Source organism: Mesorhizobium liriopis, from assembly GCF_024053505.1.
GTDB lineage: Bacteria > Pseudomonadota > Alphaproteobacteria > Rhizobiales > Rhizobiaceae > Mesorhizobium_B > Mesorhizobium_B liriopis.
In genome coordinates this window covers 172,102-228,960 of sequence record NZ_JAMXQS010000009.1, presented here as the reverse complement: position 1 = coordinate 228,960, position 56,859 = coordinate 172,102, and the positions used below count along the sequence as shown (strand labels likewise).

The 56,859-nt window shown below is 64.9% G+C and carries 53 protein-coding genes (2 of these 53 cut by a window edge); 22 read left to right on the top strand and 31 right to left on the bottom strand.

Going from position 1 to position 56,859, the window contains the following annotated elements; translation table 11 throughout:
• From NGM99_RS19200 to NGM99_RS19185, 4 genes are all read left to right on the top strand, one after another.
• A protein-coding gene (locus NGM99_RS19200; RefSeq protein WP_252821936.1) for an AraC family transcriptional regulator crosses the window boundary here: on the top strand, positions 1-186 show its end. Its footprint begins 771 nt before the window's first position; the window shows 186 of its 957 coding nt (coding positions 772-957); its start codon lies off the left edge, out of view; it ends in the stop codon at positions 184-186.
• Between the two features lie 211 nt (positions 187-397).
• Entirely contained in the window at positions 398-988 is a 591-nt protein-coding gene (locus NGM99_RS19195) for a TetR/AcrR family transcriptional regulator (RefSeq protein ID WP_252821934.1), read from the top strand.
• A 57-nt stretch (positions 989-1,045) separates the two neighbouring features.
• Positions 1,046-2,254 carry an efflux RND transporter periplasmic adaptor subunit gene (locus NGM99_RS19190; protein WP_252821932.1) on the top strand — a complete coding sequence of 403 codons (1,209 nt, stop codon included), beginning with the start codon at positions 1,046-1,048 and terminating at the stop codon, positions 2,252-2,254.
• 10 nt (positions 2,255-2,264) lie between these two features.
• Positions 2,265-5,408: a multidrug efflux RND transporter permease subunit gene (locus NGM99_RS19185; RefSeq protein WP_252821930.1), complete on the top strand. Its 3,144-nt coding sequence runs from the start codon at positions 2,265-2,267 to the stop codon at positions 5,406-5,408.
• A gap of 53 nt (positions 5,409-5,461) precedes the next feature.
• Here NGM99_RS19185 and NGM99_RS19180 read toward each other — a convergent pair whose 3' ends face one another.
• Complete coding sequence (locus NGM99_RS19180) at positions 5,462-6,340, bottom strand: alpha/beta fold hydrolase (protein WP_252821928.1); 879 nt, start codon at positions 6,338-6,340, stop codon at positions 5,462-5,464.
• 172 nt (positions 6,341-6,512) lie between these two features.
• On the opposite strand from NGM99_RS19180, the gene NGM99_RS19175 reads away from it, so the two are divergent.
• The gene (locus NGM99_RS19175) at positions 6,513-6,977 is read left to right on the top strand and encodes an NUDIX hydrolase (protein ID WP_252821926.1); all 465 of its coding nucleotides are present in this window, start codon (positions 6,513-6,515) and stop codon (positions 6,975-6,977) included.
• 9 nt (positions 6,978-6,986) lie between these two features.
• Here the strand turns inward: NGM99_RS19175 and nhaA are convergent, their stop codons facing one another.
• The gene (gene nhaA, locus NGM99_RS19170; protein ID WP_252822055.1) at positions 6,987-8,189 is read right to left on the bottom strand and encodes a Na+/H+ antiporter NhaA; all 1,203 of its coding nucleotides are present in this window, start codon (positions 8,187-8,189) and stop codon (positions 6,987-6,989) included.
• 203 nt (positions 8,190-8,392) lie between these two features.
• Positions 8,393-8,539 (bottom strand): hypothetical protein, encoded by a 147-nt coding sequence (locus NGM99_RS19165; protein WP_252821924.1) that lies wholly within the window; start codon positions 8,537-8,539, stop codon positions 8,393-8,395.
• 233 nt (positions 8,540-8,772) lie between these two features.
• Here NGM99_RS19165 and NGM99_RS21630 point away from each other — a divergent pair, with 233 nt between their 5' ends.
• From NGM99_RS21630 to NGM99_RS19110, 10 genes are all read left to right on the top strand, one after another.
• Entirely contained in the window at positions 8,773-9,852 is a 1,080-nt protein-coding gene (locus NGM99_RS21630; protein WP_289852562.1) for an HWE histidine kinase domain-containing protein, read from the top strand.
• A 113-nt stretch (positions 9,853-9,965) separates the two neighbouring features.
• On the top strand, positions 9,966-10,757 hold the full coding sequence (locus NGM99_RS19150) for a DeoR/GlpR family DNA-binding transcription regulator (RefSeq protein WP_252821922.1): 792 nt from the start codon (positions 9,966-9,968) through the stop codon (positions 10,755-10,757).
• An 88-nt stretch (positions 10,758-10,845) separates the two neighbouring features.
• A complete protein-coding gene (gene glpD, locus NGM99_RS19145) occupies positions 10,846-12,429 on the top strand; it encodes a glycerol-3-phosphate dehydrogenase (RefSeq protein WP_252821921.1) in 1,584 nt (527 codons plus the stop codon).
• A 24-nt stretch (positions 12,430-12,453) separates the two neighbouring features.
• Complete coding sequence (locus NGM99_RS19140) at positions 12,454-13,536, top strand: ABC transporter ATP-binding protein (RefSeq protein WP_252821918.1); 1,083 nt, start codon at positions 12,454-12,456, stop codon at positions 13,534-13,536.
• Between the two features lie 12 nt (positions 13,537-13,548).
• Positions 13,549-14,652 carry an ABC transporter ATP-binding protein gene (locus tag NGM99_RS19135; protein ID WP_252821916.1) on the top strand — a complete coding sequence of 368 codons (1,104 nt, stop codon included), beginning with the start codon at positions 13,549-13,551 and terminating at the stop codon, positions 14,650-14,652.
• Positions 14,653-14,658: 6 nt separating this feature from the next.
• Positions 14,659-15,546, top strand: coding sequence for a carbohydrate ABC transporter permease (locus NGM99_RS19130; RefSeq protein WP_252821915.1), 888 nt, complete (start codon positions 14,659-14,661; stop codon positions 15,544-15,546).
• A gap of 124 nt (positions 15,547-15,670) precedes the next feature.
• Positions 15,671-16,489 carry a carbohydrate ABC transporter permease gene (locus NGM99_RS19125; protein ID WP_252822053.1) on the top strand — a complete coding sequence of 273 codons (819 nt, stop codon included), beginning with the start codon at positions 15,671-15,673 and terminating at the stop codon, positions 16,487-16,489.
• Positions 16,490-16,577: 88 nt separating this feature from the next.
• Complete coding sequence (locus NGM99_RS19120; RefSeq protein WP_252822052.1) at positions 16,578-16,907, top strand: DUF2160 domain-containing protein; 330 nt, start codon at positions 16,578-16,580, stop codon at positions 16,905-16,907.
• A gap of 76 nt (positions 16,908-16,983) precedes the next feature.
• Complete coding sequence (locus NGM99_RS19115; RefSeq protein WP_252821913.1) at positions 16,984-18,708, top strand: ABC transporter substrate-binding protein; 1,725 nt, start codon at positions 16,984-16,986, stop codon at positions 18,706-18,708.
• Between the two features lie 161 nt (positions 18,709-18,869).
• A complete protein-coding gene (locus tag NGM99_RS19110; protein ID WP_252821912.1) occupies positions 18,870-19,640 on the top strand; it encodes an SDR family NAD(P)-dependent oxidoreductase in 771 nt (256 codons plus the stop codon).
• Between the two features lie 106 nt (positions 19,641-19,746).
• Here the strand turns inward: NGM99_RS19110 and NGM99_RS19105 are convergent, their stop codons facing one another.
• Positions 19,747-20,205 carry a DUF2383 domain-containing protein gene (locus tag NGM99_RS19105; RefSeq protein ID WP_252821910.1) on the bottom strand — a complete coding sequence of 153 codons (459 nt, stop codon included), beginning with the start codon at positions 20,203-20,205 and terminating at the stop codon, positions 19,747-19,749.
• A gap of 178 nt (positions 20,206-20,383) precedes the next feature.
• Here NGM99_RS19105 and NGM99_RS19100 point away from each other — a divergent pair, with 178 nt between their 5' ends.
• Positions 20,384-21,340 (top strand): arabinogalactan endo-1,4-beta-galactosidase, encoded by a 957-nt coding sequence (locus NGM99_RS19100; protein WP_252821907.1) that lies wholly within the window; start codon positions 20,384-20,386, stop codon positions 21,338-21,340.
• Between the two features lie 95 nt (positions 21,341-21,435).
• Here NGM99_RS19100 and NGM99_RS19095 read toward each other — a convergent pair whose 3' ends face one another.
• Both NGM99_RS19095 and NGM99_RS19090 read right to left on the bottom strand, forming a co-directional pair.
• Complete coding sequence (locus NGM99_RS19095) at positions 21,436-21,927, bottom strand: YciE/YciF ferroxidase family protein (protein ID WP_252818698.1); 492 nt, start codon at positions 21,925-21,927, stop codon at positions 21,436-21,438.
• 79 nt (positions 21,928-22,006) lie between these two features.
• Complete coding sequence (locus NGM99_RS19090; protein WP_252821906.1) at positions 22,007-25,396, bottom strand: DEAD/DEAH box helicase; 3,390 nt, start codon at positions 25,394-25,396, stop codon at positions 22,007-22,009.
• A gap of 357 nt (positions 25,397-25,753) precedes the next feature.
• On the opposite strand from NGM99_RS19090, the gene NGM99_RS19085 reads away from it, so the two are divergent.
• Entirely contained in the window at positions 25,754-26,851 is a 1,098-nt protein-coding gene (locus NGM99_RS19085; RefSeq protein WP_252822051.1) for an SPL family radical SAM protein, read from the top strand.
• Positions 26,852-26,853: 2 nt separating this feature from the next.
• Here NGM99_RS19085 and NGM99_RS19080 read toward each other — a convergent pair whose 3' ends face one another.
• From NGM99_RS19080 to NGM99_RS19045, 8 genes are all read right to left on the bottom strand, one after another.
• Positions 26,854-28,821: an AI-2E family transporter gene (locus NGM99_RS19080; RefSeq protein ID WP_252821903.1), complete on the bottom strand. Its 1,968-nt coding sequence runs from the start codon at positions 28,819-28,821 to the stop codon at positions 26,854-26,856.
• A gap of 45 nt (positions 28,822-28,866) precedes the next feature.
• A complete protein-coding gene (locus NGM99_RS19075; protein WP_252821901.1) occupies positions 28,867-29,859 on the bottom strand; it encodes a YihY/virulence factor BrkB family protein in 993 nt (330 codons plus the stop codon).
• Between the two features lie 115 nt (positions 29,860-29,974).
• A complete protein-coding gene (locus tag NGM99_RS19070; protein ID WP_252821899.1) occupies positions 29,975-31,183 on the bottom strand; it encodes a glycosyltransferase in 1,209 nt (402 codons plus the stop codon).
• A 34-nt stretch (positions 31,184-31,217) separates the two neighbouring features.
• Positions 31,218-31,781 (bottom strand): biotin transporter BioY, encoded by a 564-nt coding sequence (locus NGM99_RS19065; RefSeq protein ID WP_252821897.1) that lies wholly within the window; start codon positions 31,779-31,781, stop codon positions 31,218-31,220.
• Entirely contained in the window at positions 31,778-32,419 is a 642-nt protein-coding gene (locus NGM99_RS19060) for an energy-coupling factor transporter transmembrane component T family protein (RefSeq protein ID WP_252821895.1), read from the bottom strand. The genes NGM99_RS19065 and NGM99_RS19060 overlap by 4 nt, the downstream gene beginning before the upstream one ends.
• Positions 32,413-33,093 (bottom strand): energy-coupling factor ABC transporter ATP-binding protein, encoded by a 681-nt coding sequence (locus NGM99_RS19055; RefSeq protein WP_252821893.1) that lies wholly within the window; start codon positions 33,091-33,093, stop codon positions 32,413-32,415. The genes NGM99_RS19060 and NGM99_RS19055 overlap by 7 nt, the downstream gene beginning before the upstream one ends.
• A gap of 203 nt (positions 33,094-33,296) precedes the next feature.
• On the bottom strand, positions 33,297-35,198 hold the full coding sequence (locus NGM99_RS19050) for a TPM domain-containing protein (protein WP_252821891.1): 1,902 nt from the start codon (positions 35,196-35,198) through the stop codon (positions 33,297-33,299).
• 41 nt (positions 35,199-35,239) lie between these two features.
• Positions 35,240-35,893, bottom strand: coding sequence for a DUF3667 domain-containing protein (locus tag NGM99_RS19045; RefSeq protein ID WP_252821889.1), 654 nt, complete (start codon positions 35,891-35,893; stop codon positions 35,240-35,242).
• A gap of 319 nt (positions 35,894-36,212) precedes the next feature.
• Between NGM99_RS19045 and pepT the strand changes: the two genes are divergently transcribed.
• Positions 36,213-37,448, top strand: coding sequence for a peptidase T (gene pepT, locus NGM99_RS19040; protein ID WP_252821887.1), 1,236 nt, complete (start codon positions 36,213-36,215; stop codon positions 37,446-37,448).
• Between the two features lie 9 nt (positions 37,449-37,457).
• Here pepT and NGM99_RS19035 read toward each other — a convergent pair whose 3' ends face one another.
• The 5 genes from NGM99_RS19035 to NGM99_RS19015 form a co-directional block, all read right to left on the bottom strand.
• Complete coding sequence (locus tag NGM99_RS19035) at positions 37,458-38,540, bottom strand: amino acid ABC transporter permease (protein WP_252821885.1); 1,083 nt, start codon at positions 38,538-38,540, stop codon at positions 37,458-37,460.
• On the bottom strand, positions 38,537-39,721 hold the full coding sequence (locus NGM99_RS19030) for an amino acid ABC transporter permease (protein WP_252821883.1): 1,185 nt from the start codon (positions 39,719-39,721) through the stop codon (positions 38,537-38,539). The genes NGM99_RS19035 and NGM99_RS19030 overlap by 4 nt, the downstream gene beginning before the upstream one ends.
• A gap of 10 nt (positions 39,722-39,731) precedes the next feature.
• Positions 39,732-40,766 (bottom strand): amino acid ABC transporter substrate-binding protein, encoded by a 1,035-nt coding sequence (locus NGM99_RS19025; protein WP_252821882.1) that lies wholly within the window; start codon positions 40,764-40,766, stop codon positions 39,732-39,734.
• 435 nt (positions 40,767-41,201) lie between these two features.
• On the bottom strand, positions 41,202-42,218 hold the full coding sequence (locus NGM99_RS19020) for an isopenicillin N synthase family dioxygenase (RefSeq protein ID WP_252821881.1): 1,017 nt from the start codon (positions 42,216-42,218) through the stop codon (positions 41,202-41,204).
• Positions 42,219-42,254: 36 nt separating this feature from the next.
• Positions 42,255-43,577, bottom strand: a complete 1,323-nt coding sequence (locus NGM99_RS19015; RefSeq protein ID WP_252821879.1) for an O-acetylhomoserine aminocarboxypropyltransferase/cysteine synthase family protein — start codon at positions 43,575-43,577, stop codon at positions 42,255-42,257.
• Positions 43,578-43,898: 321 nt separating this feature from the next.
• On the opposite strand from NGM99_RS19015, the gene NGM99_RS19010 reads away from it, so the two are divergent.
• Complete coding sequence (locus NGM99_RS19010; protein ID WP_252821877.1) at positions 43,899-45,200, top strand: SAM-dependent methyltransferase; 1,302 nt, start codon at positions 43,899-43,901, stop codon at positions 45,198-45,200.
• Between the two features lie 6 nt (positions 45,201-45,206).
• On the opposite strand, the gene NGM99_RS19005 is transcribed toward NGM99_RS19010, so the two are convergent.
• The 3 genes from NGM99_RS19005 to NGM99_RS18995 all read right to left on the bottom strand — a co-directional run bounded on the left by NGM99_RS19005 (position 45,207) and on the right by NGM99_RS18995 (position 46,926).
• Positions 45,207-46,079 carry an alpha/beta hydrolase family protein gene (locus tag NGM99_RS19005; RefSeq protein WP_252821875.1) on the bottom strand — a complete coding sequence of 291 codons (873 nt, stop codon included), beginning with the start codon at positions 46,077-46,079 and terminating at the stop codon, positions 45,207-45,209.
• 207 nt (positions 46,080-46,286) lie between these two features.
• Entirely contained in the window at positions 46,287-46,553 is a 267-nt protein-coding gene (rpsU, locus tag NGM99_RS19000; protein ID WP_252821873.1) for a 30S ribosomal protein S21, read from the bottom strand.
• Between the two features lie 163 nt (positions 46,554-46,716).
• Complete coding sequence (locus tag NGM99_RS18995) at positions 46,717-46,926, bottom strand: cold-shock protein (RefSeq protein WP_252821871.1); 210 nt, start codon at positions 46,924-46,926, stop codon at positions 46,717-46,719.
• 238 nt (positions 46,927-47,164) lie between these two features.
• Between NGM99_RS18995 and NGM99_RS18990 the strand changes: the two genes are divergently transcribed.
• The gene (locus NGM99_RS18990) at positions 47,165-47,398 is read left to right on the top strand and encodes a hypothetical protein (RefSeq protein WP_252821870.1); all 234 of its coding nucleotides are present in this window, start codon (positions 47,165-47,167) and stop codon (positions 47,396-47,398) included.
• 18 nt (positions 47,399-47,416) lie between these two features.
• Here NGM99_RS18990 and NGM99_RS18985 read toward each other — a convergent pair whose 3' ends face one another.
• The 8 genes from NGM99_RS18985 to NGM99_RS18950 form a co-directional block, all read right to left on the bottom strand.
• Positions 47,417-47,674 carry a hypothetical protein gene (locus tag NGM99_RS18985; RefSeq protein ID WP_252821868.1) on the bottom strand — a complete coding sequence of 86 codons (258 nt, stop codon included), beginning with the start codon at positions 47,672-47,674 and terminating at the stop codon, positions 47,417-47,419.
• 137 nt (positions 47,675-47,811) lie between these two features.
• Entirely contained in the window at positions 47,812-48,090 is a 279-nt protein-coding gene (locus tag NGM99_RS18980) for a hypothetical protein (protein WP_252821866.1), read from the bottom strand.
• Between the two features lie 123 nt (positions 48,091-48,213).
• Positions 48,214-48,969 (bottom strand): ATP-binding cassette domain-containing protein, encoded by a 756-nt coding sequence (locus NGM99_RS18975; RefSeq protein ID WP_252821864.1) that lies wholly within the window; start codon positions 48,967-48,969, stop codon positions 48,214-48,216.
• A complete protein-coding gene (locus NGM99_RS18970; protein WP_435371457.1) occupies positions 48,966-49,802 on the bottom strand; it encodes an ABC transporter permease subunit in 837 nt (278 codons plus the stop codon). The genes NGM99_RS18975 and NGM99_RS18970 overlap by 4 nt, the downstream gene beginning before the upstream one ends.
• The gene (locus tag NGM99_RS18965) at positions 49,799-50,752 is read right to left on the bottom strand and encodes a sulfonate ABC transporter substrate-binding protein (protein WP_252821862.1); all 954 of its coding nucleotides are present in this window, start codon (positions 50,750-50,752) and stop codon (positions 49,799-49,801) included. The genes NGM99_RS18970 and NGM99_RS18965 overlap by 4 nt, the downstream gene beginning before the upstream one ends.
• A 47-nt stretch (positions 50,753-50,799) precedes the next feature.
• Positions 50,800-51,558 carry an ABC transporter ATP-binding protein gene (locus NGM99_RS18960; protein WP_252821860.1) on the bottom strand — a complete coding sequence of 253 codons (759 nt, stop codon included), beginning with the start codon at positions 51,556-51,558 and terminating at the stop codon, positions 50,800-50,802.
• Positions 51,558-52,406, bottom strand: coding sequence for an ABC transporter permease (locus NGM99_RS18955; RefSeq protein WP_252821858.1), 849 nt, complete (start codon positions 52,404-52,406; stop codon positions 51,558-51,560). The genes NGM99_RS18960 and NGM99_RS18955 overlap by 1 nt, the downstream gene beginning before the upstream one ends.
• 15 nt (positions 52,407-52,421) lie before the next feature.
• A complete protein-coding gene (locus NGM99_RS18950; RefSeq protein ID WP_435371456.1) occupies positions 52,422-53,375 on the bottom strand; it encodes an aliphatic sulfonate ABC transporter substrate-binding protein in 954 nt (317 codons plus the stop codon).
• A 171-nt stretch (positions 53,376-53,546) separates the two neighbouring features.
• Here NGM99_RS18950 and ssuD point away from each other — a divergent pair, with 171 nt between their 5' ends.
• Both ssuD and NGM99_RS18940 read left to right on the top strand, forming a co-directional pair.
• Entirely contained in the window at positions 53,547-54,740 is a 1,194-nt protein-coding gene (gene ssuD, locus NGM99_RS18945) for an FMNH2-dependent alkanesulfonate monooxygenase (protein WP_252821854.1), read from the top strand.
• Positions 54,734-56,134 carry an FAD/NAD(P)-binding protein gene (locus NGM99_RS18940; protein ID WP_435371459.1) on the top strand — a complete coding sequence of 467 codons (1,401 nt, stop codon included), beginning with the start codon at positions 54,734-54,736 and terminating at the stop codon, positions 56,132-56,134. The genes ssuD and NGM99_RS18940 overlap by 7 nt, the downstream gene beginning before the upstream one ends.
• Positions 56,135-56,198: 64 nt before the next feature.
• Here the strand turns inward: NGM99_RS18940 and NGM99_RS18935 are convergent, their stop codons facing one another.
• A protein-coding gene (locus NGM99_RS18935; protein ID WP_252821851.1) for an isopenicillin N synthase family dioxygenase crosses the window boundary here: on the bottom strand, positions 56,199-56,859 show its 3' portion. It continues 386 nt past the right edge of the window; 661 of the gene's 1,047 nt are visible here — the last part of the coding sequence; its start codon lies off the right edge, out of view — the gene reads right to left on this strand; its stop codon occupies positions 56,199-56,201.

The following is a 56,859-nucleotide window of genomic DNA, read 5'->3' as shown; positions in this document are numbered from 1 at the left end:
GAAACGCCGGCGCGTTATGTGGCGCAGGTCCGCATGCATCAGGCCCGCCAGTGGATTTCGCGCGACCGCGACCGCATCGCCGAGGTCGCCCATCGCCTGGGCTACGATTCCGAGGCCTCGTTCAGCCGCGCCTTCAAGCGCATCATCGGCACCGCACCCGGTCGTATGCGCGCCCAGGCCGCCTGAGCGAGCGATGTGCCCCGCTGCGGCCCGCGCCTGAAGCTGCCACTGGCGGCATGCATGAAAAGGGGCGTTCGGCGCCTCTTTTTTATTTTCGCCCCCTTTCCTCTTGAGCCTTCCGCAGAGGCATCCCAATTGTTGAAAGTCGCATCTATCATTTGACACACTGTGCGATGCAGCATAAATAACCAACCGGTTGGAAATAAACTGGTGGCTGATGTCCCGTCCTCGTACGATCGACAAAGACAGCGTGCTCGACGCGGCCGAGGCCGTGGTCGTGCGCGATGGTGCGGCGCGCCTCACCCTTGATGCCGTGGCGACCGAGGCCGGCATCTCCAAGGCCACCGTTCTCTACGACTACAAGTCCAAGGAAGCGCTGATCCGCGCGGTGAGCGAACGCCGCCTGGATAAGGAGCGCGCCAAGATGGATGCGGCGGTTCTGGCGCGCCAAGGCGAGGCCAACGCCCTCATCAAGGCTTTCATCGCAACCATCGGCCAGGGAATGGACTGCCGGGCGCAGTCTGTCGGCATCAATCTCTGTGCTGCCGCCAGTCTCGACGCCGAACTGCGCCACGGATGGGAAAAGCTCGTCGGCAGCACGATGACTGAGATCCAGGAAACATCGACCGATCCAGCCAAGGCTCAGATCGCGTTTCTCGCCGTCCAAGGTCTCAAACTGATGGAGTTCCTAGGGCTTTACGATTGGCCGCCCGAGGAAAGAGCCAGAATTCTCGGCGACATCGCCGCCATGATCGACGACCCCGCCCCGACCGGTTCATCCACGAAAGAACTGCCCGCACTTCAATAATTTTCGACGTCTCCTTTCACTGTTTTTGTTTTCCTTTTTCACCTTCGGATCGTTCTCATGAAGTCCGCATCTGCCAAGTTTATCGTTCTTTCTTCTCTCCTCGCACTCGCAACGGCTTGCAGCGATGCGGGCGGCCAGGGCCAGGCGCAGGGTGGCCCGCCCGCCATGCCGCCGTCGCCCGTCTCGTTCGTCGAGACCAAGGCCGAGAGCCTGCCCATCACCAACGAATTGCCGGGCCGCGTAGCGCCGACCCGCATCGCCGAGGTACGCCCGCGCGTGTCGGGCATCATCGTCGAGCGCATCTTCGAGCAGGGCAGCCTCGTCAAGGCGGGCGACGTGCTCTACCGCATCGATCCGGCTCCGTTCCAGGTTCAGGTGGACAGCGCCAAGGCGACGCTCCAGCGTGCCGAGGCCGGTCAGGTTCAGGCCCGCCAGACGGCCGACCGCCAGCGCGAACTGCGCGAGCGCCGCATCAACAGCGCCTCGCAGGAAGATTCGGCCGTATCCGCCCTCGCCCAGGCCGATGCCGATGTGGCTGCGGCCCGCGCGAGTCTGGCTGCGGCCGAGCTCAACCTGCAATATTCCGAGGTGAAGGCGCCGATCGCCGGCCGCATCGGGCGCGCCGACATCACCGAGGGCGCGCTGGTGTCGAGCACCGACAATCTCGCCACCATCCAGCAGTTCGATCCCGTCTATGTGGACTTCACTCAGTCCTCGAATGCGCTTCTGTCGCTCAAGCGCGCGGCAGAGGCCGGCACGGTGGAAAGCATGTCGCCGACCGAAGCACGCGTGCGCATCAAGCTCGACGACGGCAGCGAATACGGCTCGCAGGGCCGCTTCCTGTTCTCCGAAGCAACCGTCGACCAGACCACCGGCCAGGTGACGCTGCGCGCCGAAGTGCCCAACCCCAAGAGCGATCTTCTGCCGGGCATGTATGTGCGCGTCCTGATCGAGCAGGGCATCGAGCGCAACGCAATCACCGTGCCCCAGCAGGCCGTGCAACGCGATGCGGGCGGCAATGCGCAGGTCTACCTCGTGGGCGCCGAGAACAAGGCCGAGATCCTGCCCATCCGCACTGGCCGCACGGTCGATGAGCGCGTGGTGGTCACCGAAGGTCTGAAGGGCGGCGAGAAGGTCATCGCCGAAGGCTTCCAGAAGATCCGTCCCGGCGCGCCGATCAATCCGTCGCCCTGGAACCCGGATGCGCCGCCGCAGCAGGGTGGCACCGGGCAGGACCAGCCCGAAAACACGGCCTCAGCCAAGTAAGGAACAGGCCATGTCGCGCTTTTTCATCGCCCGGCCGATCTTTGCCTGGGTCGTCGCGATCTTCATCTTGCTGGCGGGCGTGATCGCCCTGCCCTTCCTGCCGATCGCGCAATATCCGAACGTCGCCCCGCCGCAGATCCAGATCTCGGCCACCTATCCGGGTGCCTCGCCCGAGGACATGTATCAGAGCGTGACGCGCCTGATCGAGGAAGAGCTGAACGGCGCGCCCGATCTGCTCTACTTCGAGTCGACTTCCGAATCGTCGGGGTCGATCTCGATCAATGTCACCTTCCGGCCCGGTGCCGATATCGGCCAGTCCCAGGTCGAGGTGCAGAACCGCATCGCCCGCGTGGAATCCCGCCTGCCGCAGACCGTGGTGACGCAGGGCATCCGCGTCGAGCAGGCGAGTTCGTCGTTCCTTCTGGTGGTCACGCTTCTCTCGGACGACGGCCGCATGGATGCCATCGGCCTGGGCGACTACATGAACCGCAACGTGCTCAACGAAGTGCGGCGCGTGCCGGGTGTCGGTCAGGCACAGTTCTTCTCGACCCAGCGCTCCATGCGCATCTGGCTCGATCCCGACAAGATGGTCGGCCTCAACCTGACGCCGGCGGATGTGACCAACGCCATTTCGGCGCAGAATGCGCAGGTGGCGGCTGGCAGCATCGGCCAGAACCCGGTGCCCGCTGGCCAGCAGATTTCGGCCATCGTCAACGTGACGGGGCAGCTCGCCTCGCCCGACGAGTTCGGCTCGATCGTGCTGCGCGCCAATCCGGACGGCTCTACCGTGCGGTTGCGTGATGTCGCGCGGGTCGAGATCGGCGGCGAAAGCTACAGCTTCTCGGCGCGCCAGAACGGCAAGCCGAGTGCGGCCATCGGCGTCCAGCTCTCGCCCACGGGCAATGCCATGGAAACGGCGACGGCCGTCAAGGCGACCATGGACGAACTCGCACGCTTCTTCCCGCAGGGCGTGTCCTACGACATCCCTTACGACACCTCGCCTTTCGTTTCGAAATCGATCGAAAAGGTGATCCACACGCTTCTGGAAGCCATCGTGCTGGTGTTCCTGGTGATGTTCCTGTTTTTGCAGAACATCCGCTACACCCTGATCCCGTTGATCGTGGTGCCGATCGCGCTCGCGGGAACGCTGGCGGTGATGTATATCTCCGGCTTCTCGGTGAACGTGCTCACCATGTTCGCCATGGTGCTCGCCATCGGCATTCTGGTCGATGACGCCATCGTGGTGGTCGAGAACGTCGAACGCATCATGGCCGAGGAAAAGCTTCCGCCCAAGGAAGCGACCGTCAAGGCGATGGGCGAGATTCAGGGCGCCATCATCGGCATCACGCTTGTACTGGCGGCCGTGTTCATCCCCATGGCCTTCTTCCCCGGCGCGGTCGGCATCATCTACCAGCAGTTTTCGCTGACCATGGTGGCCGCCATCCTGTTTTCGGCGGTGCTGGCGCTTTCGCTGACGCCGGCCATGTGCGGCTCGTTCCTCAAGCCGGTGTCGGAGGACCATCACGAAAAGCGCGGCTTCTTCGGCCTGTTCAATCGCGGCTTCAACAAGACCTCGCGCAAATATAGCGGCGCGGTGGGCTGGATGATCCACAGGCCCAAGCGGCTGATGGTGATCTATCTCGCCCTTCTCGCCGGGCTTGGCTGGTTCTACCTGCGCCTGCCGAGCGCCTTCCTGCCCAACGAGGATCAGGGCTACACGATCACCGACATCCAGGCGCCTGCGGAAGCCAGCTTCGAGCGCACGCTCGACGTGGTCAAGCAGATCGAAGGCATCTATCAAAAGGAAAAGGCCGTCGCGACCACCATCGCCATCAACGGCTTCTCCTTTTCGGGCTCGGGCCAGAATGCCGGCCTGATGTTCGCGACGCTCAAGGACTGGGACGAGCGCGGCCCCGAGGATTCGGCGGATGCGATCTCGGGCCGCGTCAACGGCCAGCTCTTCGGGCTCAAGGATGCGATCTCGTTCGCGCTCTCGCCGCCGCCCATTCAGGGCTTGGGCCAGTCGAGCGGCTTCGATTTCCGCCTTCAGGATCGTGCCGGCCAAGGCCAGGCGGCACTCGCCGCCGCGCGCGACCAGTTCATGGGGCTGGCCGCCCAAAGTCCGATCCTCGCCGGCACCCGCGTCACCGGCCTGCCGGACGCCGCCCAGATCCGTCTCAACATCGACCGCGAGAAGGCGAACACCTTCGGCGTTTCGTTCGCCGACGTGAATGCCGTGCTCACCACCAATCTGGGCTCGGCCTATGTCAACGACTTCCCCAATGCCGGCCGCCTCCAGCGCGTGACGGTGCAGGCGGACGGGCTGCAGCGCGTGCAGGCGGACGATCTTCTGAAGATCAACGTGCGCAACAGCAACGGGGGCATGGTGCCGCTCTCCTCCTTCACCACCGTGTCGTGGGAGCGGGGTCCGACCCAGATCGTCGGCTATAACGGCTATCCGTCCGTGCGCATCGGCGGCGCAGCCGCTCCGGGCCATTCCTCGGGTGAGGCCATTCAGGAACTGCAGCGCATCGCGGGCGAACTGCCCCAGGGCTTCGGCTATGAGTGGACGGGCCAGTCCCTGCAGGAAATCCAGTCGGGCAGTCAGGCGCCGGCACTCATCGCGCTGTCGATCCTGTTCATCTTCCTGCTGCTCGCAGCCCTTTACGAGAGCTGGTCGATCCCGTTCTCGGTGATGCTGGTGGTGCCGCTCGGCGTGATCGGCTCGGTGGCCGCAGTCACCTTGCGCGGCATGTCGAACGACGTCTACTTCCTGGTGGGCCTGATCACGATCATCGGTTTGTCGGCCAAGAACGCGATCCTGATCATCGAATTCGCCAAGGATCTGCGGGCACAAGGCTATTCGCTGATGGACGCGACACTCGAAGCCGCCCATCTGCGCTTCCGCCCGATCCTGATGACCTCGCTGGCCTTTACGCTGGGCGTCGTGCCGATGGCGATCGCGACGGGCGCGAGTGCTGCCAGCCAGAACGCGATCGGCACGGGCGTGCTCGGCGGCATGATCTCGGCCACGGTGCTCGCGGTCTTCTTCGTGCCGGTCTTCTTCGTGTTCGTGATGAAGCTGGTGCGCTCGAAGGACAAGCCGAAGCCGGAAGCCCAGGCGTCGGAGCCGAGTCTGGCCCCGGCCGAATAAATCAGACTCAATGAGAAAAGGCCCGGCGGTGAAAACTGCCGGGCCTTTTGCTTTCAAGTGGCACCGAAATGCCTGCTCAGCAGTTGCGCCACTGCTTCCGGTGCTTCGCGCTGCGGAAAGTGGCCGACGCCGGGAAGTGTTATAGACTCGAACGGCCCGCTGAATTTCGAGGGCACGCTTTTGGTGGCTTCGGGCGGGTTCACGCCATCCGCCTGTCCCTGGATATAGAGGCTGGGCAGCGTCAGCGTTTCCGTGGCCCTCACCTTCTCGTCCAACCAAGCGGTCTCAGGATCGAGCTCCGCCTCGCCCCAGCGTGAACGGTAGGAATGGAGCGTCACATCCACCCAGTCGGGGTTGCTGAAGCTCTTGGCGACTTCCAGGAAGGTTTCCTCGCTGAACCAGCCAGGCGGCGCCCAGTTGACCCAGTGGATATGGGCGAACCCGTGTGGGTCGTTGCGGACGGCTTCTTCTCCACGCTTCGTCGCCATGAACCAGTGATACCATTGCAATTGCGCGTGCCAGAAGGGCGGCGTCTTCAGTCCGCCGAGTCGGGGCGCTGAAGACAGCATGGCAAGGCGCACGACCCGCTCGGGCCAGCCGATCGCCAACGCCTCGGCGATGCTTGCGCCCCAATCATGGCCTGCAACGAACAGCGTCTCGATGCCGAGCGCATCGCAAAACTCGATCGCATCGACCGCCAGCGCCCCGATGCTGCCTGTGCGCGGCGTGTCGGCTCGAATAAAGCGCGTGGCCCCGAAACCGCGCAATGTGGGCACCAATGTTCGGAACCCTTCGCCATTCAGCCGGGCGGCCACCGTGTTCCATGAGGACGCATCGTCGGGCCAGCCGTGAAGCAGAAGAACCACCGGCCCGTCCTGCGGCCCGCTATCCTCATAGGCGATCTCGAGCTTGCTGGTGGTCACGCTGGGCATGGCATCTCACCTCCGTCGGGCAGCGAATGGCCGGCACGGATCTTTGTTCCCGGCACGATCGTCGGGAGCGGTCCCAGCTTCAAACCGCAGCCGGCTTCTATTTTCCGTCCGAGCCTGCCGCAGTCGCATTCCACGCTTTCGCCAGTGGTACGAAACTTGATAGGCTGGGCGCATGAAGGAGAAGCGCGTCCGCAAGCTGGCTAAGAAAACGCAAGGCGTTCAACAGATCGCCGCTTTGCCCGTGCGCGAAACGCCCGAAGGCGGCGTCGAAATCCTGCTTCTGACGTCCCGCGAGACCCGACGCTTCGTGGTGCCTAAGGGCTGGCCGATGAAGGGCCGGTCTCGGGCGCGGGCGGCAGCCATCGAGGCCGAGCAGGAAGCCGGCGTTCTGGGCACGACCGCCAAGAAGCCGATCGGCGCCTACCATTACTGGAAGCGGCTCGACACCGTGTTCGTGCCCGTGACGGTGGATGTTTTCGAGCTTCAGGTCACGGAAGAGAAAGGGACATGGCTCGAGAAGCACCAGCGCGAGCGCCAGTGGCTGCCCGGGCTCGATGCCGCGCGCTTGGTCGATGAGCCCGAACTCGCCGACCTGATCGAGCGCTATGTCACATCCCGCAAGCCTGTGGCCGACTAGGCCAGGGCATCACGGGACCGGATCGCCGCGCGGCGCGAAGCGCAGAATGGCGGCGCCCATCAGCCCTGCCGCCAGCGAGCCCATGATGATGCCGATCTTCACTTCCGCTTGCAGTGCGGGATTGTCGGCAAAGGCGAGAAGCCCGATGAACAGGCTCATGGTGAAACCGATGCCGCAGAGCATGGCAGTGCCCGTGAGTTGCCACGTCGAGGCGCCCGCCGGCATCTCCGCCCAACCCAGCTTGATCATCGCCCACGCGCTGCCGAACACGCCAATGAGCTTGCCGAGAAAGAGCCCGAGCGCCACACCCAGCGTCAGGTGATCGCCGAGCACGCCGAGTGACAGCCCGGCCAGCGACACGCCGGCATTGGCAAAGCCGAAGATCGGGATCACGAGAAACGTCACCCAGCCTTGAAGCCCGTGTTCGAGCCTGTGGAGCGGCGAATGCGCCAAATCGTCGGGCCGCGCGGGCGAGGGCTGCAAGGGAACGGCCAGCGCCAGAAGCACGCCCGCGACGGTCGCATGGATGCCTGAGCGGAACACGAAGAACCAGAGCACGGCTCCTAAGATGAGATAGACCCAGAGCCGCAGGACGCCGGCCCGGTTGAGCGCGAAGAGCAGGACCAGCACCAGGGCAGCGCCACCCAGCATCGCAAAATCGAGCGTCCCGCTGTAGAAGAGCGCGATGATCAGCACGGCGCCCAGATCGTCGATAATGGCGAGCGCTGCCAGAAACAGTTTCAGCGAAGCGGGCACGCGGTTGCCCAAGAGCGACATCACGCCGAGCGCGAAGGCGATGTCGGTGGCAGACGGGATGGCCCAGCCCCGCGCGGTCGCAGGATCATGCCCGTTGAAAACAAGAAAGATCAGCGCCGGCACGGCCATGCCGCCCAGAGCCGCCACGCCCGGCAGGATGCGCCGGTTCCACGAGGCAAGCTGCCCATCCAGCATCTCGCGCTTGATCTCGAGCCCCACCATCAGAAAGAACAGCGCCATCAGCGCGTCGTTGATCCAGTGCGACAGGCTCAAAGGGCCGAGATAAAGGGAAAGCGCCCCGAAATAGGCGGGCGCCCAGGACGAATTCGCCACAAGCAGCGCGAGCGCGGCCGCGCCCATGAGCACGAGCCCGCCAGAAGCGGAACTGTCGAGAAAGGCGCGCAGCACCGAGACGGGCCGGCGGAAACGGAATGAGCGGTGATGTGGGAGAGTCAAAGCTGCGCCTTCGGGAAAACGGTTGAACACGTTCTCCGTATTCGAGCCTTCAGACTCGGGCGCACGCAGCACACGCTTGGAAAGAGAGGTAGTTTCCAAGGCTCGAAAAGTCCATGCCGCAGTGAGGCAAAAACTGGCGCAAACACTGCGGCAGTATGGGCTTTCAATCCCTCGCCCGTGCTCGTCCGAACGGCGTCGTCCGCCTATTGCGGGTTGGGCGTGGCGCTCGGCGGCGTGCCGGAGGGCGCATCGGGAGCAGCCGCGAAACGCTCCCCGAACACGAACCAGAGAAGGGCCACCGCAAGCGCGATCACGCACAGGAAGCCGAAGCCTGACAGCTTGTTTTCCATCAGGCGGCTCTTTTTCGCAAAGCGGGCATCGTTCCTCGTCCGTTCGGCCGACACTGTCGCCCTGCGTCTCGTGATGGGCTGAAGATCGGACTTTAGTCGCATCAAGGCAAGGAGAAATCGGGCGAAAGGGCTGCCTGCATGAGAGAGCGGCGCCCTCGCTCCCGATCGGCACCGTTCCATCGTGAAGCAACGAAGAGCATAAAGCGGTAGCCAGCGGCACCAGCAGAAGCTACATGAAGCCTGCAAGCAAACGGATGGTCCGCGAGGTCAATGTGAGTGAGGTCGAACGTCGGCGGGTCGACCATGAGCTTCACATGGGCAATGCGGAAAGTTCGGATCCTTTCGCATCCGCCGTGCGCACCACGCGCATGCCGATGGTGATCACCGACCCGCGCCGGGACGACAACCCGATCGTGTTCTGCAACGACGCCTTCGTACGCCTGACCGGCTACGGGCGCGACGAGATCCTCGGCCGCAATTGCCGCTTCCTGCAGGGTCCGGCCACCCGCCGCGACGACGTGCAACGCGTGCGCGAAGCGGTCGAGAAGCGTGACAGCATCGCGATCGACATCCTGAACTATCGCAAGGACGGCTCCACCTTCTGGAACGCGCTTCTGCTCTCGCCCGTCTTCGACGGCGACGATCTGATCTACTTCTTCGCCTCCCAGCTCGACGTCACCGACCGCAAGCGCGCGGAGGAACACCGCTTCCTGCTCAATCGCGAGCTCGACCACCGTGTGAAGAACACGCTGGCCACCGTGCAGACGGTGGTGCTCGCCACATTGCGCGACGCCGCCGTGCCGCAGGAGATCGCCAATGCCGTCACCGGCCGCATCCAGGCGCTTGCGCGCTCTCATGATGTGCTGACCGAAGAGGCCTGGGCAAGCGCGCTTCTGGGGGACGTGGTGCGTGGCGCCATCGAACCACTGATGACGCAGTTCGGCGACCGGATCTCGCTGGAAGGCCCCGATGTGCGGCTCAAGCCCCGCATCGCCACCATGCTGTCGCTGGCGATCCACGAACTGTCCTCGAACGCACTTGCCTATGGCAGCCTGTCCGAGCCCGAGGGCAAGGTTTCGGTGCGCTGGACGGTGAGAGACGGGCAACTCGATCTCGAATGGCGCGAAAGCGACGGCCCCACGGTCAGCCCGCCGAAGCAGAAGGGTTACGGCACGCGCGTGGTGGAGCGCGTCCTCGCAGCCGAGTTCGGCGGCACGGCGGAACTCGACTTCGCCAGCGAGGGCGTCGTGCTTCGCCTGAGCGCCCCGGCGGAAGGGCTGGGCCGCGAAGCGACGCAATGGTCGATGCGGTAAGCGCGGCAGAGCGCTCCTTCACCCCTGCTTTTCTGGCTTCGCGTCTTCGCCTAGATTGATCCCTGCGCTCGCCAAGAAGCGTCAGTCCGAGAAAGCCGGGAGGGAGCCGCACCATGTTTCTGCCGCCGCGCCATGAAGCGATCATCGCGCTCGCCAAGGCACAAGGCCGCGTGCTCGTGGACGATCTCGCCGCCCATTTCGCGGTGACGCCACAGACGATCCGCAAGGATCTGAACGATCTCTGCGACCGCCGCCTGCTTTCGCGCATCCATGGCGGCGCGCTGTTTCCCTCGGGCGTCGAGAACCTCGAATACGAGGCCCGGCGCGAAATGGCAGCGACAGAGAAGATCGCGATCGGGCAGGCCGCGGCAAAGCTGATCCCCGACAACGCCTCGCTCTTCATCAATATCGGCACCACGACCGAAGCGGTCGGCGAAGCGCTGGTCGACCATCAGGGGCTGATGGTGATCACCAACAACATCAATGTGGCGAACCGCATGCGCGTGCGCGCCGGCATAGAAGTCATCATCGCGGGTGGCGTGGTGCGCGGCTCGGATGGCGGCATCGTGGGTGAAGCGGCGGTCGATTTCATTCGCCAGTTCAAGGTCGATTATGCTGTGATCGGCGTCTCCGCCATCGACGCGGATGGTGCGCTGCTCGACTTCGACTTTCGCGAGGTGAAGGTGGCGCAGGCGATCATCGCGAATGCACGCCATGTGATCCTCGTTTCCGATTCCGCCAAGTTCGAGCGCAGCGCGCCCGTGCGCATCGGGCACTTGCGACAGGTACACACCTTCATCACCGACCGCTGTCCTTCGGACGAATTCCGCGCGGTATGCCGCGAGGCGGAGGTAGACCTGATCGAAACGGCCCTTATGGGTGACGCAGCGGAGGAAGCCGCCTGACGAATTTCGTTTGACTTTCGTTTTGGGCTCGAAATAACCTCCATCCACTTTCGGTTTGCAGACAGGCCGATGGGTGGAGGAAAATTTCTTGGCGCTCGAAGCGGGATCGGCACGGCCGGCCCCTCGTCCTGATGGCGGGGGTGTGCATGACATCTTCGTGGTCGGTGGCGGCATCAATGGCTGCGGCATCGCCCGCGACGCCGTCGGGCGCGGGTTCTCCGTTTATCTCGCCGAGCAGAACGATCTGGCGAGTGGCACCTCGTCATGGTCCACCAAGCTGATCCATGGCGGGTTGCGCTATCTCGAGCATCGCGAATTTCGCCTCGTGCGTGAAAGCCTCGCCGAGCGCGAGGTGCTTTGGAAGATGGCGCCGCACATCATCCACCCCTTGCGCTTCATCCTGCCCCACCACCGCGGCCTGCGCCCAGGCTGGCTGTTGCGGCTGGGCCTGTTCCTTTACGACAATATCGGCGGCCGCAAGCTCCTGCCGGCGACCAGGACGCTCGACCTGACCAAGGACCCGATCGGGCCGGTTCTGAAACCCGAATATGCGCGCGGTTTCGAATATTCCGATTGTTCGGTGGACGACACTCGCCTCGTGGTGCTCAACGCGCGTGATGCGGCCGACCGGGGCGCGGTGATCCGCACCAAGGCCAAGGTGGTTTCCGCCCGTCGCGACGGGGCGCTGTGGCATGTCACGGTCGAGGATCGGGCGAGCGGCAACCGCGAAGAGATCAAGGCGCGAATGCTCGTCAACGCGGCAGGTCCCTGGGTGGACAAGGTCTTGCGTGAGACGGTGGGCGAGAACGACGCCCATCATGTGCGCTTGGTCCAGGGCAGCCACATCGTCACGCGAAACCTCTATGACGATCCCCGCGCCTTTATCTTTCAGAACGCCGACAATCGCATTTTCTTCGCCATTCCCTATCAGGACGACTTCACGCTGATCGGCACCACCGACCGCGACTATCAGGGCCCGCCCGAGGATGTCGCAATCACGGAAGAGGAAATCCACTATCTCTGCCGGAGCGCCAGCGAATATCTGCGCAAGCCGGTGTCGCGCGAGGACGTGGTGTGGAGTTTTTCCGGCGTCCGCCCGCTCTTCGACGACGGCGCCTCCAAGGCGCAGGAAGCGACGCGCGATTATGTTTTGCGGCTCGAAGAAAATGACGCGCCGCTTCTCAACGTGTTCGGCGGCAAGCTCACCACCTATCGCCGCCTCGCGCAGTCGGCGCTCGAAAAGATCGAGGCGTGCCTGGGCAAGAAGGGACCGGACTGGACCGCTTCCGCAGCATTGCCGGGCGGCGAGTTTCCCGTTCGCGGGCTCAGTGCCGAGATCGCAAGGCTCAAGGCCGAATATCCGTTTCTCGGTGCCGCCCATGCGCGCCGCATGATCCGGCTTTACGGCCGCCGTGCGTGGGCTATTCTGGGCAGTGCGAAGTCGTATGCCGATTGCGGCCGGTGCTTCGGTGGCGATCTTCATGAGGCGGAGATCGCTTATCTGATGCAGGAAGAATGGGCGCGCACGGCCGAGGATGTGCTGTGGCGCCGCACCAAGCTGGGTCTCACCCTGTCGCCCGAGGAAGCGGCGGGGTTGGAGGCCTGGATGGACCGGGCCGGCAGCGGACCGCTCGCGCCGAGTGCCGCGGACGCGGCAAGGGCCGCGGAATAGAAGAGCAAAGCGAGGGAGGCGCGAGTGCTCGAACTGCAGAACGTATCGAAGCTCGTGGGAGCCGAGACCCACATCGCCGATGTCTCGTTGAGGCTCGAGCGCGGCTCGCTGAACGTGCTTTTGGGCCCGACATTGTCGGGCAAGACTTCGCTGATGCGGCTGATGGCAGGCCTCGACCGGCCGACGGCAGGGCGCATCCTGGTCGACGGCGCCGATGTCACGGGAACCCCCGTGCAGAAGCGCAATGTCGCGATGGTCTACCAGCAATTCATCAATTACCCGGCGATGACCGTTTATGAGAACATCGCCTCGCCCTTGCGCGTGGCCGGCGTCGATGCGGCGACGATCGATAAAGAGGTGAAGCGCGCGGCCGAACTCCTGCGCCTGACGCCCTACCTCGCCCGCACGCCGCTCAACCTGTCGGGCGGCCAGCAGCAGCGCACGGCACTCGCACGCGCCATCGTCAAGAAGGCGAGCCTCGTGCTGCTCGACGAGCCGCTCGCCAATCTCGACTACAAGCTGCGCGAGGAACTGCGCGCCGAGTTGCCTAAGCTCTTCGCCGAAACGGGCGCGGTTTTCGTTTATGCCACGACCGAGCCGCACGAGGCGCTGCTCTTGGGCGGCAACACGGCGACGCTCAGCCAAGGCCGCGTCACGCAGTTCGGGCCGACCGTCGAGGTTTTCCGCAAGCCCGTCGATCTTCTGACCGCGCGCACATTCTCCGACCCGCCGCTGAACACGATCGCGCTGGTGAAGCGCGGCGGAAGTTTCGTGATGGAAGGTGACAGCGGCGTTGCCCTGCCGGTGCCCTTATCGCTCGCCGCGATCCCGGACGGCCCCTACACGGTCGCCTTCCAGCCGCATCACCTTTCGCTGTCGCCGCGCGACGGCGGAGCGGCCGTCCGTGCCAAGGTGACGGCGTCCGAGATCACGGGTTCGGAAAGCTATGTCCATCTGGGCTTTGCCGACGCGCGCTGGGTGATGCTGGCGCACGGCATCCGCCGCTTCGAGCCCGACGAGACCGTCGAGATCTTCATCGACACCCGCCACCTGCTGGTTTTCGGCCCCGACGGCCGTGCGGCCAGCACTTTCCCCCTGGCGGCCTGAGAGGAGCGAGACATGGCCCGTATCGACCTCGACCATATCCGCCATTCCTATATGGCGAACCCGCAAAAGCCTGCGGATTACGCGCTCAAGGAAGTGCATACGAGCTTCGAGGATGGCGGCGCGTATGCGCTGCTGGGCCCCTCCGGCTGCGGCAAGACCACGCTTTTGAACATCATCTCGGGGTTGCTGCGCGCTTCCGAAGGCTGCCTGCTTTTCGACGGGCACGACGTGAACGGGCTTTCCACGCAGGAGCGCAACATCGCCCAGGTGTTCCAGTTCCCGGTCGTCTACGACACGATGACGGTCTACGACAATCTCGCCTTCCCCTTGCGCAATCGCGGGCTGGCCGAGCCCGATGTCGATCGCCGCGTGCGCGAGATTCTGGAGATGATCGACCTCGCCTCCTGGTCCAAGCGCAAGGCGCGCGGGCTCACCGCCGACCAGAAGCAGAAGATCTCGCTCGGTCGCGGACTGGTCCGCGCCGACGTCAATGCGATCCTGTTCGACGAGCCGCTGACGGTGATCGACCCGCATATGAAATGGGTCCTGCGCTCGCAGCTCAAGCAGCTCCACCGCCGCTTCGGCACGACCATGGTCTATGTCACCCACGACCAGACCGAGGCGCTGACCTTCGCCGAGCGCGTGGTGGTGATGTTCGAGGGCGAGGTCGTGCAGATCGGCACGCCCGATGAGCTCTTCGAACGACCCAGGCACACATTCGTCGGCTATTTCATCGGCTCGCCGGGCATGAACGTTTTGCCCATCAGGCTCGAAGGCAACCGCGCGCAGCTGGGCAGCCAGGCAATCGCGTTGCCTGACGCACCGGCCACGAGTTCGGCCAAGACCGAACTCGGCATCCGCCCCGAATATGTGCGGCTCGGACGCGCCGGCATGCCGGCCCGCATCACCAAGATCGAGGATATCGGCCGCCACCGCATCGTGCGCCTCGACCTCGAAGGCCGTGAGATCGCAGCCATTGCCGGCGAGGACGAGGAGATTCCCGCCGAACCCCATGTCTCCTTCGACCCCGCCGGAATCAATCTCTATGCGGACTCTTGGCGCTTGGAGACGGGGCGGATCGAGACGGCGCGCCCCATGACTGGCGGAGGGCACTGAGCCATCATGGAAAAGAGCTGGAACAACCGCGCCTGGTTCCTCGTCCTGCCCGTTCTAGTGCTGGTCGCGTTTTCCGCCGTCGTGCCGCTGATGACGGTGGTCAACTATGCCTTCCAGGACACGTTCGGCAACAACGAGTTCTTCTGGGCCGGCACCGAATGGTTCGAGCAGGTGCTCGACTCGTCCCGCTTCTGGGAAGCGATGGCGCGCAACCTCGCCTTCTCGGCCATCATCCTTCTGATCGAGGTCCCGCTCGGCATTCTGATCGCGCTCAACATGCCGAAATCCGGCTGGGGCGTGCCGGTCTGCCTGGTGCTGATGGCGCTGCCGCTGCTCATTCCGTGGAACGTGGTCGGCACGATCTGGCAGGTCTTCGGGCGCAGCGATATCGGCCTGCTCGGCTACACGCTCAACCAGCTCGGCGTGGACTACAACTATACGCGCGACACGACCGACGCCTGGGCGACCGTGATCGTCATGGATGTGTGGCACTGGACGAGCCTCGTGGTGCTCCTCTGTTATGCCGGTCTCGTCTCGATCCCCGACGCCTACTATCAGGCGGCCAAGATCGATGGCGCGTCACGCTGGGCGGTGTTCCGCTTCATCCAGCTGCCCAAGATGAACCGCGTGCTGCTGATCGCCGTGCTTCTGCGCTTCATGGACAGTTTCATGATCTACACCGAGCCCTTCGTGGTCACCGGCGGCGGACCGGGCAATGCCACGACCTTCCTGTCCATCGACCTCGTGAAGATGGCGCTCGGCCAGTTCGATCTGGGGCCGGCGGCCGCCATGTCGCTGGTCTACTTCCTGATCATCCTGCTTCTGTCCTGGGTCTTCTACACCGTCATGACCAATGTCGGCGTGGAGCGCTCGAACCAGAGCGGAGGCCACTGACATGACGGATGCCACCGCTTCCCGCGAAGCCGCCGGCGCGCTGCCGCCCGGCTCCGCCCTGCCCGACGCGCCTCTGAACCAAGGCGGCGGCATTCGTGCCGGCGAGGACCGCGTGGCGCGCGCCATGCGCCGGCGCGGCGACGAGAGCCGCTTTTGGTGGCTGGTGCCGACACTTTACATCGTCTTCCTGCTGCTGCCGATCTACTGGCTCATCAATATGAGCTTCAAGACGAACCAGGAGATCATCGGGGGGATGACGCTGTTTCCCCACGAGCCGACCTTGCGCAACTACCGGATCATCTTTTCCGATCCGTCCTGGTACTGGGGCTATCTCAACTCGATCACCTATGTATTGATCAACATGGTGGTCTCGGTGGCGGTCGCGCTGCCGGCCGCCTATGCGTTTTCACGCTATCGGTTCCTGGGCGACAAGCACCTGTTCTTCTGGCTGCTGACCAACCGCATGGCGCCGCCGGCCGTTTTCGCGCTGCCCTTCTTCCAGCTTTATTCCGCCTTCGGACTGATCGACACGCATATCGCCGTGGCGCTCGCGCACTGCCTGTTCAACGTGCCGCTCGCGGTATGGATTCTGGAAGGCTTCATGTCGGGCGTGCCCAAGGAGATCGACGAGACCGCCTATATCGACGGCTACTCGTTTCCGCGCTTCTTCGTGAAGATCTTCATGCCGCTGATCGCGTCAGGCATCGGTGTGGCGGCCTTCTTCTGCTTCATGTTCTCATGGGTGGAGCTGCTTCTGGCGCGCACGCTCACCACGGTGAATGCGAAACCCATCGCCGCCGTGATGACGCGCACGGTTTCGGCCTCGGGCATGGACTGGGGCCTGCTTGCCGCCGCCGGCGTCCTGACGCTGATCCCCGGCGCGCTCGTGATCTGGTTCGTGCGCAACTACATCGCCAAGGGCTTCGCCCTGGGGAGGGTTTAGGATGGACGCCTCGCTCCCTTCCCGCCGCTGGCAGATTCCGCTGGTCGTCGTTCTCGCCGCCTATCTGCTCGCCATCGGCGCACTGGTGATGGTGCTGCCGGAAGCCGATGGCGGGCGCGACTGGTTCGCGACGCTGATCCCCGGCGGCTGGATGGCATGGTCGTTTCCGACCGCCGTGTTCTTTCTGACGATAGCACTCCTGCTCGCGCTGATGGCGGTGTGGGAATACGCCTCGCCCGGCGGCAATCCGCGTTTCGGCATCCTGCGCTTCGAGACCACGCGCGGCGACCGGCTCTTCCTGTCGCTGCTCGGCTCGGCTTTCATTCATCTCGCATGGCTCGGGCTCGTCGGCCCCAGCCTGTGGTGGGCACTCGCCCTTTCGGTGGTCTACGCCATAGGCGTTTTCCGCTTCGCCTAGAAGGGAGAGGAATACGGAGCAGCCGGAGGAAAGCTGCGCCGATCATCAACGTCGCTGAACAAGGGGAGGAGACCTCATGCGACTGAAACTCATGGCAACGGGCAGCATGCTCGCGCTTTTGATGGGATCCGGCATGGCCTATGCCGGCATGGACGAAGCCAAGGCTTTTCTGGACAAGGAGATCGGGGACCAGTCCTCGCTCTCCCGCGCCGACCAGGAAAAGGAGATGCAGTGGTTCATCGATGCCGCGAAGCCCTTCGTCGGCATGGACATCAAGGTGGTATCGGAAACCATCACCACGCACTCCTATGAATCGGAAGTGCTCGCCAAGGCCTTCTCGGACATCACCGGCATCAAGCTCACCCACGACCTGATCCAGGAAGGCGACGTGGTGGAGAAGATCCAGACCCAGATGCAGACGGGCGAGAACCTCTATGACGCCTGGGTCAACGATTCCGACCTGATCGGCACGCACTGGCGCTACCAGCAGGTGCGCAACCTTACCGACTGGATGGCCAACGAAGGCAAGGACGTCACCAATCCGGGCCTCGACCTCAACGACTTCATCGGCCTGTCCTTCACCACGGCACCCGATGGCAAGCTCTACCAGCTGCCCGACCAGCAGTTCGCGAACCTTTACTGGTTCCGCTACGACTGGTTCAACGACGAGAAGAACAAGGCCGACTTCAAGGCGAAATACGGCTACGATCTCGGCGTGCCGGTCAACTGGTCGGCCTATGAGGACATCGCGGAGTTCTTCACCGGTCGCGAGATCGACGGCAAGAAGGTCTTCGGCCACATGGATTACGGCAAGAAGGACCCCTCGCTCGGCTGGCGCTTCACCGATGCCTGGCTGTCCATGGCCGGCAACGGCGACAAGGGCCTGCCCAACGGCAAGCCGGTGGACGAGTGGGGCATCAAGGTCGATGAGAACTCGCGTCCCGTCGGCTCCTGCGTCGCGCGAGGCGGCGACACGAATGGTCCCGCAGCGGTCTACTCGATCCAGAAATATCTCGACTGGATGAAGGCCTATGCCCCGCCGACGGCCGCCGGCATGAACTTCTCGGAATCCGGACCCGTGCCCAGCCAGGGCGAAGTTGCCCAGCAGATCTTCACCTATACGGCCTTCACCGCCGATTTCGTGAAGCCGGGCCTGCCCGTGGTCAACGAGGACGGCACGCCGAAATGGCGCTTTGCCCCCTCGCCGCATGGCGTCTACTGGAAGGACGGCATGAAGCTCGGCTACCAGGATGTGGGTTCCTGGACGCTGATGAAGTCCACGCCGGACGACCGCGCCAAGGCCGCCTGGCTTTATGCGCAGTTCGTGACGTCGAAGACGGTGGACGTGAAGAAGGCGCATATGGGCCTGACCTTCATCCGCCAGTCCACCATCGACCACAAGAGCTTCACCGACCGCGCGCCCAAGCTCGGCGGTCTGGTCGAGTTCTACCGCTCGCCCGCGCGCAAGCAGTGGTCGCCCACTGGGACGAACGTGCCAGACTATCCGAAGCTCGCCCAGCTCTGGTGGTCGGCCATCGGTGACGCCTCGTCCGGCGAGAAGACCGCGCAGGAAGCCATGGACTCGCTTTGCGCCGAGCAGGAGCGCGTCATGCAGCGCCTCGAACGCGCCAAGGTGCAGGGCGATCTCGGTCCCAAGCTCGCCGAGGAGCACGATCTCGAATACTGGAATGCGGACGCCGTGAAAAAGGGCAACCTCGCGCCGCAGCTCAAGATCGAGAACGAAAAGGACAAGCCCCAGACCGTGAACTATGACGAGCTGGTGAAGAGCTGGTCGAACTGAATCATTCAGCGAGACCAGGAGATGGAAGGGGGCTGGCCACGATGGCCGGCCCCTTTTTCGGTGAACGGCCAGGCGCGGCAGGACCGGTTCGGTTCTGGCCCCGGGCAAGGGAACAGGCATTCGCTGCCGAGGTTCTCGAAGCTCGAACGGAGCCAGAAACCATGAAACTCGAAAACAAGCGCGCCCTGATCACAGGCGCCGATTCAGGCATCGGCCAGGCAATCGCGCAGGCCTTCGCGGAAGCCGGCGCGGATGTGGCCATCATCTATCATTCGGACGCCGAAGGTGCCGCGGAAACCAGGCGGCGCGTCGAAGCGGCGGGGCGAAAGTCGCTCACCATCCAGGGTGATGTCGGAGACTCGGCATCCGTGGAAGCGTTCTTTGCCCAGACCGTCAGCGAACTCGGGCCCCTCGACATCCTCGTCAACAATGCCGGAACCGGTGCGGAGAATGCCGACATCGCCGAATTGAAGGATGAGGATCTGGAGAAAGTGCTGCGGACCAATCTCATGGGGCCGGTCTTCTGTGCCCGCGCCTTCGTGCGCTTGCGCCGGCAGCAGGGCGGCAAGGGACGCATCGTCAACATCTCGTCGGTGGCGCAGCATCTGCCCACGCCCGAAAGCTCGCCCTATGGCATGTCCAAGGCGGCATTGGGCTCATTCGCGCGCAGCCTTTCACGCGAGTTGGCCGAGGACAAAATCAACATCAACAATATCGCACCGGGCCTCATCCAGACGCCGATGACGCAGAAACGGCTGGACGACCCGCAAAAGCGCGAGGAGTCCTTCGAGAAAATCCCATGGCACCGGGCCGGGCAGCCCGAGGAGATCGCCCGCCTCGCTTTGTTTCTCGCATCCGACGCGGGCGACTACGTGACGGGGCAGACCTGGACCATGGATGGCGGCCTCACCATGCAGTGGGGCGGCGCCTGACGCTGAAATGAGTTCAGCGCCCCGGCCATTACCGGGGCGCTGAATTGCTGGGCTGTGAGCCGAGGAATGCCGGCCGAAGAAATGATGCTGCCGGCCGGAGGAACGGTCAGGCCACGGCTTCGTCGGCGGCGGCTGCGTCCATCCAGTCCTTGTGGCGCGTTTCGTCGGCCAGTGCCTTGCGGAAGAAGGCCTGTGCTTCGGGGCTTGCGGCCGAATTCTTCGAGGCCTGATCATAGGCCATCTTGGTCTCGATCTCGTTGGTCGCCATGGCCTTCAGGATCGTGCGGTCGCCCACGATGGAAGCCAGCGCGATCTTGCCGGTGGTGAGGTATTCCTTCATGTCGCCTTCCTGCGGCGCTTCCACACCCAGAGCGCCGGCAAGCCGCGTGAGTTCGACCACATGCGAGTCGTGGTCGGCCTTGAACTCGGCGATCTTTGCCTTGGATGTCGGGTTGTCGAGCTTCTCGATCGTGGATTCGTAGGCCGCGATGGCGTCGTGCTCCAGGATCAGAAGGTTCTGCACGAGCTTCTCGAAGGTGGATTCCGTGCCGACCGTGGTGACCATTGCTGTGCTCCGTTTTGGTTGTCTGGATGGTGCGTGAGAAATGCCAATGCCGGCTTGGAGGAGCTGTTCCAACAGTTTCTCATCACTCTGCGTCAGGCAGTTTGAGCCTCCGATAACATTTGCGAAGGCCGTTCCACGCGGCTTGTGGCGTAACGAGGTGCCGCATAAGGCAGGGCGGATGTTTCAATCCTTCATTCAGGCAGGCTTCGAATGCGGGCGGCTGGAATGGCAGAAGAATTTCTGCCTTCTCTCCGGCACGCGGCACCTGCCCGAGCAGGATATGCACGCGCATTATGCGATCCTCCGGGAACATGGCATCCGCACGGTGCGTGACGGCCTTCCTTGGTGGCTGCCGATCGAGCCGCGGCTGCGCGTGGCGCAGGCAATGGACCTCGAAGTCATCTGGGACCTCAACCATTACTGGCGCCACCCCGACGCGGCAGCTTATGCCGAGCGCGTCGCGGCGGCGGTCGAAGCCGTCTGCCCGGACCGGCCCTTCTGGTGCTGCTTCAACGAGCTGAGTTTCCATCCCGTCATGTGTCGGGGCGAGAGCTTCGAGAGCGTCGTCAGGCAATCGCGCGAGATTCTGGGATGCTTGCGTGCGCGCCTCCCCGATGTTCGCCTCATCACGGCGGAGCCGGCTCACCGCCCGCATGAGATCGGCGCGCATGCGGCACTCGTGGATCTGGCCGATGTGATCGGGATCAATGTCTATCCGCACGAGATGAAGCGCAGCATCGCGCGCTCGCTGCGCGACGTGGCCGCGCGTTACGGCAAGCCGGTCATGATCGCCGAAACCGGCCTGCACAAGGGCCACCGGCGCCGCTGGAAAGGGATCGACGACAAGGGCGAATGGCTGCGCCATGTGATCGATGCGGTTCACCGCTCGGGCGTGCCGGTGGCAGGCCTCTGCCTTTACCCGATCGTCAATGCGCCTGCGTGGAATGCCCCCCACCGACGCCGCTGGGATCATGGGCTGATCCGGGAGGATCTGAGCGTCGATCACTCGCTGTCAGAGGCGATCATGGAAGCGACTGCGAACGGCAATGCGTGGAAGGAAGCCACCAAGCCCGCGAAACGGTCAATCGGAAGACCGCGCGAGCCGGAGTGGCGGCAGGCTGCTTTCGAGTTCTGACCGGTGCTGGTTCCCGGCCGGTGCCTGCCGGCCACGCATGAAGGGCAAGCCTGTCCCGACTGGAGCGGAACAGGCCTGCCGGTTTGTTCTCAGCCTCAGGCCGCCTTCTGGTTGACGGCCGTGTCGGCGAGCTTGGTCATGTCGGCGTCGGTCTGCTTTTCCTCGGCCAGGTTCTGGTCGATCAGCTTGGCCGCATCCTGCAGGCCGAGCGTCTCGGCCCAGCGCTTGAGCGTGCCGTAGCGCGTGATCTCGTAATGCTCCACGGCCTGCGTCGAGGAGATGATGCCCGCATCGAGTGCTGCCGTGTCCTTGTACTCGTCGAGGATTTCCTCGCCTTCCGCCACGATCCCCTCGATCGCCTCGCAGGTCTTGCCCTGGGCGCGCTTGCCGAAGATCTCGAACACTTCCTGCAAGCGCTCGATCTGGCCTTCGGTCTGGTCGCGATGCTTTTCGATCGCAGCCTTCAATTCCGGCGACTGCGCGGCCTTGGCCATTTTCGGCAGGGTCTTCAGAATCTTGCGCTCGGCATAATAGATGTCCTTGAGCGTGTCGTAGAACAGATCCTCAAGCGTCTTCTCTTTTGCCATGTGCCGTCTCCTTGTTGATCATCAGGCCTTCGGGGAACTTCGGCTTTTACGACCTGTTCCCGTCCGAATCGGAACTATTTCAAGCTGCCTCCAGATGCTTCCGAGCGTCGGCCGATGCCTCGGACCTGCGTGACCGGTGGGAGGCAAGCGCATCGGTCAAAGCGCGCACGGTTTCCAGGCGGTTCTCGCCCGGCTCGGTCTTGCGCCTGCAGATCAGACGCTCCTCGCTGCGGGCGCAATCCTTGATCCTTGCGAGCCTGTCCCAGTTCATTTTCCTCGGATGGCGGAACTCGACGGCGAGCGCCAGCGGGCCGGCACTGAGCTTGGCGATGCCGGCCTCGACGGCTGCGAGCTTGAGCCGGGCGAGTTCCAGAAGCGTCTGGGTTTCAGGCGGCAGCGGGCCGAAGCGGTCTTCGAGTTCCTCGGCGAAGGCATCGATATCGCCGTCGTCTTCCAGCCGCTGGAGTCGGGAATAAAGGTTGAGCCGGATGATGGCTTCGGAAACGTAATCGGCCGGAAAACTGCCGGCCATTTCCAGCGCGATCTCCGGTTCGAAGACCAGTTCTCCCCCCTCCCCGCGTTTCTCGTTCACCGCACGCGCCAGAAGCCGCTGGTAGAGGCTGACGCCGATCAGCTTCATGTGCCCCGCCTGCTCTTCACCGACCAGGTCGCCCGCCCCGCGCAGGTCGAGGTCGCGCGCACTGATGGCAAGCCCCGAGCCCAGGCGGTCGAAGGCGAGCAGGGTGGAAAGCCGCGAACGCGTTTCAGCACTCACCTCCTGTTCGGCCTCGGTCAGCAGATAGGCCGAGCCTTGTGCGCGCCCACGGCCTACGCGCCCGCGCAACTGGTGAAGCTGCGCCATGCCGAAACGGTCAGCGCGCCAGATAAGGATCGTGTTCGCGCGCGGCACGTCGAGCCCGGTTTCGATGATGTTCGTGGAGAGAAGGATATCCGCCTCGCCATGGGCGAAGCGCATCATGGCATCGTCCATGGCGCCGGCATCCATTTCGCCATGAACCGTAAGCACGGAAAGCTCGGGCACGAGCCTGGCGAGAATGGCGGCTGTCGGCTCGATATCGGCGATGCGCGGCACCACGCAGAAGCTCTGCCCGTCACGACGCTTCTCGCGCAGAAGCGCGGTCTTGACGGAAGCCGGATCGCAGGGCGCGAGTTCGGTGCGGACGGGGCGACGCCGCGCCGGCGGGTTGGAGAGGAGGCTCGCCTCCTGAACGCCCACCATGGCACCTGCAAGCGTGCGCGGAATGGGCGTGGCGCTCATGGAAAGCACGTGCAGGCGAGAGCTGAGACCGCGTAGCTGTTCCTTCAGCTTGACGCCGAAGCGGTGCTCCTCGTCGATCACGAGCAGGCCGAGATCGTGGAAGCGCACATCCTTGGCGGCAATCGCCTGCGTACCGATGACGATGCCCACCGAGCCGTCGGCCAGACCCTCTTTCGCCTGTTTGGCCTCAGCCGTGCTCACCCCGCGCGACAAAAGGGTGACCGAAACACCCGTGCCCTCGAAGCGGCGCGAAAAGGTCTCGAAATGCTGGCGCGCCAGAACCGTGGTCGGCGCGACGACCGCCACCTGCCGACCGTTGAGCGCCACCACGGCCGCCGCACGCAACGCGACCTCGGTCTTGCCGAAGCCGACATCGCCGCAAACGAGGCGGTTCATCACGGTGCCGGAGGCGAGATCGTCGAGAACGGATTCGATGGCCGCGGTCTGGTCGGGGGTTTCGGGATAGGGGAAGCGGGCGGCGAAGCGCGCATAGGTGCCACGCGGCGGTGCCATCGGCTCGACGCGCGCGTCCTGACGTTCGGCGGCGAGTGCCACGAGCTTGGCCGCCGTTTCCGCGATCTCCGCGCTCACTTCCGCGCGCCGCCTGGTCCAGCCATCGCCTTTGAGCCGGTCGAGCGAAACGGCATCTTCTTCCGCGCCGTAGCGCCAGATGCGGCCGAACTCTTCGACGGGTGCCAGAAGCGTCGCCTCATCATGATATTCGAGGCGCACCACGTCCTGCGTGCGCCCTTCGGTTTCGATGGTCTCGAGTGCGCGCAGGACCGCCACGCCATGGTCTTCGTGCAGCACCACATCGCCGATCCGCAATTCGGGCTCGCTGGTGAGCGATACGGCAGAGCGGCCGGTGCTTTTTTGGAGGCGAGCACCATAGACGTCGAGCGGGGTCAGAACGGCCAGGCGTGTGCTGCGGTCGATGAAGCCGTGAGCGAGATCCAGCTCGGCCTCTAGAAATGCGCCGGCGGGCGGCTCGAACAGGGCATTCCAGTCGGCGACGGCCTCGGGCTTGCGCTTGAGCCGACGCGCGAGCGCCTTGCCGAGGCGGTCGAGTTCGCCGTCGAGCGCGCAGATCGCAACGCGGAAGCCGTCTTCGGTGGCTTCGCCGATGAATTCGGCAGCGGCCTTCACCGGGTCACGGTCAAGCAGGAATGCAGGAAGCGTCTCCAAGCCCTCCACAGCGATTGCCGAGGCCCGCTTGAGGGAAAGCTTCCGCCATTCCGTCCAACCCAGATAGAACTCTTCCTTGCTCGCCTTTCGCCCCTTCTGCGTGTCGCGGGCGCGGCGGGCATCGTCACACAGGTCGATCGCCGCGCGAAGGCGTTCCTCGATCTCCGCGTCATGGATGATCTTTGCCTTCGGCATGAGCGCGAAGACGGTGGAAAGCGCCTTGGCCGATGCCACGATCCGCTCTTCCATGCCTCTGCCCGCGGCCTCGGCTCGGTCCTCCGGCGACTGGGGCGCGAGTTCGCAGGCCGGGGCAAGCCTCACGTGCTCGACCGGTTCATCGGTGCGTTGCGTGACCGGATCGTAGAAACGAATGCCGGTGATCGCACCGGCTTCGTCGAGCAGGAGGCGCACGGGCCGTGCGGAATCGGACGAGAACACGTCCACCACCTGCCCCATGAGCGCGGCCTCACCCGGCTCGTCCACGCGCTCGTCGAGCACATAGCCGCAGTCCTGAAGGCGCGCCTCGAACTCGGCCAAGTCGAGCACCGTGCCGGTCTGGATTTCGGTGAACCCTTCGGCGATGTCGGCAGGCGGAAGGATGCGTTGCAGCGCGGCCTCGGGCGAGAGCACGACGAGCCGGGGACCTTCCGCTTTCTTGGCCATGGCGCAGAGCGCGCTGGCGCGCCGCCCCATGCTTTCGCGCGAAGGCGAAACGCGGTCGTAAGGCAAACAGTCCCAAGGCGGCAGAAGGATGATCTCGGCATTCGGCATCATGCCGGCGAAGCTGTGCGCGATCTCTTCCGCCTCGTGTTCGCCGCGTGCGAGAAAGAACACGCCATCCGCTTGCGCCTCGCTGACCAGATCGACCAGCCGCGCGGCAAGTGCCGAGGCGGGCAGGCTCTTGCCGTGCTTCTCCAGCGCGCTTTGCGGTGGCAGGCCGCCTGAAGCCGGCGCAGCCGCGCCCACCACCTCTGAAGACGTTTCCGCCTGGGGTGCCAAGTCCATGATGCCTCGCGTGAATCAGTGCGGGATTCAAACGGTGGCTCAGGCCCCGCGTTCCAGCTCAGGAAGTGACGTTGCGGCTTGTCCACAAGGGAGTGCGAGAGGCGACGAAATCGGCGAGTTCCAACCAGTTCCGAGCGGAATCGGCAGAGAGGAGCATACTGGGATCACGGATTGTTCAGCTCTGAACCGCCACCCCGACGAGCCCGAAACCTCGTGGATGCCTATCTATGGGAGACAGCATCCTTGGAGAACCGAACCCATGACAAGGCGCACCCGGTCAGCCTGTTTTTCCGTGCCGGCAAGCGCCTCGCTGCGAATGGCTTCGGACGGGCTCCAGACCATGCATGCGGGCCGCTGATGCTCGACAAGGTTCAGCCAGCCCCTGTCGCACAAGGCTCGCGCCTGTGGCGGCCCAAACGCGTTCTGCTTTCTCGCTCCGCACGCGAATGGGCGCATGGCCGCGCCATTGCGGAGCGCGCGGCAAGCCAAGGCATTCCCGTTTTCGAGCTCCTCACCGACCGTCTCACTCTCGACCTGCCCAATGATGACCCGCGCCGTGCTTACGCGCAGGCGAAGTCCACGCTGGCGGTGGTGGTGGCCCCGCCGTCCAAGCGCCGCCTGCAGCCGATCGCGCCGAGTGCCGACTGGCGCGTCGATCTCGCCGAAGGCTGCCCCGCCCACTGCTCCTACTGCTATCTTGCGGGCTCGCTGAAAGGCCCGCCGATCACCCGTGTCTACGCGAATCTGCCCGAAATCCTCGACGAACTGCCGCGCCATCTCGGGCAGGGCACGGTGACTTCGCGCCAGAGCGAGCGCGCCGGCGAGGGCACGACCTTCGAGGCATCATGCTACACCGATCCGCTCGGCATCGAGCATCTGACAGGATCGCTCAGCGAAACCGTGAAATGGTTCGGCGCGTGGAAGGCCGACGCCCAGCTTCGTTTCACCACCAAGTTCGATGCGGTCGAACCGCTTCTCAGGATCGACCATGGTGGACGCACACGCATGCGGGCCTCGCTCAACCCGTCGCTTTTCGCCCGCCACGAGGGCGGCACGAGCCCGGTCGCGAGCCGGCTCGACGCGTTGCGCCGCATGGCCGAGGCCGGCTATCCGGTCGGCCTGACGATCGCGCCGATCATCGCCGAACCGGGTTGGGAAGAAGCCTACGGCATGCTGATCGCGGATGCGGGCCGCGCCTTGAACGGCGTGGCGGGGCTCGACCTGACGGTGGAACTGATCACCCACCGTTTTACTCCCACGTCACGCGAGGTGCTGAGCGGCTGGTATCCGGGCTCGAGCCTCGACATGGGGCCGGACGGCCGCACTGAGAAGCGCACCAAGTTCGGCTCGATCAAGCATGTCTATGACGCGCCGACCATGAAGATGCTGCGCCGCTTCTTCGAAACCGAGATCGCGGCGCAGCTTCCGAAAGCGCGCATTCTCTACTTCACCTGAGATCAGGCGGCTGGCTGTGCGACCGGCATGGCCGGCGGCGTTTCCGATGCCTGCGCTTCGGCCTCGCTCGCAAGCTTGGCACCCTGCCTCACCGCCTCCTGAACACAGGCTTCCACCGCGTCGCGCATGGAGGCCGAATAGAAATCCGCGCCGATTGCCGTCTGCACCGAACGGTCGGTCAGGGCGCTGTCGGTCGAGGGCCAGAGGCCGACCAGGATCTTGGCGCCCGGGAACTTCCCTTTCAGTCGCCTGAGCAGATAGCGCAGATGCGAGGGCGTGCCGCTGATGTCGAGATAGGACACCGCGATCATCGCAACGCCTTCTGTGGGCAGCGAGGCGATGCCCTGGCGCGACGCCGCCTCGTGGGCCACGACCTGCGCGCCGAGGCCGTGCTTGCGCAGGAGTTGCGCCAGCATGGCCGACGCCGCCTCGTCCAGTTCTCCGCGCCCGGCCAGGCACATCACCGTCCGCTCGCCGGACCAGTTTGCTGGCAGGCTGGAACGCGCCACGAAAGCCGGCGGCGGGAAAACGGGAAGCGCCTGCTCGTCCTGCGGCGGCGCGACGCCCTTTTCCTTGGCCTCGTTTGTTTCGGGCTGCTCGTCCTCGAACTGGTCGAGTTCGCCCACCAGCGTGTGGACCGTGGCCTTGATGCGTTCGAGCTGACCGGGGCGAAGCACGCCGCGCTCGAGATCGTTGGCCGCCAACTGCAGGCCCTTCAGACCCACCTCGTCATAATAAGACGACAGCGAGCGGCGCTCGAGCAGGATTTCGGCATGGTCCTGAGCCTCGTCGGCATCGCCTGCGAGCATGCGCTGGTAGAAGCTTTCGGGCGGCGAGAGGGCCGGGCGGTCGCCCAGGAGCACGTCGAGGAATTCGAGCCGCTCCACATGCCGCCCGAGCACCACGAGGCAGAGCGTGAGCGGCATGGACAGGATCAGGCCGACCGGCCCCCAGAGCCAGCCCCAGAAGATGGCCGCGACGATCACCGAGAAGGTGGAAAGGCCGGTGCCCGACCCATAAGCGAGGGGCTCGACTACCTGGTTGAAGATCAGTTCGGTGACCACGAACAGGAGCACCGTCCAGACCACCATGCTCCAGCCCGGATCGACGGCCGCCGCGAGCGCCACGGGCAGGCCTGCCGCGATGATCGGGCCGACATAGGGCACGAAGCGGAGCGTGGCGGCGAGGATGGTCCAGAGGATCGGATTGGGGACGCCGATCAGAAACAGGCCGGCACCGATCACCACGCCGAAGCCGACATTGATCGTGAGAAGGGTCAGGAAATAGCGGCTGAGGCGCCCCGCCGCGTCGTCCATGGCGACCGTGGTGCGGTGAAGGTCACTGGACCCGAAGAGCCGGATCATACGGTCGCGCAGGTCTTCTTTCTGAAGCAGCGCGAAGATGGTGACGACGAAGACGATGGAGGCCGTGGCGATCGGCGACAGGACGGGCGACACATAGGTGGTGAGGATGGAAAGAGGTGAGAGGCCCTGCTCGGCCTGCACATTCGGCGCGGCGGGCGCTGTGCTGCCGGCGGGGCCTGTCGGGGTTTCGGGCGGCAGGATCGACTCCATGCCCAGGCGTCGCGCGATCGAGGAAAAGTGGTCGGCGGCGTAACCCTGCACCGCGCCGATCTTGGCTTGGACGGTCGCGATATATTCGGGAAGCCGGGTCGCGAGTTGCGCGAGCTGCGTGCCGATCAGCGCGCCAAGCAGAAGCAGCACCATCAGGGCCAGAAGTACGGCGAGCAGCACGGAAAAGACGCGCCCCAGCCGCGCACGCCGGAAGAAGTTGACGAGCGGGCTGAGCACGAAGGAGAGCAGGATAGCCACCGTGATCGGCACCAGCACATCGCGCCCGAAATAAAGGGCTGCGATCGAAACGACCCCGACCATAAGCGCGAGGATCGAATCGATGCTGGGCGCGCCGGCGGCCTCGACTTGCGCAGGCGGCTTTTCCGTCTCGGCCATTGTGGCTCCGTGATTGCGCGGGTGGCGCGCCTGGGAAGAAGAAGGTCAGGTGCGTCGGCGCGTCTGGCGAAGCAGCGTCAGGCCGTAGAGTGCGAGCATCGCAGCCGAGGCAAAGGGCGAGCGGGAAGAAGGTTTTGCAACCGGTGCCGGGCGCTGATCCTGCGCGGCAACCGCGGCCGGCGTGAGCTTTTCCGCCAGATCGCCCCGGCTGCCATGCGACACGGAATAGGCGCGTGTGAACTCCGCGCCGAACAGGAAGATCAGCGAGGAATAATAGACCCAGAGCAGCACCACGATCAGCGCGCCGGCCGCGCCATAGGACGAGCCCACCGCGCTGCTGCCGATATAGAAGCCGATCAGGGACTTGCCGACCATGAAGAGAAGGGCCGTGACGGCCGCCCCCACGCGCACGTCGCGCCATTCGAGACGGCGATCGGGCAGCACCTTGTAGATCGCCGCGAAGAGCACCGTGATCATGGCGAAGGAAACGAGCTCGTTGACGGCGGTCATCACCGTTTCGCCGAAGGGCAGCGAGGCCGTCAGCCGGCCGCCCAGTGCCGAAAGCGCGGCACTGACCGCAAGCGACACGATCAACAGGAAGCCGAGCGTGCCCACGAGCCCGAGGCTCGTCGCGCGCGCCTTGACGAGCCGTGAGACCGATGTCCCCTTGGGCTGGGCTTTCCAGATGACGTTGAGCGAATTCTGCATCTCGCCGAACACGCCGGATGCCGTGATCAGCAGCGTGACCAAGCCGATCACGGCGGCGAAGGTGCCGCTTTCCTCGTTGGACGCGCTTTTGACGATATCCTGAAGCACCTGCGCGCTTCCCTCGCCCATCAGCCCTGTCAGCTGGCTTGCCAGCGCGTCGCGCGCCGCATCATGACCGAAAACCAGTCCGGCGATAGCGATGACGATCAGGATGATGGGTGCCAGCGAGGTGACGGCGAAGAACGCCATCGCAGCGGCGCGACTGAGCGCCTCGTCCTCCAGGAAGCCCCAGAAGCTGGATGTCACCAGCGCCCACGCCTTCGAGCCCATTTCCGCGTTTTCCCGCCATCCCCGCGCGTCAAGCTCGCGCAATGGCTTTAAGCGGCTAAAACCCAGTCTGGTTCCGTTTGCAACGAGGATCGCATGCCGATCCTCGTTCGCCGGCTCAGGCCTCGGTCACGGCAGGGGAGCGGCCGGCGTGTCCGGCGCTCCTCGTCTCGCCCATCAGCGCGGCCAGACGGGCAATGGTGTGATCCCACGTCCAGCGCTTCAGCACCGCGCCGCGCGGGTCCATGGCGGGCGCGCGGGCGAGCAGCGCGTCGATGCCTTCATGAAAGCGCTCGGCAGAAACGGCGAGGCCCGTTTCTGGCGTGATGAATTGCAGCCCGCAGGAGAGCGCACCATTGGCGAGAACCGGCAGGCCGGCCAGCATATATTCGGTGAGGATTGCGGGCGCGCCATCGTCCACGCCGCAGACGAGCCCGACCCGGGCACGGTTCATCAGTGCGTTGACTTCCCCGAACGGCACACCGGGCGGGCCGACGAAGGTGACATCGAGACCGCGCCGGGTGGCCTCCTCACGCAGGGCGACGTCCATCTCGCCATAGCCGAACACGCAGAGCGCACTCGTCCCCGGCCGCTTTTCGAGCGCGTCGAACAGGATGTCGTGCCGCTTATAGGGTTGGGCCGCCGCGACATAGATGACGTCCCATTCCTTTTCCACGGTCGGCAAGAGATGGAAGGTCAGCGGGTCGGCGAATTCCGGGCCGATGGGCATGATCGCCGTTCGCATGCCCGGCAGGCGCGCCTCGACTTCCCGGCTCTGCCATTCGGCCCCCGTCAGCACGAGGTCGAAATGGCGCGCGGCGTGGTCCGGCATGCGCAAGGCGGGGGCATCGATGGAGTTGTAGATCTTGAAGCTTTCGGAACAGGCTTCGAGGATTGCCTCGTCCACGCCGAGGCCCCAGACGCACAGGATATCTGGCGCGCCGAAGGCATGGATGAAGCCGAGCATGTCGGCCGAGCGGAACGGCGCGTCCTCGCCGTCCAGATGAAAGGCGCGCCGCGCGAGAACGGGGCTCTCGCGGTAGAAGGAGGGCGGCGTGTCGGGCCGCCAGAAATGCCAGATCTCGGCGCGGGCGACGAGCCCGTGCTTGACGGCAGCGAGCGGCAGGCGTTCGAGATAGCCGCCGCGCACTTCGAGCGCGCCGCGCGCTTCTGTCAAGTCTTCCGGATCGTGCGGCGCGGGTCCGCGCCGGCCCGTCAGCCAGTCATCGCGGGCGTCCGCAGCGGTCAGGCCCAAAGACTGGGGCGGCCAGCCATCGCGGAAATCGCTGATGACGACGATGGAACGCGCACGATCGGATGGTGGCACGGAAACCTGCGGATGCGAGGAGAAACGGCGCGGCTCAGGCGCGCTGCGGCAGAAGCGGATAGCCCGCCAGCACGCTGCGCGCGGCAATCGCCGCCACGGCGGCCTTGAGAAGGTCGCCTGGAATGAAAGCAAGCGATCCCCATGCCACGGCCGAGAAAGGGGTGCCGGCCGCGAGCGTCACCCAGGGCATGCCGATGGCATAGAGCACGACGATGCCGCCGAGCACGGAAGACAGAAAGAAGCCGCCGAGCTGGCGCCACTCGCTCGCACCCTCACGCACCAGACGCTCGGCGAGGAAGCCTGACACGAAGGCCGCCACGATCCAGCCGAAGATGTAGCCGCCCGTCGGCCCCATCAGCACGGCAAGTCCGCCGCGTCCGCCCGACAGCACCGGCAGGCCGACCGCCACGAGCGCCACGAAGATGATATAGGCCAGCGCACCGCGCTTGGCGCCGATGATCGTGCCGGCGAGCATCACGCCCATGGACTGCATGGTGATGGGCACCGGAATGAAGCCGAGCGTAACGGGCGGCACGAGGCCGAGCACGATGATGATGGCAGCGAAGAGAGCTGAAAGTGCCAGATCACGGGTGGTCAAGACGAATGCCTTTCGCTGGACGGAAACGGTTTGGAAGCACCGCGCAGGCCGCGCGCGTCGATGGCCGACGCGACCTCGTCGGCCTGTTTGAGCGTGAGGATTATCAGCGGCCCGAGCAGCGTCAAGACGCGAACCTTCAGCCCCCGCGCCCTGTGCGCCTCGCGCAGCGCCTCGTAGCGCGAAAGAATGTCGGGCACGAAACGCAGGCAGAGGCCGAAGGTGAGCCCGGCATCACCGGGCCGCAGCAGGTTCAGCTTTTCGAGCGGCCGTGCCACGCGATCCACGACTGCCATCATCTCGGCGAGCGGCGTGGTGGCGGTCACGGCGGCGGCGGCGAAGACCAGCGCCAGAATGCGCAGTCCGAGCACTGCCGCATCCTGCATGGGAAGCAGGAACAGGTTGACCGCCAGGAGAAAGAGCAGCGACCAGAGCGTGGGCGCGATCCGGCGCAGGGCTTCGCGGATGGAAAGGCCTGCCGTGAGATAGGCCAGCGCGGCAAGGAACAGGAAAACTGCCAGCAGCCAGAGCTGGGTGACGAAGAAGAGCACGACGCCCGCAATCGCCAGTCCGGCCAGCTTGGTGCCGGCCGTGACGCGGTGCAGCGGCCCCCTGCCCTCGACATAGAGGCTCGTCAGCATCCGGCGATCTCATGATAGCGCGCAATGGTCTCATCCGGCGCGCCGTCGGCCAAAAGACGGCCCCCGTGGAAGAGCAGGAGCCTCGGCATATGCGCGGCGAATGAAAGGTCATGCGTCACCACCACCGCATCCTCGGGCATGGCGTCGATGGCGTCGATCACGCGGCGGCGGTTGCGCAGATCGAGCTGGTTGGTCGGCTCGTCGAGAACGAGGATGCGGGGCCGAAGCGCCCAGACGCTTGCCATGGCCGCCAATTGCAGTTCGCCGCCCGACAGCTCGTGCACGCGCCGCCTGGCCAGAGCTTCGATGCCGAAGCGGGCGAGCGCTTCCGCCGCCCGTTCCTCTGCCGCGCATGCCTTCAGCCCGCGTGCGCGCAGGCCGAACATGATATCCTCCTCGACCACCGGCATGATCAGCTGGTTCTGGGGGTTCTGGAAGACGAAGCCCGCTTCGGTGCGCGCACGCTCGGGCTCGGCGCTCGTTTCGATGCCGTTCACCGTCACCCGGCCCGTGCTCGGCAGGGAAAGCCCGTTGATGAGCCGCGCGAATGTGGTCTTGCCCGAGCCGTTGAGCCCGATCACGCCGAGGCGCGCGCCCTCGATCCGCAGCGAGAGCGGTTCAAGCGCCGTGCGCTCGCCATACCGGACGGAACAATCGGAGAAGATGATGTCCAAGCTGGCGCGGCATCCTGACATGGCTGGACGGTACCGGACGGGCGCATGGCATCCCTTTCGGCCCCGAACGGGTAACAGGCATGCCGCTCACGCGGCACGCCATGGTTTGCGGCTTGTAGGCCATCTTGGCGCCGCCGAACATAGGTTGTTCCGGGCGAAACGCGCGGCATTCAGGCAGGCGGGCGAGCGGGCGCGCCGCCACGTCACCTGAGGAGATCGTAGCTGACCAGATCGAATTGCGGGCTCGCGGCTGCGACAAGGCCGGTATCGCGCACCACGAAGGCATATTCACGGCCCTCTTCCAGGGGGCTCGGCATCAAGGCGGGAACGCTGGCGCTCACATAAAGCACGGCATCGCGGCCTTGCGCGTCGCGCACATGCATGGCGGGGCCGGTGTTCTTTTCCTTGGCCGCGTTGATTTCGACGTTTCGATCGTCCTTCGGCGGCGTCTTGCTGACCACGGTGGCGCGCAGCCGCACGAGCTTGCGATAGGTCGGGTTCCTGGCGGGGTCGTAAGCCTCGCCTGCGAGCCGGCGCGCCTGATAATCCTTTGCGGCCGTCATCATGCTCTCCAGGCTCGGATAGCGGACCGTCCATTCCCAATCGACCGTGTTGCGCATGATCGTGGACGAGGCTTCCACGATCAGGTCGCTCGCGATCTGCGCCCGCCCGCCGCCTTCCACCGTATCGAGAAAGCGCTGAAGCGAACGCCGTACGAGATCGTTGTTCTGGTAAAGAACGGCCAGTCCCGGCCCCATCGCGACGCCGACGCGTTTCTCGTTCGGTGCCACCACCAGCACGGCGCCATTGCCGACCTCGAGCTTGCCGACGCGCAGCTGGCGCATAAGGTCGAGCGCATAGCGGTCGGGCTCGCGACCCTGCAGATCCTTGGTCACGACCGTTACGATCTCAAGATCGTGGAGTGCCGCAAAGGCATAGGCGCGCTGGCTGAGTTCCTGCTTGATCTGAGGGTGGAACACGCCGATTTCGTCATAAACGAAGCGGTCGAACTTGGAGGGTGTCGCCGAGGCGTCGAGCCTGGGCACGCGGTCGAGCGCGTCGGGCGGGACCACCGCATCGCCCTTGGAGGCCGGATGCGTGCCGGGCATGCGGATATCGGCGGGCCCCGGAATTTTGAGCTCGATCGCGGCGGTCTGCTGCGGGGCTTGCGCCTGTGTGGCAGGCGGCTGAGCCGGCGAGGCCGGGGCCGGGCTCTGCGGCGCGGCGGCAACGGGCGGCGCACTCGCTGCGACCGCTTCGCCCTCGGCACAGCCGTTCGGCTGCTGGTCACAGGACTCGCTCCAGCCCGATTGCACGGCGGCGAGACGCTTGGAACGGCCCGGATGGGTCGGCCCGTCCGCTTCAGGCACCAGCGTTTCGATGGCTTCTTGCGCGTCGGCAAGGGTCGCGCCCATCTTGAACAGCACGAAACCGCTGAACTTGTCGGCTTCGAGTTCGACCGGCGGCTGGCTGCCGCCGGGCATCAGCGTGTGACCCGACAAATGGTGGCCGATCTCATGCGCCATGATCGAGACCGGCGCCCAGTCATTGCGCGCGGTGGCTTGGCGCACTTCGTCGATGAAGCGGGCATTATAGGCGATCACGCGGTGCGGCAGCTTGTCGGGGCCGAGCACGATCATCGCCGCCGCGTTCGGCACATTGGCTTCGACGACCGTGAAATTCTGCGGCAGGCCGGTGAAGCGCATGATCGCGCGAACCGCTTCCTCGCCCTGTTTGTTCTCAGGGCCGGACAGCGCCGTTTTGCTCACCTGCATCGCCTTGCCGTCATAGGAGCAGGCCTGGAGCATGTCGCTCAGCTCGTTGACCAGATCCTCCTCGCTCTCGGCCGGCGGCACCTCCGTTTGAGCGGCTTCGGCCTGGGCTAGGCGTAGCGGTTTCGCGGACAGGATCGGATTGGGATTGGACGCGAAAAGCGTGCCGGCCGCGGCGACTTTCTCGCAGATCGCCAAGTCACCAGAAGCTGCGTCATCGAGGGCAGCGGCATCGGCGGCTGTGGGAAGGACGAGCGCGGCGAAGCCCGACAAGGCAGTCAACGAAAGGACGTGAATGGAATGGCGAGCCGAGGTCCCGGATCGATGCTGCATGCGCGGTCAGTCCCCCAATCGGCCCCGGCAGTCGGGACCTTTCACTGAAGCTGCGCCATGACCAGCTTGATCACGGCCCAGGCATAAAGAAAGAGCAGGCCTTTCTTGACGAAAAAGAACGCAACGGCTCCCAGAAGCGGCCGCCACCACTGTTGCCGCCAAGGAATGCCGAAGAATTGGGTGAAAGCAAGGAAGACGATTCCCCCCTCCACCCAGGGCATGATCTGGCTCGACCAGAAGCGATGCTCTTTGATCAGTTCCGGCGTTGCGTGGAACAGAAGCGGCGACAGGCTGAGGATGCTTGCCACCAGGATCACGAAATGCGTATAGGTGGCGAGCACCAGATGCTCGACGAAATTGAAGCCGCGCACCCGCCAGAACACGAGATGGGACGCCACGAGTACCGCGACGAGCCCGAGCGAGAACGACCATTTCGAATAGCTCTGCACCAGTTCCAGCGCGCGGGACAGCGTGGCGCTGGTGGTCGTGAGATAGCCGGTCTGCGCGATCACCAAAAGCAGGAGGACGATGGCCGCGAGCAGGAGCTTGAGCGGGTGCACATGCGAGGCGCGTGCGCCCAAGACATAGTCGCGCGCGACCGAACCGGGCTGCAAGACCACCCGCAGGCCTGCCTTGACCAGACTGTTCTCGAACCAGCGCAGCTTGTCCCAGGCCTCGGTCCCGAGATCGCGCAAACGGAAACGCTCGGCCCGCTTCTGCCCGCATCGGGCGCAAAAAGGCGACAGGAGTTCCGCCCCGCAATTGCGGCAGACGGGTTCGGCAAAGGTTTCGGGCGTGATCCGAGCGGGCGCGGGCGGCGAATAGGAGATCTGGAGACTGCGCCTGATCGTGCTCAGCAGGGGCTCGGGCCTTTCCGAAAGCGGGGCTTTTCGGGAGATGACCTTTGGGTGGTTGCAAAGTCAATCAGGCGGGACGCCCGCAACGCCATTCGACCTCGCGCGCCGGCTGCGCTAGAACCGCGGAACACCATCTGTCCATTCCCGGATTGCCTTCATGCCGACCAGCGTTGCCGACCGTTTCCTGCGTTATGTCGTGATCGACACGCAATCGGACGCGTCTTCCCCATCCCAGCCTTCCACGAAAAAGCAGCTCGATCTGGCGCGCCTTCTGGTCGAGGAACTGCTCGCGGTCGGCATCACGGATGCTCACCTCGACGAGCACGGCTATGTCTATGCCACGGTGCCTTCGAACAGCGCGAAACCGGATGTGCCGGTGATCTGCTTTTGCGCCCATATGGACACCGCGCCCGACTTTTCCGGAACGAACGTCAAGCCGCAGATGCTGAAAGCCTATAGCGGCGGCGACATCGTGCTGCCGGGCAGTTCGGGCCGTGTGATCCGCGAAGCCGACCACCCTGTCTTGCGCAGCCTCGTCGGGCACGACATCATCACCACCGACGGCACAACCTTGCTCGGTGCCGACGACAAGGCGGGCGTCGCCGAGATCGTGGCAGCCGCCGAGTTCCTTCTGCGGAACCCGCACATCAAGCACGGCACGATCCGCATCCTGTTCACGCCGGACGAGGAGATCGGCCGGGGCGTGGACAAGGTCGATTTTGAAAAGCTCGGCGCCAGGTTCGGTTACACCATGGACGGTTCCACCGCCGGCGAGATCGAGGATGAGAGCTTTTCGGCGGATGCGGTGGAGATCGCCATCACGGGGGTCGCGATCCATCCGGGCTTCGCCTTCGGCAAGATGGAGAACGCGATCCGCATCGTGGGCGACATCATCGCGCGCCTGCCAAAGGAGCTGACGCCCGAGACCACCAAGGACCGCGACGGCTTCATCCATCCGACCGACGTGGCAGGCGCGATGGAAGGCGCGAGCCTGAGCCTCATCGTCCGCGACTTCACCGAAGACGGCTTGAAGGAGAAGGAAGCGCTGCTGGAAGGTATCGTCAAGGGCGTGATGGAGAATTATCCCGGCTCGACCCACACCTTCAGCGTCAGGGAACAGTACCGCAACATGAAGGTGATGCTCGACCGCAACCCGGAGATCGTCGAGTATGCGGTGGAAGCCGTGCGCCGCGCAGGCCTCACCCCCAAGCTCGGCGCCATTCGCGGCGGCACGGACGGCTCGCGCCTGTCCTTCATGGGGCTGCCCACCGCCAATATCTTCGCCGGCGGCCACGCCTTCCACTCGCCGCTGGAATTCGTCAGCATCCAGAACATGGAAAAGGCGGTCGAGACCATCGTCGAACTCGCCGGGCTCTGGGAAGAGCGGGCTTGAGCCCTAAGCCTAATGGCTGGCCACGGCGAGCCGCCGTTCGAGCCACCGGCTGTAGCGCGAGCCCGCCGTGCAGAGGAGCAGGAAGATCACACCGACCAGGAGATAGGCTTCGTCATAGAAGCCCAGCCATTGCGGATCGATGGCAGCGGCACGCGCGGCGTTCAGGATGTCGAAGATGCCGATCACGGCCAGAAGCGAGGTGGCGAGCAGAAAGCCGATGGCGAGGTTGACGATGCCGGGGATCACCACACGCAAGGCCTGAGGCAACACGATCATCTGCATGGTGCGCCAATAGCCCAAGCCCAGTGCCGAGGCCGCCTCTTCCTGCCCGCGTGGAATGGTCTGGAGCCCTGCGCGCAACACTTCGGCCAGGTAGGACGACCAGAACAGCGTGATCATGATCATCGCGCGCACGGTCTTGTCGAGAAAGGCGCCGCCCGGCAGCGCCATCGGCACGATCAGCATCGCCACATAAAGGATCGCCACCATCGGCGTCGCGCGCATGCCCTCGATGAAGGCCACCGCGAAGATCCGCAAAAGCCCGAGCCGCGAACGGCGCAGAAGCGCGAAGCCGAGCGCCAGGGGAAAGGAGGCCGCAAAGCAGGTGGACCAGACGAAGAGCGTCACCGGCAACCCGCCCCACTGGTTGGAAGAAACGCGCGGCGACACGACGATCCCCGACAGGAGCAGCCAGCACAGGCCGAGCACCAGCGGCCAGACCACCAAGAGCCTGGCACTCCACAAGCGGGGCCAGAGCGAGAAGCCGATCAGGCCGAGGATCAGCCCCACCACGAGTGCCGGGCGCCATTGCAGTTCGGGCGGGTAGAAGGCGAACAGGATAAAGCGCAGCTTGTTGCCGATGAACGCCCAGCAGGCTCCGGAGCGCGCCGCGCAATCCTGGGCCGTGCCGGAAAATGTCGCGTCCCACAGCGCCCAGCGCAGCAGCGGCGGCACGACAAAGGCGAGTGCGAGGAGCACGCCCAGGCTGATCGCCGCATTGAGCGGCGTGCCGAACAGGCGGTAAAACACTCGAGCAGGACTGAAGCGCCGAAGCGGCGGGCGGACGAGGCCTGCGTCGATATCGGCACTCATCGCGCAACGCCGCCGCGCAGCGCCACGCGGGCATTGTAGATGTTCATCAGAAGCGAAGCGAAGAGATTGAGAACCACATAGATGCCCACAAGGATCGCCAGCGCCTCGAAGGACTGGCCGGTGGTGTTGGCCGTGGTGTTGATCACCGACACGAGGTCGGGATAGCCGATGGCCACCGCTAGGCTCGAATCCTTGATGAGGTCGAGATAGCTCGACGTGGTGAGCGGCGTGATCACCCGCAGCGCCTGGGGAAGGACCACGAGCCGCATGATCCGGCCCGGCCCCAGTCCCAGCGCACGGGCTGCTTCCCACTGGCCGCGATTGACCGACTGGATGCCCGCCCGCACGATTTCCGCGATGGCCGCCGAGAATTTCACCGACAGGCCGACGAGAAGGGCGGCGAATTCGGGTGTGAGTGCAGCACCGCCGCGAATGTTGAAGCCCTTGAGTTCAGGCATGCTGAAGGCACCCGCACCGCCGAGCAGAGGCAGAAGCGCAAGGGCACCGAGAAGGGCGAGCGTCGCGAAAATGGAAACGCTCAGCGGCCAGCGCCTGGCGCGCACGACGAGCATCAGCGCAACCCAGGCGCCGACGAGCACGAGCCCAAGCAGCCAGGCGGAAAGAGGAAGTGCTGCCGGATCGGCGCTCGGCACGAACACTCCGCGATTGGACAGGAGGATCACGTCGAAGATACCGATCGCCTGTCGCGGCGCAGGAAACGCCTTGGCGACCGCGATCCAGAAGAAGAGCTGGAGCAAAAGCGGCGTGTTGCGCACCACCTCGATGTAAAGGCGCACGATGCCCCTCAGAAGCGGGTTGCCGGACAGGCCAGCCACGCCGAACAGAACGCCCAGAAGGGTCGCGAACACGCAGCCCAGCACGGCCACTTTCAGCGTGTTGAGGAGACCGACGAGGATCGCGCGGAAGTAAGGATCGCCCGGCGAAAACGGGATCACACCCTCGCCGATCGCGAAATTCGCGGCGCGCGATAAAAAATCGAAACCGGGTGTCACGCCGATGCGCGCCATGGTCTGCGCCGTGTTTTGCCCGAGCCAGACCAGCAACAGCAGAAAGCCCGCGCAGGCCAGGCCTTGCGCGAGCGGTTGGGGTCCGACCCATTGCCGGGCGCGGGCGAGAATGCCGGGCTTTTCCAAGCCCGGCACGGCAGTTTCTCGGCTCATGGCGTTCCGATCAACGGAAGGGCGGCGAGTAAAGCAGGCCGCCATCCGTCCAGAGGCGGTTGTAGCCGCGATCCCAGCCGAGCGGCTTCAGGTTGCGGTCGAAGATCTCGCCGTAGTTTCCGACCGTCTTGATGATGTTGTAGGCCCATTTCGGATCGAGCCCGATGGCCTGGGCGAGTGCCGGATCGACGCCCAGGAAACGCTGGATGGCCGGGTCTTCCGACTTCAGGAACTCGTCCACGTTCTGGCTGGTGATGCCCCATTCCTCGGCCTGGATCGTGGCATTGACCGTCCAGTTGACGATTTCGAGCCAGCGGTCGTCGCCGCCTGCGATGGCGGGCGCGAGCGGCTCCTTGGACAGACGCTCGGGCAGGACCACGTAGTCGTCCGGCTTCTTGAGCTGGGTACGCTTGCCGACGAGATCGGACGAGTCCTGCGTGATCGCGTCCACGCGGCCGCTTTCGAGCGCGTTGATGAACTCACCGGTATCCTCGATGGTGACGGGGGTGAACTGCTTGCCGGTCTTGCGGAAGAAGTCGGCGATGTTCAATTCGCCGGTCGTGCCCGACTGCACGCCGATGGTCGCGCCATCGAGGTCGGCCGCCTTTTCGACGTTGAGATCCTTGCGCACCAGAATGCCCTGGCCGTCATAGAAGACGGTGGGCCCGAAATGGAAGCCGAGCTGGAAGGCGCGTGTGATCGTCACCGTCACGCCGGACAGGAGAATATCGAACTCGCCCGACTGGAGCGCGGGCAGGCGCTGCTGGGGCGAGGAGTTGGTGAATTCCGCCTTGTCGGGATCGTTGAACACGGCGATCGACAGAGCGCGGCCGTAATCGACGAAGAAGCCTTTCCACTTGCCGCCGCTGTCTGGCGCGAAGAAGCCGGGGGTGGTGCCGACACCCACCTTGATCGTGCCGCGCTCCTTGATCTTGTCGAGCGTCGGTCCGGCATGCGCGAGACCTGAGACGACGCTGCTGGCCAGAACCAGCGAGGCCGCCAGCGCGCCTTTCCAGCGCGAGCCCGGCCTTGAGTGAACTGTCATGGAAATGCTCCTTGGGTTCTTGTCGGTTCGATCAGGTCAAGCCTCCATGGCGAAAGCCCCCCACCGGATCGTTTCCAAGGCTAGCCGCGCGCAGCGGCCGCGAGGAGAAACCGCAAACTAATTCGCAGGACATACCGGAAGACAAATACCGAAGTTCGGACAGAGAATGGCAGTTTGTTTCGACTGTTTTCCTGCAAGAAACGAGCACCCCCTGAACCGACCAAGTCTGCGCAAGAAAAAGCCGGGCCATCCAAGGGACAGTCCGGCAATGTGTTCAGAGGCAAAACCTCGAGAGGGAACACCGGCAAAGAAAACGGGAGGAGAACTTTGCCGATATGCCGCCTATGATCCGCAAGGGGACTTTCGGCAAAAGATGTCGTTCCAAATGCGGACGGCCTTCGGGAAAACCGTTCCGCGCTGAAGCGTGGGCAGGCTTCACCCTGCCTTGAGGAAGCCTTGACCGAGCAGATCGGCATAGTGGCGCTGGGCGACATCGGGGTGCGAGCGCAACCGGCTCTTGAGCACATTGGTGCCGACATCGCGAAACAGCGGATTGCCCGGATCGCTGGCCGGCCCCAGTGCCTGAACGGCGAGCTCTTCCGGCAAGGTGATCAAGGGGATGGTCGCATCCAGCCGGGCACCGAAGAAGAACGGGACGGACAGCCGCTCCGCTCCTTTCGGCGGGGTGGTGACCCGGTGCACCGTCGCGCGCAGATAGCCGTTGGAGGCGAGCTCCAGAAGCTCGCCGATATTGACCACCAGCGTGCCGGGGATCGGATCGACATCGACCCAGGCCCCGTCATACTCGACCTGCAGCCCCTTGTTTTCGTCCTGCAGAAGCAGTGTCAGGAAGCCGCCGTCCTTGTGTGCGCCCACGCCCTGTTCGCCCGCTTTGCCGCCGGGATAGCGCACGATCTTCATGCGGTGGTTGGGCCTGTCGCTGTAGATCGTCTCGAACGCATCCTTCGGCTGATCGAGCGACAGCGCGAAGGCTTCGAGCAGGCGGATGGCGACGCCCGTCACCTTCTGCTGCCAAGCAAGCAGTTCGTCGCGCAGCTCGGGCAAGGCTTTCGGCCACTGGTTGGGCCCTTGCAACCGCGTCCAGGCGGGTGCGCTTGTGTCACGCGACAACGGCTCGCGCTCGACGCCGATGTCGAGCTGCTCGCGCCAGTCGGGCTTGCCGCCGGTCAACTCGCCGCCCGTTCGCGTATAGCCACGGAACTGCGAGGAATTCACCATGGAAATCGCAAGCTTGTCGGCATCGGGCAGCGAGAAGAAGCGGCGTGCGGCGCTGAGCACGCCATTTTCCTCGCTCTGGCTGATGCCGTGGCCGGCGAGATAGAAAAAGCCCACATCGCGCGCGGCCGCGCGCAGGTCCGCCAGGAATGTGCGCCTTTCGGACGGGCCTTGATCGAGGCGGGCGAGATCGAGAACGGGAACGAGACGGGTCATGGACAGGTCTCCGGTGCTATCGAGGCCATCATCCGTTCAAGCCGCCTTCAGCGCCGGCTGCGCGGCCGCCGCCAGTGCCTGGTCGAGGTCGCGGATGATGTCGTCCGGGTGTTCGATACCGACGGAGAGCCTCACATAGCCCGGCGTCACGCCCGCCTTGAGCTGGTCTTCGGGCGACAACTGCGAGTGCGTCGTGGTTGCCGGATGGATCGCGAGCGAACGCGCATCGCCGATATTGGCCACATGGTAGAGGAGCTTGAGCGATTCGATGAAACGCCGCCCCGCTTCGCGTCCCTCCTTCAACTCGAAACCGACCAGCGCACCGAACGAGCCGTCGCGGAAATACTCGTCCGCCCGGCGCTTGGCCTCGCCCTCCTGGTGCTTGGGAAAGATCACCTTTGCAACCGCTGGATGACCGTTCAGATAATCCGCCACCTTGACTGCGTTCTCGCTGTGCTGGCGGATGCGCAAAGGCAGCGTCTCGATGCCCTGAATGAACTGGAACGCGTTGAACGGGCTGATGCCCGCGCCGATGTCGCGCAACAGAACGGTGCGGATGCGCAGGACATAGGCGATGGGTCCGAGCGGCTTGGCCGCTTCGACCCAGACCTTGCCGTGATAGCTCGAATCGGGCGTGTTGAGCGTGGGGAAACGCTCCTTGTGCTCTTCCCATGGGAAGTTGCCGCCATCCACGATCAGCCCGCCGATCGAAGTGCCGTGGCCGCCGAGATATTTGGTGGCCGAGTAGATCACGACCGCCGCGCCATGCTCGAGCGGGCGCAGGATCAGGGGGGCGGCCGTGTTGTCCACGATCAGCGGCACGCCCAGCGAGCGGCCGATCTCGGCGACTTGCCTGATGGGAAACACCTCCAGCTTCGGATTGGGCAGCGATTCCGCATAATAGGCGCGGGTGCGCGCATCGGTGGCGCGGCGGAAATTCTCCGGGTCCGACGGATCGACGAAGCGGACTTCCACGCCGAAATGCTTGAGCGTGGCGGCAAACAGCGCCCATGTGCCGCCATAGATGTCGGTCGAGGAGACGATATTGTCGCCTGCGCCCGCGAGGTTCAGAACGGAATAGGCCGAAGCCGCCTGCCCCGAGGACAATGCGAGCGCCGCAGCGCCGCCTTCGAGAGCCGCGAAGCGCGTTTCGAGAGCTTCCTGCGTGGGGTTCGACACGCGCGTATAGATGTGGCCCACCTCGTCCAGCGCGAAAAGCCGGTCGGCATGGCCCGTATCCTGGAACTGATAGGAGGTGGTCTGGTAGATCGGCACCGCGACGGCACCCGTCGCCGGGTCCGAGCGCCAGGCGCCGCCATGAAGAGCGAGCGTTTCGGGAGCGAGATTTTCGAGGGTCATGCTTATCCTCCAGCCTTGGCCGATCGGCTGCTGCCCATGCCGGGCCGATCCGCACTCATGATGGCGGTCATGCTTCCACGAACCGACTGCCTATCGAAGCAACGCCCGTTTAAATTTCGGCCTTTGCTTGAAGCATCTCATCGCATCCGGGCGACGAAACGGAGAAGATTGTTGCGCGGAGGGGCAGAATCCGGATGATCCGATATCTGCTCATGCGCCGAAACCTTCTCGAGAAACGATGCAACTGCCGACCTGCCCATAGGTAATGACCCCATGCCGGCAACCTGATAGGACCGTATGACAGCGGGAAGAGGGTTCGGCATGGATGCGAAGGCAAAGAAACGGCTGCTGTCGTTCAGCCGGCTTTTAAGCCATGCGCGCGAAAGGCTCGCACTCGATCTCGGCTTTCGGCTCTGGGACAACAGTTTGTTGCCGGCCGATTGGCCCGCCGATGCCCCGACGATCGCGATTGCCGACGAAAACGTCGTATCCGCCATGCTGCGCGCGCCCAATGTCGAGACGCTCGCCAATCTCTGGGTGGCGGGACGGATCGACATCCTCAACGGTTCGATCTTCGATCTCGTCGCGCGCCGCCCGAAGGTGCGAACAGCCGAGTTCCGCCGAAGCCTCGACCGAAGGCTGGCCTTGGGCACAGGGCTCAAATTCCTGTTCCAGCCGCGCGGCGGCCCATGGCCGCTGGAAGAGATCGCCGGCGAAAAGGAAGGGGGGAATGCCAAGCGCAACAAAGAGAACGTCGCCTACCACTACGACGTGTCGAACGAATTCTACGCGCTCTTTCTGGATGAGCGCATGGTCTATACCTGCGGTTACGCGCAGCATTGGGATGCATCGATCGATGAGATGCAGTTGGCCAAGCTCGACCATATCTGCCGCAAGCTGCGCCTGAAGCCCGGCGACCGCCTGCTCGATATCGGCTGCGGCTGGGGCGCGCTCTGCATTCATGCCGCGCAGCATTACGGCGTCCACGCCCATGGTGTGAGCCTGTCGGAGGAACAGGTCGCCTACGCGCAGGAAAAGGTGAAGCGCCTCGGGCTCGAGGATCGCGTGACGATCGAGATTCGCGACTATCGCCATGTCACGGGCAAATACGACAAAGTTTCCTCGGTCGGCATGCAGGAGCATCTGGGCTCCGACCAGTACGAGGCCTATTACACCACCGTCCGGCGCGTCCTGAAGAAGGACGGGCTCTACTTCCATCAGGCCATCACCCGGCCCGCCAAGCGCCGCAAGAAGCTGCTCGGGCGGCAGAACCCGGAATTCCGGCTTCTCACCAAATACATCTTTCCCGGCGGCGAGCTCGACAATATCGGCGGCACGATCCAGTCGCTGGAGCGGCACGGCTTCGAGGTCCACGATGTCGAAGACCTGCGCGAGCACTACCAGCGCACCTGCCGGCATTGGCACGACCGGCTGCTCGCCCACTACGATGAAGCGGTTGCGCTGGTCGGTGCCGCCAAGACGCGGCTCTGGATCGCCTATCTGGCAGCATGCTCGATCGCGTTCGAGCGCAACACGGTCTGCCTTTACCAGACGGTTGCCTCCGTCCGGCATCGCGGCGCATCCGGCCTGCCGCCGACGCGCGAGGATCTCTACCGCCGGTAAACCCCGTCAGGTGTTGGCGAAGAAGCGCAACGCCTGGGCGCTCTCGCCCGGAATGGCAGAGCTGTGATCGCCGATCACGATGCCATGCGTCACGGCGAGGCCCTTGGCCCGCGCGCGCCGGGCGGTGACGCTGATCCGCTCCTCGGACCGGGTCTCCTTGGAGCCATGCAGCATCAGCACCGGGCATTTGAAGCTTTGCGCGAAGCACACCACCGAGCGCATGTCGAACTCACGCGCGTTCTCGGCGTCGAACCTGATATCCTCGGGATAGCGTTTGAAGAAGGCGCGCGCGTCGGGGTTCGGCGAGAAGGCGGCTGCCGCCCGAAACAAGGGGGATGCCATGGCGCCCAGCAGCGTCAGCGTTCCGCCGATGCTGTGACCGGCCAGGAAGATGCGCGTCGGGTCGATGCCGGGCAGCGCCTTGAGCGCATCGGCGGCCGCCAGCACATCATCGGTTTCGTCGTAAAAACCTGAAAAATAGCCGGGCTGGCCGTTTTCGGCGCGAAGGGCCGGCATCATCGCGACATAGCCGGCCTCGCGATAAGGCCGTGTCAGGTCCCAGTGGCCGTGCCAGAGCGCGTTGCCGCCATGCAGAAAGAGTACCGCCGGACGCTTTTCGCCGGGCTTGGGCGCATCGTCGGACAGCCAGGCCGATAACGGCCTGTTTCCCGATCCATACCCAATGGAGCGCGCACCCGGAGGCGGGGTGAGCGGATCGCCTTTGTCGGGCGCAGGCCCTTGCCGTACGAGCTTCGTTTGAAACGCAGCACGTGCCACCGCATAATCTTCGAGGATCAAAGGCGGCTCGGCTGCCATCGCTGGAGCGGGCCCCGACAGGCCCAACAACGCGGAAGACAAGAGAAAAGCGCGGCGGTTCATGCGGGCTGCCCTCAAGACGCCAAGAACAGTTCCCTGGCGCAATGCTCGTTCCGCTTCTTGAACGGATTGAGACCCATCATGATCCGCCGATCCTAACGGAACAAGGGAATGTGAGGGGAGAGATGCGAAGCTTGCACCACCGCCGATCCGCAACAAAGGGGACCGGCGCTGCTTCAGTATCGTCTTCGTGAAATCCGGCGAGAGGGCTCAGCCCTGAGCAGCACCACCGGCAGCCGGACGGCGCACGAATTCCTTTTTCTTCGGGGCCGGCAGAAGGCCTTCGCGCTGCGCCTGCTTGCGGGCTGCCTTGCGGGTGCGGCGGATCGCATCGGCCTTCTCACGAACGCGACGCTCGGACGGCTTCTCGAAATGGCGGCGCTGCTTCAGCTCGCGCAGAACGCCTTCACGCTGCAGCTTCTTCTTGAGGACGCGGAGCGCCTGATCGACATTGTTGTCGCGGACGAGAACTTGCATGGAAACTCCCTAGAAACAAAGGAACATCAAAACGAAAAAAGCGTCCGCTTGGGCGGACGCTCCTGAGCTGCCGCCCCGCCTGCGAGCCGCACTGGTGCCGGTACATCCGTGGTCACCAGTGCTTGGGGCTCACCAAGCAGGGCTTGAGCAGGCCATGCGGCGCTTAGAGCGCCTGCAGGTTGCCTGCCGACATCTTGCCCGAACGCTTGTCCTGGACGAGATCATACGAGAGCTTCTGGCCCTCGTTGATGCTCTGCAGGCCGGCGCGCTCGACGGCGGAGATATGCACGAAGGCGTCCTGGCCGCCATCATCGGGCTGGATGAAGCCGAAGCCCTTGGTTGCGTTGAACCACTTCACGGTTCCTGTAGGCATGACGATTCCTTTCAATCGGTCAACAAGTCATTGAGCATCACGCACGGTTGGCACGACGCCGCGGTAAGATCGATTTTGGAGAAGAGATCGCCAGAATGAGCCCAGAGGGCCCGGGTAGACAAAGTCGCTTGCAAGATCGATGCGCGGAATATGCACCGTGAATGCGTTTCCAACAAGGCTGTCCACAAGATAAATTTTGTTGTGGCGTGGAAATCCACCTGTCTTTAGGCTCGGCATCATGAAAAACCATTCCGGCACGGCCGGCCAGCTCAACCTTTCCGAGCGCAAGAGCCTCGACAAGGCCGAGAAGACGACGCAGGCGGCAAACGACATCATGCATGCCGAGCGCAAGGCGTCGGATGCCAAGACCGCCCGCCTGAAAGCCGCGCGACTGGCCCGCGACGCGGAAGCCCCGATCGCGGAGCCGAAGAAGTCTCCCAAGCCGAAGCCACGCAAGGCCGCCGGCAAATAGCCTTCGATTTTCCGTGCGCTAGTGGCGGGTTCCGTCCAGCAGCCCGACCCGCATCATGAGACGTTCGCGCCGCATAACTTCGGCCTTTTCGCGGACCCGTGCCAGACGACGCAGTTCGGCCTCCCGCTCCTCCAGAGGCAGCTGCGCCGTGTAGTCTTCAAGGAACTCGTCGACCAGATCGGCGGACAGACCGGACAGCCAGTCCACGAGGATCACGTCCGACAACAGGTCGTGGACGGCGAGACGGGCTCGCAAATGCCGCGCTTCTTCGCTCATGAGACCCTTCCCCGATCCATGCGCAGAGTGTGTGAGCGCGGGGAACTAGGCTGGCGGAGCGCTTAGGCAAGGCTCGCATGTCGTTTGCCGCCTTGCCAAAATGCGTAGCGGCAGGACACGTGGCCTCGGGCCGAAGGCTAGCGTCGCCTTTGCTCGCAGATATTCGCGCCACCGGTTTCTGCCGCGCGGCATTTGAAGCCGCACTCGAAACCGCTCAAGGCTTGTTCCGGCATGGCGCGCAGGGCGGAAATGGCAGCGGCCTTGCACTGTGCGAAACTCGCGAAATTGCCGAGGCTCGTCATCTGCGCCGTGTTGTTCTGGTCGGGATAAACGAAGCCCATCCAGTCCTTGGCATTGTCACACGCGGCCAAAAGGCCAACGAGGCCCATCACGGCCACGATCTTCGTCTTCTTCATCGGCGCTCCTCCACCTGACAGCATCAGAACGCCTCGGAGTGCCGCTGTCGAGCGAAATGGTGTGAGCCAGGCGTTTCATCGCTTCGCACGGCATAGACCATGGGAAACGACCCGCAGCGGCGTTTACACCGCCGCGAGGATCTGCTTCTGCAATTCCGCCGCACGCGGATCGGCGAGTTCCGCGCGGGGATGTTCGAGATCGACAGGCAGATCGAGCGCCACGCGGCCCTCGCGCAAGACGATCACGCGATCCGCGAGTGCCACGGCCTCGGCCACGTCATGCGTGATCAGCACCGTGGTGAAGCCGCGCTCGCGCCAGATGCCGTCGAGCAGCCGGTGCATCTCGATGCGGGTCAGCGCGTCGAGCGCGCCGAAAGGTTCGTCGAGAAGCAGGATGTTCGGCCGGCTCACCAGAGCGCGCGCGAGCGCCACGCGCTGGCGCTGGCCGCCCGAGAGCACCGAGGGCCATTCATCGCCACGCCCGTCGAGCCCGACATCGCGCAGCGCCTGCAAGGCCCGCTCGCGCCAGTTTTCACCGCGCGCGATGCCGACATTTTCCACCACCCGCTGCCACGGCACCAGCCGTGCCTCCTGAAAGAGCAGCCGCACGGCCGGGTCGAGGCTCGTCACCGCGCGTTCGCCGATCATCACCCGCCCGCCCGATGGCTGATCGAGGCCCGAAACGAGCCGCAGGAGCGTGGACTTGCCCCCGCCCGAGCGCCCGACGACCGCCACGAATTGCCCGGCCGGGATGTGGAGGTCGAAGCGGCGCAGGACTTCCGTCTCGCCGAAACTCTTGGAAACGCCCGCAAGCCTGATCGGCAGGCCGGCGGCCCCGGCAGCGCCCGGCGCAACGTCCCGTTGCACAGCCAGGCTCATGGCTTGTTCTCCCTGGCGATCTGATAGGCCGGATGCCAGGACAGCGCGCGGCGTTCGATGGCCTTGGTGGCCCAATCGGCGAGCTTGCCGAGCAGCGCGTAGACGAGGATGCCGAGGATCACCACATCGGTCTGCAGGAATTCGCGTGCGTTCATGGTCATGTAGCCGAGCCCGCTGGTGGCCGAGATCGTTTCCGCGACGATCAGGGTCAGCCACATCAGCCCGAGCGCATAGCGCAGGCCGACCAGGATCGAGGGCAGCGCGCCGGGCAGGATGATGCGCGACAGCCGGGCACGACGGTCGAGCCCATAGACTTCCGCCATTTCCACCAGCTGCCGGTCCACCGTGCGCACGCCGTGGAAAGTGTTGATGTAGAGTGGAAAGAACACGCCGATGGCGACCAGGAAGATCTTCGCCGTTTCGCCGATGCCGAACCACAGGATGACGAGCGGGATCAGCGCCAGATGCGGAATGTTGCGGATCATCTGCACCGTGCTGTCGAGCAGCGTTTCGGCCGGCCGCCAGAGGCCGGTCGCGAGCCCACCCAGGAACCCCAAGCCGCCGCCGATCAAGAGCCCGATCAATGCGCGCTTGGTGGAGGCCCAGGTGTTGGCGATGAGCGAGCCATCCTGCAGGGAGCGCCAGAACGCGCTGGCGATGGTGGATGGTGCGGGCAGGAGCCGCGCATTGACCAGCCCGGCACGCGCGGCGATCTCCCACACCACGAGAATGAGGATCGGCAAGGCCCAGGGCGCGAGCGCCCGGCCGAACCGCGCGAGGCTCGGTCTGGTGCGCTCGGCCCGCCGCGCCGGGCTCAAGGCCTCAACCGTCACTGGCTGACACCCGGCACCACCTCCTTGATCGACAGCTTGGCCGGGATCAGCTTGAGGTCGAAGAAGGTGTCGGCGATCTTCTGCTGTTCTTCGACCACTTCAGCGCTCAGCGGCTTCACGCCATAGGATTGGCGCTCGAGCGCCACCTTGAGCACATCGGCCGGGATGCCGACGGAGGGCGCGAGCGTGGCGGCGGCTTCCGCCGGATTGGCCTTGGTCCATTCGTCCACCTCGCCGATCGCAGCGATCAGCGCGTCGAGCGGCTCCTTGTTGGCGTCAACGAAACTCTTCGCACCGAGATAGAACTGGTGGTTGGACACGATCCCCTCGCCATTGCGCAGGGTGCGCGCCTCGATGGCCACCTCGCCCGCCGCCTGGAACGGATCCCAGATCGCCCAGGCATCGACCGAGCCCTGCTCGAAGGCCGCGCGGCCATCTGCCGGTGGCAGGAACACGGTCTCGACATCGGGATAGGAAAGCTTGGCTTCCTCCAGCGCCTTGACCAGAAGGTAGTGAACGTTCGAACCCTTGTTGAGCGCGACCTTCTTGCCCTTCAGCTCGGCCACCGACTGGATCGGGCTGTCCTTGGGCACGAGGATCGCCTCGCCGCGCGGAGCCGGCGGCTCATGGGCGACATAAACGAGTGGCGCGCCGGCAGCCTGCGCGAAGATGGGCGGGGCTTCGCCCGTCGAGCCGAAATCGATGGCGCCGACATTGAGCGCTTCGAGCAGCTGCGGGCCGCCGGGGAACTCGGTCCATTCCACGCTCCAGCCCAGCGGCTTCAGCTTTTCCTCGAGCGTGCCGCGTCCCTTCAAAAGAACCAGCGTGCCGTATTTCTGGTAGCCGATGCGAATGGTCTTGTTCTGCGCCAGTGCCGGAACGGCGTTGAGCAAAGGAAGCGCGAGCGCTGCGGCAAGGGCCGCGTTGAAGAAACGGCGTGTGATCGGCATATGGTCGAAACTCCCGGTAAGCCGCGTGGCGCGCGGCGATTGTTGGATCAGTTCAGAATGGTTCTTTGCGGCTCGCGCCTGAGTGCATCGCTGAGCGCGCCGCGCACTGCGCGCTCGGCGGCCTGAAACGGGGCCGAGGAACGCAGACGCGGGCGAGGCAGATCGAGCGGGATTTCAGCGGCGAGGCGGCCCGGATCGGGTTTCATCACCACCACGCGGTCGGCGAGTGCGACGGCCTCCTCGATGTCGTGGGTGACAAGCAAGAAGGTTCGCTTGTGATGTTGCCAGAGGCGGATCAGATGGTCCTGCAAATCGATGCGCGTGAAGGCGTCGAGCGCGGAGAAGGGTTCATCGAGCAGGAGAACGTCGGGTTCGGGCGCAAGCGCGCGGGCGATCGCTACGCGCTGCGCCTGACCGCCTGACAACTCCTTGGGCCAGCGGGCGGCATAGTCGCTCAAGCCCACTTCGCCGAGCAGCGCTTCGACCCGCGCGCGGCGCTGCGCCTCGGGAAGCTCACGGATGCCGAACGCCACGTTCTCGGCGACCGATAGCCAGGGCAGAAGCCGGGGCTCCTGAAACACCATGCCGATCCGCGCCACGGGCTCGGCGACCACCTGCCCGTCGAGCAGCACGCGACCGCGGCTCGGCGTGTCGAGGCCCGATGCCAGGCGCAGAAGCGTGGACTTGCCGCAGCCCGAGCCGCCCACCACGGCGAGGATCTCGCCCTCGCGCAATGTGAGGCTCACGCCATCGAGCGCCAGCGTGCCGTTCGGATAGGTCTTCGAGAGGTGATCGAGCTGGAGCACTACGGCGCCTCCCCGACACTGTCCTGCCAGCGCAGAAAGGGTGCGGCGAGGCTTGCGAGGATCGCATCCGTCGCCTTGCCGAGAACCGCGAAAGTGAGGATCGCCGCCAGGATCTGCGTCGGCTTGCCGAGCTGCTGGCCATCGACCAGAAGATAGCCGAGGCCCGAAGACGCGCCCATGAATTCGGCCGCGACCACGAACATCCAGCCGAGCCCGAGCCCCGTACGCAAGGCGACAACGGTTGCCGGCAGGATCGAGGGCAGAAGGATGCGGCGGACAGTGGCGAGGCGCGACAGGCGGAAGATGCGCCCGACCTCGGCCGTGCGGCGATCCACCGACATGAGCGCGCTGCTGACGCCCAGATAAACGGGAAAGAACACGCCGACCGCGATCAAGGTCACCTTGGAGGCTTCGAAAATGCCGAGCCAGAGAATGAAGAGCGGCACCCAGGCGATGGAGGGAATCGAGCGCAAAGCCTGAAAGCTCGGGTCGAGCAGGTCGCGCAGCAGCCGCGATGTGCCGGTCAAAACGCCCAGCGCGATGCCGGCCACCGCTCCACCGGCGAAGCCGCCCAGCACACGCGAGAGCGTGATCAGGCTGTGCTCCCACAGCGCGCCGGTGGAGGCGAGCCGCACGAGTTCCGCAATCACCCGGCTCGGCGGCGGCATCAGCCGGCCGCTGGCAAAGCCCGAAGCCACCACCGCCTCCCAGACCAGCCCCAGCCCGAGCGGCAGGACGACACCGAGGAGAAGGCGCGCGGACACAGCCCTGCCCGAACGCCGCCCGGCAGGGGCGGCGCTTGTTCTGGCCTCGGCTGGTGCCTCGAAGGACTGGCTGGCGGCGCTCATCGGAGAAGCGAGGTTTTACTGGCTTTTCGCGCCGAAGCTCGGATCGACCAGCTCGCCCACGGTTGCCTTCACATCAACCGACGCCTCGATCACGCCCGCCTTCTGGAGTGCTTCGCCGGCCGCCAGAATGGTCGCGGCCTGTTCCTCGCCGATGGCCTTGTGGGACAGGTCGGTGCGCTCGAGCTGCTTGGCGATCACCGCATCCGGCAGGCCTGTGGCCTCGACCAGCAGGGCCTTCAGGGCTGCCGGGTCGGCCAGCGCCTTCTGGCGCGCCTGCTCATAGACCGAGAGAACGCGCGACACGATCTCGGGATGTTCCTTCGCGAAGTTCTCGCGCGTGTCGAGCACGCCCCAGGTGTTGGCAGCGGGATCGCGGAAGAACAGCTTGGCGCCTTCCTGCACTTCAGCGGATGCCATCAGCGGGTCGAGCCCCGCCCAGGCATCGACATCGCCGCGCAGAAGCGCGGTCTTGCCATCGGCATGCTGAAGCAGGACGAGGTTGAGGTCCTTTTCGCTCAAGCCCGCATCGGCGAGCGCGCGAACGAGGAAGATATGCGGGTCGGTGCCGCGCGTGACGGCCACCGTCTTGCCCTTGAGGTCCTCGACCTTGGCGATCGTGCTGTCCTTGCCCGTGACGAGGGCGGTCCATTCGGGCTTGGAATAAACGCCCACAGCCTTCACCGGATTGCCGTTGACCCGCGCGAGAAGGGCCGCGGAACCGGCCGTCGAGCCGAAATCGAGCGACTCGGCGTTGAGGAATTCCAGCGCCTTGTTGGAGCCCGCCGACTGCACCCAGGTGACCTTGATGCCGTCCTTCTCGAACTCCTTTTCGAGCAGGCCGTCCTTCTTGAGCAGGATCGAAACCGGGTTGTAGGTCGCCCAGTCGATGCGGATTTCGCTCAAATCCGCGCTCCAGGCGGAAGTCGAGAAGCCCAGCGCGGCGATGGCCGAAAGGAGAGTGCGTGACAACGCCAAGGTCGGGCTCCAAAATGCGAAAAGATCGGAGCGTGGATGCTAGCTGCCGTTCAGCGGCAGGCCGAAGGACGACGCTGCTATTTCAAGCCAATCTGTAGAATATTATTCCTCGCGAGAGCCTGCATCGCCCGCGTAAATTCTGCGCATTCAGCCAAGAGGTTTCCCATGCCAGCGCCCGCGCCAGCCACGCCCGAAGCTCCCGAACGCGTCAAGGTCCTGTGGTTCCTGCCGACCCATGGCGACAGCCGCTATCTCGGCACGAGCGAGGGCGGTCGCGCGGTGGACCTTCCATACCTGACGCAGGTCGCCCAAGCGGCCGATACGCTCGGCTTCTACGGCGTGCTCCTGCCCACCGGTCGCTCCTGCGAGGATTCGTGGGTCACGGCTTCGGCCCTGGCACCCCTTACCAAGCAGTTGCGCTTTCTCGTTGCGGTCCGCCCCGGCCTGCAATCGCCGACGCTCGCCGCGCGCATGACCGCGACCCTCGACCGCTTCTCGCAAGGGCGTCTGCTCATCAATGTCGTCACCGGCGGCGATCCGGCCGAGAACGGCGGCGATGGCATCTTCCTGTCGCATGAGGACCGCTACAAGATCACCGACGAGTTCCTGCGCATCTACAAGCGTCTGCTCGCCGGCGAGACGGTGAGCCACGAGGGCGAGAATTTCCGCATCGAGGACGGCCGCCTGCTCTTCCCACCGCACCAGACGCCGCATCCGCCGCTCTATTTCGGCGGCTCGTCCGAGATCGGCATCAAGGTCGCGGCCGAGACCGTCGACAAATATCTCACCTGGGGCGAACCGCCGGCACAGGTGGCGGAAAAGATCGCGACGGTGCGGGCGGCATCCGAAAAGAGCGGACGCCCGCTTTCCTTCGGCATCCGCCTCCATGTGATCGTGCGCGAAACCGACGAGGAGGCATGGGCCGAGGCCGACCGTCTGATCTCCAGGCTCGACGACGAGACCATCGCCAAGGCGCAGGCCATTTTCGCGCGCATGGATTCGGTGGGCCAGAGCCGCATGAGCGCGCTGCACGGCGGCGACCGCTCCAAGCTCGAGATCAGTCCCAATCTCTGGGCCGGCGTCGGTCTGGTGCGCGGCGGCGCGGGCACCGCACTCGTCGGCTCGGCCGAAACGGTTGCCGCGCGCATGGACGAATATCGCCGGCTCGGCATCGACACCTTCATACTGTCGGGCTATCCGCATTTGGAAGAAGCCTATCGCTTCGGAGAGCTCGTCTTGCCGCGCCTGCCGCTCGACCACGACATTCCGGCTCGTGCGGCATCCGTCAACACCGGGCCGTTCGGCGAAACGATCGCCGGCTCCGAGCGACCGGGCAGCAAGCTCGCGAGCGCATCCTGACCCGAAGCATTCTCCCGGTCCTGATCATCGGCGGCGGCTTCACGGGCGCCGCCGTCGCTTTTCATCTCGGCCGTTCGGGCGACGGCCGCGTGCTTCCCGTGACGGTGATCGAGCCGCGTCCCAGCTTGGGCGGCGGCGTCGCCTATTCGAGCCCCGACCCCGCCCACCGCATCAATGTGCCCGCCTCGCGGATGAGCCTCGTGCCCGACGATGGCGAACATTTTTCGCGCTGGCTCAGCGAGACCGACGCACTGGCGGACGATCCCGACGCCTTCCGCCCAAACGGCGACGCCTATCCCCGCCGCCTCGTCTTCGGCCGCTATGTCGCCGCCCATCTGGCGCCGCTGATCGAGAGGGGCCATGTGCGCCATGTGCGGGCGGAAGCCCGGCATATCGCGCGGATTCCCGAGGGCTGGCAGGTCACCCTTTCGAATGGTGACGTGCTGAGCGCCGAACGGCTGGTTCTTGCCGCAAGCCATCCGATCCCCTCTTTGCCGCGCGAGCTCGCCTCCCTCAAAGGCAGCGAGCGGCTCGTCGCCGACCCTTATGCCGAAGACGCGCTCGAAGGCATCGCGCCGGATGCTTCGGTGCTGATCCTGGGCACGGGCCTCACTGCCGCCGACATGGTGGCGAGCCTCGATGCGCGGGGTCATCACGGCCCGATCCTGATGCTGTCGCGCCGGGGCCTGCGCTCGCGCGGCCATGCCGCCATTTCTACCGACCCCTTCGGCGATTTCGCGAGCGCGCCCGCCGCGACCGTGCGGGACCTGCTTGGAGCGATACACCGCAACCTCGACGCCGCCCAAAAAGCGAACCTGTCCTGGCATCCGGTCTTCGACGCCTTGCGCGAACAGGGCACCCCGATCTGGTTGGGCCTGAGCGTGGCCGAGCGCCAGAAGCTGGTGCGCCGTTTGCGCCCCTTCTGGGACGTTCACCGCTTCCGCATCGCGCCGCAGGTGGAGGCCGTTCTCGATCGGCGCATCGCCGAAGGCACGCTCCTTCTGCACGCGGGCCGCGTCATCAGCGCCGAACCGTCGCCCGAACGCGGGATCGCCGTCACCTTCCGCTTGCGTGGTTCAACCGAGGCCCGCACCGAACTCTTCGATGCCGTGATCAACACCACCGGCCCCGCGCATCGCGAAGTGATTACCGGCAGCACCGCCTTCCAGGATCTGGCCGATCACGGCGCACTCGGCCTGGACCCCTACGGCCTGGGCCTCAACACCGACAGCCAAAGCCGTGCGCTCGACAAAGAAGGCAATCCCGACCCGAGCCTGCTGATCGCCGGCCCGCTCGCGCGCGGGGCCTATGGCGAGCTGATGGGTCTGCCACAGGTTTCCCGCCACGCCGAATTCATCGCGGCGGAGGCGAGGCGAGAAGCGGCCGGCATCTGATCGTCTCTTCAGTGGTCGCCCGACCGCTTTTCGAAAAAACGGCCGGGCTGTTGACGAGCCCCGGTCAGTTCGCCGGCGCGTTCCGCTCTTCAGAGGGCAAGAGGTCGGCATGGTGGGCGCGCGCCACATCGGGGTGTGACCGAAGCCGGCTCTTGAGGTGGTTCTGGCCCACCTCGCGGAAGATCGGGTTGAGCGGATCGACCGTGATCCCACGCTCCTTGGTCTTCAGCGCTTCGGGCAATTCGATCACCGGAATCGTCGCGTCATAGCGGGAGCCGAGGAAGAAGGCGATCGAGTAGCGCTCGACGCCGGCGGGTGGCGCCACCACATCGTGCACGTCGGCCCGCACGAAGCCGTTGGTGGCAAGCTCCAGCAGTTCGCCCGTGTTGATGATGAACGTGCCTTCCACCGGCGGCGCGTCGATCCAGACGCCGTCCTCGGTGCGCACGCGCAGGCCCGGCGTGGTGTCCTGCAGAAGCACCGTGACGAAGCCGCCATCCTTGTGCGCGCCGACACCCTGATCGGTCTCGGCCACGTCGCGGCCGGGATAGCGGATGATCTTGAGAAGCTGAGAGGGTTGCGGCTCGTAGATCGAGGCGAAGACATCCTCGGGCTGACCGATGGCGACCGCAATGGCCTTGAGCACATCGAGCCCGACGCGCGTGACTTCCGCCTGGTATTCGAGCAGCAGCGGCTTCAGTTCGGGCTGCCTGGAAGGCCACTGG

Bases quoted from the DNA above. Each gene is read 5' to 3' on its own strand.
- NGM99_RS19195 (WP_252821934.1), top strand. From the start codon at position 398: ATGTCCCGTCCTCGTACGATCGACAAAGACAGCGTGCTCGACGCGGCC.
- NGM99_RS19190 (WP_252821932.1), top strand. From the start codon at position 1,046: ATGAAGTCCGCATCTGCCAAGTTTATCGTTCTTTCTTCTCTCCTCGCA.
- NGM99_RS19185 (WP_252821930.1), top strand. From the start codon at position 2,265: ATGTCGCGCTTTTTCATCGCCCGGCCGATCTTTGCCTGGGTCGTCGCG.
- NGM99_RS19180 (WP_252821928.1), bottom strand. From the start codon at position 6,340: ATGCCCAGCGTGACCACCAGCAAGCTCGAGATCGCCTATGAGGATAGC.
- NGM99_RS19175 (WP_252821926.1), top strand. From the start codon at position 6,513: ATGAAGGAGAAGCGCGTCCGCAAGCTGGCTAAGAAAACGCAAGGCGTT.
- NGM99_RS19165 (WP_252821924.1), bottom strand. From the start codon at position 8,539: ATGGAAAACAAGCTGTCAGGCTTCGGCTTCCTGTGCGTGATCGCGCTT.
- NGM99_RS21630 (WP_289852562.1), top strand. From the start codon at position 8,773: ATGAAGCCTGCAAGCAAACGGATGGTCCGCGAGGTCAATGTGAGTGAG.
- NGM99_RS19150 (WP_252821922.1), top strand. From the start codon at position 9,966: ATGTTTCTGCCGCCGCGCCATGAAGCGATCATCGCGCTCGCCAAGGCA.
- NGM99_RS19135 (WP_252821916.1), top strand. From the start codon at position 13,549: ATGGCCCGTATCGACCTCGACCATATCCGCCATTCCTATATGGCGAAC.
- NGM99_RS19130 (WP_252821915.1), top strand. From the start codon at position 14,659: ATGGAAAAGAGCTGGAACAACCGCGCCTGGTTCCTCGTCCTGCCCGTT.
- NGM99_RS19125 (WP_252822053.1), top strand. From the start codon at position 15,671: ATGCGCCGGCGCGGCGACGAGAGCCGCTTTTGGTGGCTGGTGCCGACA.
- NGM99_RS19120 (WP_252822052.1), top strand. From the start codon at position 16,578: ATGGTGCTGCCGGAAGCCGATGGCGGGCGCGACTGGTTCGCGACGCTG.
- NGM99_RS19115 (WP_252821913.1), top strand. From the start codon at position 16,984: ATGCGACTGAAACTCATGGCAACGGGCAGCATGCTCGCGCTTTTGATG.
- NGM99_RS19110 (WP_252821912.1), top strand. From the start codon at position 18,870: ATGAAACTCGAAAACAAGCGCGCCCTGATCACAGGCGCCGATTCAGGC.
- NGM99_RS19105 (WP_252821910.1), bottom strand. From the start codon at position 20,205: ATGGTCACCACGGTCGGCACGGAATCCACCTTCGAGAAGCTCGTGCAG.
- NGM99_RS19100 (WP_252821907.1), top strand. From the start codon at position 20,384: ATGTTTCAATCCTTCATTCAGGCAGGCTTCGAATGCGGGCGGCTGGAA.
- NGM99_RS19095 (WP_252818698.1), bottom strand. From the start codon at position 21,927: ATGGCAAAAGAGAAGACGCTTGAGGATCTGTTCTACGACACGCTCAAG.
- NGM99_RS19090 (WP_252821906.1), bottom strand. From the start codon at position 25,396: ATGGACTTGGCACCCCAGGCGGAAACGTCTTCAGAGGTGGTGGGCGCG.
- NGM99_RS19085 (WP_252822051.1), top strand. From the start codon at position 25,754: ATGCTCGACAAGGTTCAGCCAGCCCCTGTCGCACAAGGCTCGCGCCTG.
- NGM99_RS19080 (WP_252821903.1), bottom strand. From the start codon at position 28,821: ATGGCCGAGACGGAAAAGCCGCCTGCGCAAGTCGAGGCCGCCGGCGCG.
- NGM99_RS19075 (WP_252821901.1), bottom strand. From the start codon at position 29,859: ATGGGCTCGAAGGCGTGGGCGCTGGTGACATCCAGCTTCTGGGGCTTC.
- NGM99_RS19060 (WP_252821895.1), bottom strand. From the start codon at position 32,419: ATGCTGACGAGCCTCTATGTCGAGGGCAGGGGGCCGCTGCACCGCGTC.
- NGM99_RS19050 (WP_252821891.1), bottom strand. From the start codon at position 35,198: ATGCAGCATCGATCCGGGACCTCGGCTCGCCATTCCATTCACGTCCTT.
- pepT (WP_252821887.1), top strand. From the start codon at position 36,213: ATGCCGACCAGCGTTGCCGACCGTTTCCTGCGTTATGTCGTGATCGAC.
- NGM99_RS19035 (WP_252821885.1), bottom strand. From the start codon at position 38,540: ATGAGTGCCGATATCGACGCAGGCCTCGTCCGCCCGCCGCTTCGGCGC.
- NGM99_RS19030 (WP_252821883.1), bottom strand. From the start codon at position 39,721: ATGAGCCGAGAAACTGCCGTGCCGGGCTTGGAAAAGCCCGGCATTCTC.
- NGM99_RS19025 (WP_252821882.1), bottom strand. From the start codon at position 40,766: ATGACAGTTCACTCAAGGCCGGGCTCGCGCTGGAAAGGCGCGCTGGCG.
- NGM99_RS19020 (WP_252821881.1), bottom strand. From the start codon at position 42,218: ATGACCCGTCTCGTTCCCGTTCTCGATCTCGCCCGCCTCGATCAAGGC.
- NGM99_RS19015 (WP_252821879.1), bottom strand. From the start codon at position 43,577: ATGACCCTCGAAAATCTCGCTCCCGAAACGCTCGCTCTTCATGGCGGC.
- NGM99_RS19010 (WP_252821877.1), top strand. From the start codon at position 43,899: ATGGATGCGAAGGCAAAGAAACGGCTGCTGTCGTTCAGCCGGCTTTTA.
- NGM99_RS19005 (WP_252821875.1), bottom strand. From the start codon at position 46,079: ATGAACCGCCGCGCTTTTCTCTTGTCTTCCGCGTTGTTGGGCCTGTCG.
- rpsU (WP_252821873.1), bottom strand. From the start codon at position 46,553: ATGCAAGTTCTCGTCCGCGACAACAATGTCGATCAGGCGCTCCGCGTC.
- NGM99_RS18995 (WP_252821871.1), bottom strand. From the start codon at position 46,926: ATGCCTACAGGAACCGTGAAGTGGTTCAACGCAACCAAGGGCTTCGGC.
- NGM99_RS18990 (WP_252821870.1), top strand. From the start codon at position 47,165: ATGAAAAACCATTCCGGCACGGCCGGCCAGCTCAACCTTTCCGAGCGC.
- NGM99_RS18985 (WP_252821868.1), bottom strand. From the start codon at position 47,674: ATGAGCGAAGAAGCGCGGCATTTGCGAGCCCGTCTCGCCGTCCACGAC.
- NGM99_RS18980 (WP_252821866.1), bottom strand. From the start codon at position 48,090: ATGAAGAAGACGAAGATCGTGGCCGTGATGGGCCTCGTTGGCCTTTTG.
- NGM99_RS18975 (WP_252821864.1), bottom strand. From the start codon at position 48,969: ATGAGCCTGGCTGTGCAACGGGACGTTGCGCCGGGCGCTGCCGGGGCC.
- NGM99_RS18965 (WP_252821862.1), bottom strand. From the start codon at position 50,752: ATGCCGATCACACGCCGTTTCTTCAACGCGGCCCTTGCCGCAGCGCTC.
- NGM99_RS18955 (WP_252821858.1), bottom strand. From the start codon at position 52,406: ATGAGCGCCGCCAGCCAGTCCTTCGAGGCACCAGCCGAGGCCAGAACA.
- ssuD (WP_252821854.1), top strand. From the start codon at position 53,547: ATGCCAGCGCCCGCGCCAGCCACGCCCGAAGCTCCCGAACGCGTCAAG.